The organism is Pseudoalteromonas sp. DL2-H2.2 (assembly GCF_021532535.1).
GTDB lineage: Bacteria > Pseudomonadota > Gammaproteobacteria > Enterobacterales > Alteromonadaceae > Pseudoalteromonas > Pseudoalteromonas rubra_A.
The window spans coordinates 634,386-679,918 of the sequence record NZ_JAKGBD010000002.1; the positions used below are offsets into that span (position 1 = coordinate 634,386).

A 45,533-nucleotide genomic window follows, 5' to 3' on the forward strand; every position below is an offset into this window, starting at 1 on the left:
CTGTGCAAGACGCACATCCGATGGTGATCCGTGCTGCCGACTACAGAACCCTGTTGCCCGGTGGCTATGGTGCGGTGCGTGAACTCACTGATTTACTGCTACTGTGCCAGGGCAAATCGCTGGGTTATGAAGGCAGCAGCGTATGACCGTGCTTCGCGTCTTATTACTGATTGTATTCAGCCTCACTATGCTGTGGCTGTGGTACCCCTATTTATCGCAATCAGGTCAGGTTACCCAACGCTCCGAAGAGGTGCTGGCTAAACCCGATTACGTTGCCATCGACCTGAAACAAACCAATTATGCAGAAAATGGTCAGCTCAGCTATCAAATTACCGCTGACAGAATGGAACTTTATCAGGAGCTTGGTTTCAGCCATTTTACCGCGCCCATCTTTACGCTGCATAACGATCAGCAAAACTGGCAGCTCAAGGCCAATGAAGCCACTCTGTATGGCAATAATACGTTGATCCTGGAAGGGCAGGTACAGGCCACCAATCTGACAGCTGATGCCATGATTAAGCACATCAATGCCGACCATGTGCAGGTCGACATAAACGAAAAACATATGCGCTCTGAACATCCGGTGGAAATTACCGGGCCCAACTTAACGATTTCAGGAAAAGGCCTGGTGGCCGATCTCAACACTGAAATCATTGAACTCATCAACCATACTGAAACAATTTATTATGAGCAATAAATTAACCTGTTCCCTGATCTTACTGTGCACATTAAGTGCGTTTCATCCTGCGGCTTACGCAGAAAACTCACCCGCTGATCAGGTCATTATCAGTTCGGGCACCCAGCTGGCCCAGTTGCAAACCAATATCGGCGTGTTCGAAGAAAACGTCGAAATCATTCACGGCGAGCGTAAGATTCTGGCCGACCGCCTCGAAGTGCATCGCCGCGAAGAGCTTGGGAAAAATAAACAGCTGCTGGTCGCCACAGGCAGCCCAGCTGTGTTTCAGGAGCGTCAGGCCGATGGCACACTACTGAAAGCCACTGCTAAAGAAGTGCGTTATGACGTTGCAAACCGCATGTTGACGATTAAAGGCGGTGCCGAAATCAGCCAGGCGGGACAAAAGATCAGCGCCCAAACCATTGTGTACGACATGGAAAAGAAGCTGATCAGCGCACAACGTGGTGAGCAGGAACAAAACCGTGTTAGAACCATTCTTTTACCCGAAAAAGACAATACCAAGCAACCACAAGAGAAGGGTAATCCGTGAGTAAGTTAACCGCCACGGCACTGGCCAAAAGCTACAAGGGCAGGCAAGTCGTTAAGAACGTTGAATTGAGCGTTGAGGCAGGCAGTATTGTTGGTCTGCTCGGCCCTAATGGCGCGGGTAAAACCACCACCTTTTACATGATTGTCGGCTTGGTGCCCAGTGATAAGGGTAGCATTCACATTGATGATCAAGACATTACCTTGCTGCCTATGCACAGTCGGGCAAGGTTAGGCATTGGTTACCTGCCTCAAGAATCCTCTATTTTTCGTAAACTGACCGTCTATCAGAACCTGATGGCCATCTTGGAAACCCGTAAGGAGCTCAATAAAGAGCAGCGAGAAGTCATCCTCAACGAGTTGTTAGATGAATTTAATATCCAACATATTCGGGATAGCCAGGGTATGGCTTTGTCGGGTGGTGAACGTCGCCGGGTAGAAATTGCACGCGCCCTTGCGGCAGATCCAAAATTTATCTTATTGGATGAGCCTTTCGCTGGCGTTGATCCCATTTCGGTGTTAGATATAAAGAAAATTATCGAACACTTAAAAAACCGCGGCATAGGCGTGCTGATCACCGACCACAATGTACGTGAAACGCTGGACGTCTGTGAGAAAGCTTATATAGTGTCACATGGTGAACTCATAGCAGCAGGCACCCCGGAGCATGTTCTTGCCGATCAAACCGTGCGGGATGTCTACCTAGGTGAGCAATTCAGGCTATAGTTATAAGATTAGAAGTAAATAACAAAAAGGATTGTTAGAGATACATGAGGCAATCGCTACAGCTGCGCATGGGGCAGCAACTGACAATGACACCACAGCTGCAACAGGCCATTCGCCTGTTACAGTTGAGTACGCTAGATCTCCAACAAGAAATCCAAGAAGCGCTTGATAGCAACCCTTTGTTGGAAGTGGAAGAAGGTGAGTCTGAATCACATGACAATGAAACTCAGTCCAAATCGGATACTGAGTTAGAACAACACACAACCAATGATAATGACAGCTTTGAGGACTCGGCTGTCAGTGACTACGAACAAGACAGCGATGCTGCATTAAACAAAGACACAGTCAGTGACGATCTGGCAATGGACGTCACCTGGGACGAGTACATCAGTGCCGCCCCGGCAAGCAGCTCTGGCCCGATGCCAGAAGATGAAACCATCTATCAGGGCAAAACCACTGAGACGCTGCAAGAATATATGATGTGGCAACTAGAGCTCACGCCTTTCAGCCCAACTGACAGAGCCATCGCTTTGGCGATAGTGGAAGCCGTTGATGATGCTGGCCTGCTGACAATCAGCTGTGAAGACATTGTCGAGAGCATGAATCAAGACAATGACGACGAACACATAGAACTGGACGAAGTTGAAGCCGTACTGAAACGGGTGCAATTATTCGATCCCGTTGGTATTGCTGCGCGCAGCTTGCAGGAATGCTTGTGTATCCAGCTCAACCAGTTTGATCGCAACACCCCCTGGCTCACTCAAACCAAAGAAATCCTGACTGAACACATTGATTTGCTGGCTAGCCGCGATTATCGCACTTTGATGAAAAAGACCAAGCTCAAAGAAGCGGATCTGAAAGAAGTAATGACCCTGATCCACAGCCTGAATCCGAAACCTGCTGCCAGCATAGTGCAAGAAGAAGCGGACTATGTGATCCCGGATGTGTCGGTGAAAAAGGTGAAAGGACGCTGGGTTGTTGAGCTCAACCCGGACTCAATGCCAAAAATCAGAGTGAACGATCACTACGCCGCTATGTCTCGCTCCGTCAAGTCGAGCACCGATAGCCAGTTTATTCGCTCGCACCTGCAAGAGGCAAAATGGTTCATCAAGAGCCTGGAAAGTCGTAACGAAACTTTATTAAAAGTTACTAATTGCATTGTGCAGCAACAACAGGCATTCTTTGAACATGGCCCCGAGGCAATGAAGCCGATGGTACTCAATGATGTGGCCGAAATGGTCGACATGCATGAGTCCACGATTTCACGTGTCACTACGCAAAAGTATATGCACACGCCACGCGGTATCTATGAGTTGAAGTATTTCTTCTCAAGCCATGTCAGCACTGAAAACGGAGGAGAATGCTCTTCGACTGCAATCAGAGCATTGATCAAAAAGCTAATTGCCGCTGAAAACACAGCTAAGCCATTAAGTGACAGCAAAATAGCGGATGTATTGGCAGATCAAGGGATCAAAGTGGCTAGACGTACAATTGCCAAATACCGAGAGTCTTTGGCTATCCCACCGTCGAATCAGCGTAAAAGCCTGATTTAGACGTAACTACAGAAGGAAAATGCTTATGCAACTAAATTTAACTGGTCGACATGTAGAAATCACCGATTCGTTAAGAGACTATGTAACAAACAAGTTTGCGAAGCTAGAAAGGCACTTTGATCACATCAATAATGTGCATGTTATCCTAGATGTCGAAAAGCTGATCCAAAAAGCAGAAGCCACACTACATGTGAACGGGGGAGAAATCTTTGCCTCAACCGAACACCGGGATATGTATGCCGCAATAGACGGACTTATCGACAAGCTTGATCGCCAGGTGATCAAGCATAAAGAGAAGCTAACTCGACACTAATCATGAAACTAAGCTCATTGATTTCACAGGACTGCAGCAAAGCTGCGGTCCTTTTTAATAGCAAAAAACGCATTCTAGAGTACATCAGTGAACTGGCTCACAGCCAGCTTCCTGACAGTAATGCCCATGATATCCTGGACGCTTTACTGAGCCGTGAAAAACTCGGTAGTACCGGCATAGGTAAAGGGATCGCGCTGCCACATGGCCGCCTGCCTGGCATAGATAAAGTGGTCGCCATGCTGCTGGTTAACCAACAAGGCATTGCCTTTGACGCCATCGACAATCAACCCGTCGACATTTTTGTGGCACTCATCGTACCCGAGGGAGAAAATCAACAACATTTGCAGACCTTGGCAACAATCGCTGATAAACTTAAAAACAAGGTGTTTTGTAAACGAATCAGACAAGCTCACAATGATCAGGAGTTATTTGCGATAATTGAAGAGTTTGACAACTAACGGAGAGTTTCAGTGCAGCTAATTATTGTCAGTGGTCGTTCCGGCTCGGGTAAATCAGTCGCCCTTCGCGTACTGGAAGACCTGGGCTATTACTGCGCAGATAATATCCCAGTTAACCTGCTACCAGCATTAGTACGCAGCGTATCAGACAGTTATGATAAAATTGCTGTGAGCGTTGACGTACGTAACCTGCCAAAAGATCAGCAAGAGCTTGACGATATTCTAGAATACCTGCCTGGATTTGCCGAGCCCAATATTTTCTACCTAGATAGTGAAGACCAAATTCTGATCCGTCGTTTTTCCGAAACGCGTCGTCTGCATCCACTGTCGCTGGCCGATTTGTCGCTGGACAAAGCGATCAAGAAAGAAAAAGAGCTGCTTGATCCGCTTATCCGCCGTGCCAATATCACCATAGATACCACAGATATGAGCATCCACCAGCTGGCGGAGCGGATCCGGGAAAAAATTCTCGGTAAAAAAGACAAACAATTAATCATTACCTTTGAATCTTTTGGCTTCAAACATGGTATTCCGAAAGAAGCGGACTACGTCTTCGACGCCCGTTTTTTACCTAACCCACACTGGGAGCCAGAGCTTAAGCCTTTGACAGGTTTAGATAAACCCGTCATTGATTACTTGGCCAGCCACAGCCTGGTGCAAAAGTTTACCTGGCAGATCCAAACCTTTGTGCAAACCTGGTTGCCACACCTGGAGCGCAATAATCGCAGCTATCTGACTATCTCTATAGGCTGTACCGGCGGGCAACACCGCTCCGTCTATCTTGCCCAGACTTTGGGTGAGCGTTTTGCTCGTACTCATAGCAATGTGAAAATCCATCACCGCGAACAAGAAAAATGACACAACGCTTTGAAGATACTTTTCTGATCCAAAATAAACTGGGGCTGCACGCCCGTGCTGCCAGCGTGCTGGCCGAGCTGTCAGCCCAGTTTGACGCCAATATCACCTTATTCCAGGGCAGCAAGGAGGCCGAGGGAGACAGCGTGCTGGCGTTACTACTGCTTGAAAGCAGTCAGGGTAAAGAAGTGAAGGTCGTCTGCGAGGGGCCAGATGCCAAACGTGCTTTGCATGCCATCGGCAGCCTGATAGCCGATAAATTCAACGAATCCGAGTAGCGACCACGCGACTTACCCCTGTTCTGGCAGCGTCAGACTGCCACTTTCTCGCTGCTATCTCCCCTTTTTTAGTTATACCAATTGATATTAAAACAGCTATAATTATCATACGCCTATAATCAGTGCGCAATACACTCATGACAAGCTTAACTGTCGACTATCCAATCTGGGACGCCTATGCCTGAAGTTTTTGAACAAGACTACACACTGGAGCTTTTACAGCAAGTTACTAATGCCCTCAACAGTGGTCAGTTTGTTCAAGTCAGGCGCACATTAGCCGAAATTCCGCCGTGCGATACGGCATTGCTGCTTGAGTCCTCCCCACATAAAGTCAGAACCCAGTTGTGGCAACTGGTTGATCCGGACATACAGGGTGACGTGCTCGAGGAGCTGTCGGAAGACGTCAGGCTCAGCATCATTGCCAAAATGGAGCCTGAGCTCATTGCGGCAGCAACCGAGGACATGGACGACGATGACCTCGGTGAGGTCCTCAGGAGCCTGCCAGACCCCGTCTATCAGGACGTTATTGGCGCTATGGACTCTCAAGACCGAGCCCGGGCCACACAGGCGTTGTCTTATGTTGAGCACTCCGCCGGCGCGCTGATGAACACAGACACTGTGACCATTCGCCCGGATGTATCACTGGATGTGGTATTGCGCTATTTACGCCTTAAAGGTGAGCTGCCGGATGGCACCGATGACCTCTATGTGGTGGATAAGGACAATTGTTTTTTAGGTGCACTGCCCATCAGCGTGCTGCTGACCAGTCAGCCAGACAAGCTGGTCAAGGAGCTGATGAATGAAGAGCGTGAAACCATTCCCATTTCAATGGATGAAAGCGATGTTGCTCAGCTGTTTGAGCGCCACAACTGGATCTCAGCGCCGGTAGTCGACGATAACGCGCACTTACTGGGCCGTATCACCATCGATGACATCGTTGATGTTATTCGTGAAGATGCCGAACATAGCCTGATGAGTATGGCCGGTCTTGATGATGAGGAAGATACCTTTGCGCCGGTGTGGAAAAGTAGCCGACGTCGCTCAATCTGGCTGGGGATCAATCTGCTCACAGCCCTGATGGCCGCGTTTGTTGCCAGCTTTTTCGAAGGTACTCTAGATATTCTACCCATTCTGGCAGTATTAAATGGCATAGTGCCCAGTATGGGTGGGGTAGCGGGCAGTCAGACCCTGACACTGGTGATCCGTGGTATTGCCCTGGGTCATGTTAACGCCACCAACCAGCGCTTCTTGCTGGGCAAAGAGCTCGCCATAGGCGCACTCAACGGCCTGTTATGGTCCCTGTTGATCGCCGGGGTGATTGCTTTATGGCAGTGGGATTTTGTACTGGGTGGCGTGATTGCCTTTGCAATGTTTATGAACTTGGTCGCTGCGGGTATTGCCGGAGCCAGTATTCCGCTGATGCTGAAAAAAATGAACATAGATCCGGCACTGGCAGGCAGTGTTGTCCTGACCACAGTCACCGACATTGTCGGTATTTTTGCCTTCCTGGGCACCGCAACCTGGCTGCTTGTTTAAGCAGCCAGACACTCAGTACAATCCATCACTGACCGGCAATTTGCATGCTTTCGATCAGTACCGAGCCTGTTTGCACGGCACCACGGGTTTCAATATCTCCGCCGATGGCTTTGATTGACTTGAACATATCTTTGAGGTTACCGGCAATGGTGATCTCACTGACCGGATATTGGATCTCGCCATTTTCAACCCAGAAGCCAGCGGCACCACGAGAATAGTCACCGGTGACCGTATTGACACCCTGCCCCATCAGCTCAGTCACCAGTAAGCCCCGGTCCATAGTACGTAGCAGCGCCGCGAGATCCGGATCTGTGGCCTGTACCAGCCAGTTATGGATCCCACCGGCATGTCCTGTGCTACGCATGCCGAGACGTCTCGCTGCATAACTCGGTAACAGATAAGTTTCCAACGTGCCGTCTTTGATAATATCGCGCTCAACCGTGCGCACACCTTCCGCATCAAACGGGCTCGATGCCAGCGCCTGGCGCAGGTGCGGTTGCTCCTTAATAGACACACAAGTGTCGAATACGTCAGTGCCCAGGCTATCGAGCAAAAAGCTCGACTTGCGGTACAAGGCACCACCACCAATTGCAGACACCAGATGACCGAACAGGCTATTGGCAATATCGGCCCGGAATACCACCGGCACCCGCATGGTATCCAATTTACGGCTGTTGAGCTTGGCAAGCGTCGACTCCGCAGCCTCAATCCCCACTGAAGCGGCATCCCTCAGCTGTGTATGCACACGCGTAATTGAGTAGGCATTATCGCGCTGCATCACCCCATTCTCTTCGCCTATGACCATAGTACTCAAAGTGTGTCGGGTGCGCGGAAATCCGGCCAGAAAGCCATGGCTGTTACCATAAACACGCAAGCCCTGATGACTGGCCACACTGGCACCATCCGAGTTAACGATGCGTGGGTCAAAATTTAATGCCGCCTGCTCCGCCTCTAAACAGCGCTTTACACCTTCTTCCGGGGTCAGTGTCCAGGGATGAAACAGATCTAAATCCGGCACGTCGGTTGGCATTAAATCTGCGTCAGCCACGCCATTACAGGGGTCGTCCGATGTAAACTTGGCAATTTCAACCGCCTTTTCCACCACAGAACGTAATGCCTGTGGACCCAAGTCTGCCGTCGACGCAGAGCCCTTGTGTTGGCCTACATAGACGCTCAGACCCAATCCACCATCCTGATTAAATTCAATCGTTTCAACTTCCCCCATACGGGTGCTGACAGACAAACCTGAGGTACGACTCATCGACGCTTCCGCTGATGTTGCCCCCAGTTGCTTTGCATAGTCCAGAACGTCAGACACTGCCTGTTTTACTTCATCAATCTGCGTCCAGATGGGATCTTGTTGCTGGCTCATGTTTTTATTCCACAAATCATAGTACTGCTATAATCCTAACACAGCCTGCGCAGATGCGCTGTGACTCAGGCAAAGATTCTGCCGGGCAACCGCTACCAGCCTAATGTCTTAATGTAAACGTGACTGCTTTTTCTGACTTCTGGTATAATCTGTACACGAATAACTGAAGTAAGTGCACTAAGCATGGCTAAAAAACCGACTCAAGAGCCAGAAGAAGAGATCATCTACGTCTCCAAAAGCGAATTAAAACGCGATGCACAGCAATATCACCAACTGGGCGTTGATATCGCGCAATTGGGCAAAAAACAAAGAGAAAAGCTGCCTCTCAGCCCTGAGCTGGTTGCCGCCATGGATCTGGCAGACAAGCTACGCGGTAAGCATGATGCGTATCGCCGTCACCTGAACTTTGTCGCCAAACAATTGCGTACCACAAGTAATGTGGAAGAGTTGCAACAAGGCCTGGATCTGTTACTAAACAGAAATAACCAGGCGGAAGTGCTGCTCAATCAGGTTGAAAAACTAAGGGATGAACTCATCGCCAAGGGTGATGAGAAGATCAATGAATTACTTGAGGCACACCCGACACTGGAGCGTCAGAAGCTCAGACAACTGGTGCGCCAGGCCAAGAAAGAGCATCAGGCAGAGAAGCCAGGAAAAGGCTACAAAGAGCTGTTTCAGTTACTGAAGGAGCTGATCCTGCCATAGTCATAAAGGTAAGCTATACCGCAGTATGGCACGCTTGTTGTGCAATACTGCGGGTGACTTGGTTAAGCAGTCCCGCCTAGGCGGTCCCGCCCACAGTAAGTTCATCTATTTTCAGGCTTGGCTGACCGACCCCAACGGGCACACTCTGGCCATTTTTGCCGCAGACTCCAACGCCGGTATCCAGCTCCAGATCTTTACCAACCATAGAGATTTTCTGCATCACATCCGGGCCATTACCAATCAGCGTCGCGCCTTTGATGGGCTGCGTCACTTTACCATCCTCAATGAGATAGGCCTCAGAGGCAGAGAATACGAATTTACCCGACGTAATATCCACCTGACCACCACCAAAGTTAGGCGCAAAGATCCCTTTTTTGACCGACGCAATAATCTCACTTTGACTATGCTCACCCGGCAGCATGTAAGTGTTGGTCATTCTCGGCATCGGCAGGTGTGCGTAGGATTCTCGTCTGGCATTACCGGTCGGCGCAACGCCCATCAATCGGGCATTGAGCTTATCCTGCATATAGCCTTTTAACACGCCGTTTTCTATCAGCACGTTATAGCCTGCTGGTGTCCCTTCATCGTCAATATTCAGCGAGCCACGGCGGTTGCTCATAGTGCCATCGTCCACCACAGTACACAGGCTGGAGGCAACTTGCTCACCCACCCGCCCGCTAAATGCCGACGCGCCCTTACGGTTAAAATCGCCTTCCAAACCGTGACCCACGGCTTCGTGCAGTAACACCCCTGGCCAACCTGCGCCTAGCACAACAGGCATAGTGCCCGCCGGGGCGTCCACAGCTTCAAGGTTCACTCTGGCCTGATGAACGGCTTTGCTGACATAATGCTGCCAGCGTGGCTTACCATCGACCAACTCACGGAAATAGTGGTAATCCAGTCGCGCACCACCACCGGCACTGCCTCGCTCGCGGCGACCGTTTTTCGCCAGTAACACGGAGCAGTTTAAGCGCACTAGGGGGCGGATATCGGTTGCAAAAGTGCCATCGCTGGCAGCAACCAATACTTCCTCGTATACCGCAGACATCGAACTGACAACCTGCTCCGCTTCCGGCGCCAACTCACGAATAGCCGCCTCCACTTCCCGCAGCAATGCTACTTTTTCGGTGTCGCTCATACTCAATAAAGGCTGGGTTGCCTCAAATTGCGTGGCGGCTTTAACGTCACTGAACACCTGTACTTGCTTGTCTTCGCCTTGCTGCGCAATGCTTCTTGCCGCCATCGCAGCCTGGTTCAGTGCTTCTATGTTTATGGCATCTGAGTAACTAAAACCGGTTTTCTCGCCACTGACAGCACGCACTCCAACACCGCGTTCAATGTTATAACTGCCTTCTTTGACAGAGCCATCTTCAAGCACCCAGGTTTCATGATAGCTGGACTGAAAATACAGATCGGCATAATCCACCTTGTGCTGATGAATATACGCCAGCGTCTGCTGTAACTGCTCCCGGGTTAACTCACTGTCGGTCAGTAAATGTTGTTCAACGTGCTCGCTACCAAAATTACTCATAAAAATCGCTCTTAAATCGGTTATGTGCCGCTACAGGCATTTTCTGCCGGATGGCGTGCAGCTCAGTCAGATCTGGCTGCGCATGGATCACGCCAACCCCCTCTGGGGCTTGTGCTAAACAAGCGCCCCACGGAGACACTATCAGGCTGTGGCCATACGTTTGCCGACCATTCTGGTGGTGTCCCACCTGCGCCGCAGCCACCACATAACATTGTGTTTCTATCGCCCGAGCCTGTAATAAGGGCTGCCAGTGTGCTTCACCGGTCACAGTCGTGAAGGCACTTGGTACTAGCAGTACCTCAGCGCCCTGCTCTCGCATCGCCTGATAAAGCCCGGGAAAACGTATGTCATAACACACACTCAGGCCAAGACGACCAAAGGGACTGGCCACGGTGATCACATTCTCTCCGGCACAGGTCAGGGTTGATTCCCGGTATTGCCCGGCATTATCTGCCACATCCGCATCAAACAGATGGATCTTATTATAGCGTGCAACTTCAACCCCTTCATTGTTAAACAACAGACTGGCAGCATAATAGCGGCTTTCACCCGCTTTGATGGCGATGGTGCCCGCTGCCAGCCAAATATCAAGCTCCCGACACAGCTGTTGAAGTTGTGCAACCCACTGCTGGCTGTGTTCAGCATATGCCAGCGTCTGCTGCGGAGTTTCGCAAAAGGCCAGCCATGACTCGGGCAGGCAGACCAGAGCAGGCCGCGTAAACGTCTGTGCACGGAGTAACGCGCTTAACTGGGCAAAGTTTTCCTCAGGCTGTGTTCCTGAACACATTTGCACAGCGTAAATATGGCCGTTTTTCATGGCTTTTCCTCTGATTTTGACTCGGAAGCGGGGTCAAGTGGCCCCTCAGCTTGTTCAGGCTCAGGCTGCTTGTCGGTTTGAGGCGCCGCTGTATCTTGCCCTTGATTCTCTGAATCTGGCAATGCTGCGTCCGACTGCGCTTGTTCGTTGCTCTGCGGGTCTGCTGGCTGCACAGATTCAGCAGGTTGTGCTTGCGGCGGTTTGGGTAACTCCACTTCACGACTCTTACGATCCAGCTCGGTCACCACAGGCTCATCCATGGTACCGGTTACTTTGAATTTAATTTCGGAAATGACGCGCGCGGAGTGGATCACCTTATCCAGCGCCAAAGCGGCCAGCCCGGTCACCGGGTTCACCATCCAGCCAACAATCACCGGCAGGCTCGATGTGACCTGAGGCGCCACCGACAGTTCGTAATCAATGGCCTTAGTATTAAGATCCGCATACCCTGTAATCGATAAATCGGCAGGTACGCCATCCAACTGCGTGTCCTGGGTATATACGACCCCTTTGTTAAGTTCAAAGGTGCCATCAATTCGGTTATAGAAAAAGCCTTTGGCAAACACATCACGAAAATCCAGCTTGAGTTTACGTACCAGGGAGTCGAGGCTCAGCAGGGAAAAGACCCGAGCCCCCTGATCGCTGATCTCCGCCAGGTGTCCTTCCCCAAGTTGCCATTTCACCGAGCCATCCAGGCTGGCCACATCAAAATTGTAGGGCGCTTTAGCCCAGCTCAGCGCAAACTCAATATCCGCATTGGAATCCTGAACGCTGGAGGTAATATCAAACTCTTCCATAAGCTGGCCAAAGTCACTGCTCTCTAGTGTGCCGTTAAACTGCGAGCGACCATTTTGCCAGCTCCCATTCCCCAGCAACACATGATCGCCTTTATCCACTCGCAACCGAGAGACTTGCAGGGCTTCACCAGTGCCCTGTAAAGCCAGGTTAACCCGGTCGAGCTGGTACTGAGCTATGCGACAATCATCACAGTTAAATTCAATGGCCGGAACAGCCGTCAGCCATTGCTCAGAGGCTTCTGGCTCGGCTGCCGTTGTATCCGTTGCCATGCCTTCGGCCACGGCATCACCGCCAACCGGCTCAATTAAATTAAGCCTCAGGTAATCAGCCTGGATCTGAATAGGTTGACCCGCTTTGCTATCGGGAAACTGTACCTGGGCTCTTAACTCTTTGCCGTTCAAGCGCGCTAACAACCCGTCAGCATCTGGGCGCAGGCTGAGTTCGAAATCATTGAAACCCATATCAAGCGCATTGAATTGGGCTACCTGAGCGCTCAATTCTCCAAAAGCAGGTAAGATGCCGGGCTGCTCTGACGGTTGCTCAAGCTGTTCGATAATGCGATCAATAAACGGCAGCCAGGGCTCCAGGGACAGGTGTGGTTGAATGATAGCAACGTTAAAGCCTGACTGGCTTAATGCCCGATTTTGCTCAGCAAAAATCAGCTGAGCACGGTCAATCAGCCCGCTGCTGTTATCGAGAATACCATCAAAATAAAGCTGCTCACCGAGCGTGACACTGATCAAGTTGGAAATGTCGTCACCACGTACCTGCGCCGTTAATGGCAAACGCTCATCTGCCAGCTTGCCAACTGGCGCTGGCAGGTCAATGCGGGCGCCAAGCAAGTCCGATGTAAAGTTCGCATCATAACTGAACCCCTGCGCCGTAAAATCGAGCGTTAAATGCCCCGCCAGCAGGGCTTTGCCCTCGATAAAGCCATCCATCAGGCCCTGGGTCAGTGGCATGAGTTTGTCACTGGCTGCACTGAGACGTGTATCTATCTCAAGCTGATAACGCGCGCTATCTCCCTGCCCAGATAAACTAAACAACAAAGGCATGCCGCGCCACAGCGCCCGGGTATTATCCAGCTCAATGTTGTCATCGATAAATTTGAGCGTGCCACTGAGCTTATCGAGTGCCATTCCGGGCTGCGCCAGATACAGAGCATTGTTATTGAATTCAACCGTGCCCATCACATTGACATCCAGCGAAGTTAAGTCGATTAACAAGTCCACATTACCTGTGACGTCCCCCTGTACTTGTGCCACCTGCAGAATGTCCGCCAAGGGATCGGCAATCGGGGTGGCGCTAAAGAAAGGCGCCAAAGTACTGGCTTCGGTGGTATGTGCGATATTGACGGTCAACAGGTCGCTTTGTTCAAGATCCGCAAGGCTGACGACAACGCCGTGGTTTAAGGTCTGATTAAGGAGCTGCCCCCCATTGGCTGTAATATCCATGCGCTCATCGGCAAAGTGCAATGTCACATCGCCATTTTGTAAAGCGGCCCAGTCCGGCGCGAAAGCAAACTGAGCCTGATCTATCCGGGCCAGCACTTCAAAGCGACCCGACTGTGCCCGGTAAGGGAATTGTCCCAGCGGTCCGGACAACAGCACCTGAGTATGGCGCAGCCGCCCGCCCTGGATCCCGTTATTGAGGTAATTTACCAGGTTTTCATTCATCAGTTGTAGCGGGAAGTAACGTCCCGCGATACTGGCATTGCCACCAAAGACATCGGCATATAAATCCAGTTCTGGCTCTTCGAACAAGCGTAAGTGCATTTCCAGCGCAACGCTTAGATCCGCATTGCTGAGCCACAGATTGTCTGACAGCACGTGCCATTGCTGTGCTTCATCCTGATAGAAATGAATATCGCCGTTGAGTTCGTTGACGCTGATAGGGGCAATAAATTGCTCTTCTACTTCAAATGCTTGCTCCTGTGCGCTGAGGCTTAGTACGCCACGCTCTGGTGTTAGCGTGAGCTCAGCATTGAGTCCGGAAAACCCCGGAATGCCACCCAGCTGGCGCCAACCAAGGTTCTGTAAGGCAAGCCAAAGAGACATCGGCATGTCGCTGTCCATAGACAGTCTGGCTGCCGTGACCTGGCCACCAGGAGATAAAGCCTTCACTTGTTCTGCCCAGTCGAAGTGGGTGAGCGAGACTAATTGAGTCACATAGGCAAGATCCAGACCCTGCATCCATAAGGTGCGCTCAGTATCGGTAAATTGCCCCTGAATACTCAGTGGTGCAAGAGGTTGTCCATTGTCTAATAGCTGCCACTCTGAGCTGCTCAGTGACCAGCCACTGTGTGCGCTCTGCAAATGCAAAGTGCCACTTTGCACAGCTAGCTGTTTGCTGGTTTGTGCCTGCTGCCAGTGAATACTGCTGGGCCGCCAGTCGAGCAGCACGTCGTGCAGTTTACCTTGTTCCAGCCGAGCCCAGAGCTGCGCATTCACATTGGCACTGATATCCTGATATTGAGGATCAAGATACGCCTGTAGCCAGCTCATCACCTCAACCTGCTGTGCATCTATGAAGATATCGCCAGCCATGGCATTAAGCTGCTGACCATGAAAACGAAAACGTGCCTTCAATTGGCCTTTCGCCAGCCCCGGGAAGGAGATCTGGCCCTCTCCATGGTGTACATCTGCACTGTTTTGCCAGATCAGATCTGGCACCAGCAAGGTGTGCGCTTTATCGTCTGACGTCTGTAAAGTGAGCTGGCTGTTTTGCACCGCAAAATGCCCGGTATCACCCAGGAACAACTCTTCGATGAGCGCTTGCTGCTCAAATTCGCCGCTGCCCCCTTCCATGCTTTGCGCCATGGCCTGGATATCTACAGTGGCATTAAACCCATCCAAAACAAAGTAGTTAGAAACCAGCCGCCATTGCCGGACTGATTCAACCAGGTTTAGTTGCAGGCTGGTTTGTGCAATATGCAAAGAGATGGGTGAACGTATGTTGTCTTCAAAACTGACGTCACGTAACACCAGTGCAGGGCCATTACCCTGCCAGCTGGCGCTGATACTGCCAATATTTAACTCAACCCCGAGCTGCTGAAAAACCAGCGCTTCTATGTCTTGTTTATACTCATTGGCGTAGGGCAGGCTATATTTGACCAGCGATACCAGTACGGCAAGCAGCACCAATGTGACAGCAAAGACCTGCCACATTTTCCGTACACAAAAAAAACAAACCGCCTTAACCTGCATGACGTCACTACATCATGACAACATCAAACTGCTCCTGGCTGTACAGGCTCTCAGTCTGAATACTGACCTGTTTACCAATAAACAGCTCTAACTCTGCCAGGTTATGGTACTCGTCGTTCACCAATGCTTCGCTGACCGCCGGTGACGCATAAACCATGAATTTATCCGCGTCGTAGGCACGATTAACCCGCACAATCTCGCGCAAAATTTCGTAGCACACAGTTTCAACCGTTTTGAGTGAGCCACGGCCAGAGCAGGCTGGGCAGACATCACACAAAATATGCTCGAGGCTCTCACGGGTCCGCTTGCGGGTCATTTCAACCAGACCAAGCGCCGACAAGCCATTGATATTGGCCTTGGCGCGATCTTTCGCCAGTGCCGTCTCGAGCGAATGTAGCACCCGGCGTTTGTGCTCATCCGAGATCATATCGATAAAGTCGATGATGATGATCCCGCCGAGATTACGCAGTCTGAGCTGCCTTGCGATAGCCGATGTGGCCTCCACATTGGTATTGAAAATCGTTTCTTCCAGGTTGCGGTGCCCAACAAAAGCGCCGGTGTTAACATCCACTGTGGTCATGGCTTCGGTTTGATCAAAGATCAGATAGCCACCGGATTTCAACTCCACCTTACGATGCAGCGCTTTTTGAATTTCAATTTCGACGTCAAACAGGTCAAAGATAGGCCGCTCGCCTGGATAATACTCCAGCGTTTGCGACAGCTGGGGCACAAACTCTTCTGTAAAATCTTTCAGTTGCTGATGAGTCAGTTTGGAGTCAACCCGGATCCGCTCCATATCCTCGCCGACATAGTCTCTGAGGGTACGAAATGCCAGGGTTAAATCTTCATGGAGAATACTGGCTTTGCTGGTTTTCTGACGGCGCTTAATGATTTTTTGCCACAGCTTTTTCAAAAACTCAGCATCGTGTTGCAGCTCTGCTTCTGCCGCACCTTCTGCCGCAGTACGCACAATAAAACCACCATTTTCATCGTTGTATTGAGCAACGATTTTCTTCAAGCGACTGCGTTCTTCTTCGGTTTCGATGCGCTGACTGACACCCACATGGGTGGCATCCGGCATAAACACCAAGTAGCGTGACGGAATGGTGATGTCTGTGGTTAGACGGGCTCCTTTGGTGCCGATCGGATCTTTCACCACCTGCACCATAATAAACTGGCCCTGTTTTACCAGCTCCCGGATATCCTGCACCTTCTTGACGGGCTGATCATCAACGCCTTCTTCAATAGAGGCACTGTTGACTATGTCTGAGGCATGCAAAAATGCCGCTTTTTCCAGGCCGATATCAACAAAGGCAGCCTGCATACCCGGCAACACTCGGCTGATTTTACCCAGATATATATTGCCAACAATCCCCAAATTGCCTACCCGCTCTACCTGTACTTCTTGCAGAACTCCGTTTTCAATGAGTGCAACCCGGCTCTCGCTGGGGGTCACATTGATCAATAACTCACTACTCATCTACACCCGCCATAAATGCTTTAATCAGTTCATCCGTCTCGTATAAAGGTAAGCCGACAACGGCAAAATAGCTACCAGATAGCTGAGTAACAAACCGTCCTCCCAGTCCCTGAATGCCATACCCGCCCGCTTTATCCTGCGGTTCGCCACTATGCCAGTATTCCTCAATCTCGAGATCACTCAAGGGTTTAAATGTAACATCTGTTATCACTGTCTGGCTCAGTACCCGTTGACTATCTGCAACGGCAATCGCCGTCATCACCTGATGAGTTGTGCCTGACAAAGCTTGCATCATGGCGATAAAGTCGTTCTTATCCTTGGGCTTACCCAAGGCTTGTTGGCCAAGCACCACTATCGTATCGCTGCCCAGTACCGGGGCGTCCTGATAGCCCATTGCCACGCCACTGGTGGCCTTTAACCGTGCCAGGCGCTCAACATAAGCCAGTGGCGCTTCGTCAGGGAGTTGGCTTTCGTCGGCATCCACTGAAAATTGCGTAAACGTGTAACCAAGCTGAGTCAACAGCTCACGCCTGCGTGGTGATGCCGATGCCAGATAAAGTGTTGCTGTCATTAACGGATCCTAAAGTGCCTGCGATACTTACGTAACAGCAAGAAAATCCAGGGCCAGCACAGCATACCGATCAGCGCTGGCCATAAATATCTGGGGTTAAAATAAATGTCTAGCAGGAAGTGATTCAGCCAAAACTGTAGCAGGTGATACAAGGCTAAAAACAAGCCTATCAGCACTGCCTGCTGCCAGATTGAAAAGTTTCTGATCTTCTGAAAATTACTGGTTGTAATGTACAGACAGATGGAATAAGTCAGTGAATTCACGCCCAACGGTGAGCCCGTTGCCAGATCCATAATCAGCCCGGTGCACCATGCCCAGCCAATATTGACACGATGTGGCAAGGCAATAGACCAGTACATTAATACCAGTAGGACCCAGTCAGGACGAAATGGTTCAATGGAAAAAGGCAACGGCATCAGTGCCATAATTAGCGCAACAAACAGGCTCAGGGCGACCAGCGCGTAACTTCGGTTCATGCCTCAGGCTCCTCTTTGGCCATTTTGCCCAAGATCACCAGCAGACGAATACGATCCAGCTGGGCCACAGGCTCGGCATACACTTTAGAGAAAGGCAGCCCTTCATCACGATCTATTTCTGTCACCACGGCAACCGGGTAGCCCTCGGGAAAGGTGCCGCCCAGGCCAGAAGTCACCAGGATATCACCAAGACGAATATCCAGACTATGAGGCACATGTTGTAGCTGCACCAGATTAATTTTACCTGTACCTTCGACTACAGTGCGTACATCATTACGCAGAATGCGCACTGGTGTGGCATGTGTGGTGTCGGTCATTAAAAGTACCCGAGACGTGGTACTGCCGACCTGCGTCAGTTGTCCGACAATGCCCATTTCATCAATCACCGGCTGCCCTTCCAGCACCCCGTCAATGGCACCGCGGTTCACCACTACCTGATGACTATAGCGACTGGAGCGCACCGACAAGACTTCGGCGATCAGACGTGCGCGTTGTTGCCTGGAAGAAGCGCCCAGTAAAGCGCGCAATTGCTGGTTTTCACGCAGCAGGAATTGGTACTGCTGAAGCAGCTCACTTTGCAGCAGTTGTTTTTTACGTAATGCTTCGTTTTCCTGAAACAGCCTGTCGCGCGTGTCCAGGCTTTTCGCCCCCAGCGAAAACACTTCATAGGGCACATTGGCCACATACAACAGTGGGCTCACCAGAGTATTGAGACTGGTGCGTACCAGGGTACCGCCAGAGGTGTAGCGGTCACCCAGGATCAGCATTACGCTAAGCACAACTGCGACCGTAAGTCGCAGTTGCAGGGAAATAGTACGTCCGAATAGCAGATTCATCAGTCGTAGCTAAATACGTCACCACCGTGCATATCTATCATTTCCAGCGCTTTACCACCGCCACGGGCCACACAGGTCAATGGATCTTCCGCGACCACCACTGGGATCCCGGTTTCTTCCATTAACAGGCGGTCAAGGTCTTTAAGCAGTGCGCCACCGCCCGTCAGTACCATACCATGCGCTGAGATATCCGACGCCAGCTCAGGCGGAGACTGCTCCAGTGCAACCATCACTGCACTCACAATGCCCATTAATGGTTCTTGCAAGGCTTCAAGAATTTCGTGGGAATTCAGTGTAAAGGAGCGCGGTACCCCTTCAGCCAGATTACGACCACGGACCTCAATCTCGATTGGCGTTTCGCTCTTAAACGCAGAGCCAATTTCGTGCTTGATGTGCTCCGCTGTCGCTTCACCTATCAGACTGCCGAAGTTACGGCGTACATAGTTGATGATGGCTTCATCAAATTTATCACCACCGATCCGTACAGAAGACGAATACACCACACCGTTTAGCGAGATGATAGCCACTTCCGTGGTACCGCCACCTATGTCTACTACCATAGAGCCGGTTGCTTCAGACACAGGTAAACCAGCACCAATCGCGGCCGCCATTGGTTCTTCAATCAGATACACTTCTCGGGCACCTGCCCCCATCGCAGACTCACGGATGGCACGTTTTTCAACTTGGGTTGCACCGCACGGCACGCAGATCAGAACGCGAGGGCTCGGACGCATAAAGTTGTTGTTGTGCACCTGTTTGATAAAGTGCTGCAGCATTTTTTCGGTGACATAGAAGTCGGCGATTACGCCGTCTTTCATTGGTCTGATGGCCTTAATATTGCCAGGTGTCCGACCCAGCATTTGCTTTGCAGCTGTGCCCACAGAGGCTACGCTCTTTGGTCCACCCGCACGCTCCTGACGGATCGCCACAACAGAAGGCTCGTTCAATACGATCCCTTCTTCTTTCACGTAAATCAGAGTATTGGCCGTACCTAAGTCGATCGACAGGTCGTTTGAAAATAGTCCACGTAGTTTTTTAAACATGAGGCTGGGTAACCTTTAAGAATTCTTTTTGCAAACCATGCAGCGGCTCAGGCCACTGCGTTGAAATTTTTCACTCTGTGTCTGTGACACAGCGACTCAGGCATGAATAACGCCGCCTCATTGGCGTGCTTAAACAGCCTTAACGTTCTCTTACTAATCTAAATCCGATGTAATTGGCCCGAAAATCCGGCGCCAGGGCCAAACGTGTAGAAACACGCGCAAGGCTTGGCGCAAAGTTCCAGGCGCCGCCACGCACAGTCACATCATCCTGTGAGGCGCGTTTTTGTGTCCATTCCCAGACATTACCCACGGTATCATAGAGGCCATAGGCATTAGCCGAAAACTGCCCCACCGGCGCAGGGCTTTTGTTTGACCATTCACTGCCACACCAGCCACAGTTGGCCTGGTTACGGCCGATTTCGTTACCCCAGGGATATTCCGAGGTGGTATCACCACGGGCGGCATATTCCCACTCAACTTCATTGGGCAGACGATATTGCATTCCCTGATCGCCAGACAGCCAGTTCGCATAGGCTTTGGCATCTTCATAAGAGACACACACCACAGGAAAGTCATCAGCCTGCTCATAACCTGGTGAACGCCAGTTATAATCTATCTCCCAGACCGGCTCGCCATTTTTATAATGGGCACAGCCCTTGCCTTTCTCGGCTTCAGTAACATATTGAGAGCTATCGATAAAACGACGGAACTCTGCCACCGTTACTTCTTTGCTTTGCATCACATAAGAGTGGCTGAGTACTTTCTCTACCACAGGTCGCTCGTTGGCCAGGCCATTGCCCGTCAGATCGCCCATCTTAAAGCTGCCAGCGGGAATGATCACCGTTTCATTGATCACTCTATCAGGAGTGACCACTTTAACAGGCTGCGCTACGTTAGCTTGCTGAGTTGACTGAGTTTGCTCACTTTTTGGTGTCGGTGCAGCAATCGACTCAGGCTTTTTTACCAGCCGGGCATTTAAAGTCCGGGCTCGTCGCAAATTAAGATTGGCCTTATACGGCTCATATCCCAGTTTACGCACTTCGATGTCGTGCATACCCGTTGGCAGGTTTACCACCAACTTGGTCGAGCCATAACTGACACCGTTAATAAATACTTCGTCATCATACACGTTAGAGCGCAGAGTCAGTTCGACTTCGCGATTTTTTGGCGGCTGAGGTGCCACCTCAGTCGTGATATCCGGGGCCGCTGGCATTCTTGCCACACTGACCACAGGGGCACTTTTTGACAGTTCATTTGAAAATGTCAGCTGCTCATCACTGAATGTGGTCGGGTAGCTGGCCTGATAACCCACGGCCAGCGGTGAGCCGTATTCACTACAGTAACGATTATCCAGGTTAAGTAAGCTACACAGACGACTGTTATTGACATCGCCGCGCATTGTCACGCTCAGATTGACACTATAGTTGCCCTGCCCGCTAAATGCGCTACCTACGACATGACTGCTAACCACCTGCACCTGAGCTCCGGCAAGATGGCGCTTTGGCTCTACCACACGCTGCTCTGTCAGGTTAGCAAAAATTTGGTCGATAAAATGTTTGGTGGCCTTTTGCAAACCCAATTGCTGACCACGCTGCTCGCACGCTGCCAGGGTTTCGGTGCGCTTACAGTTAATGGTGTGATCCACTTCCAGCGTGCCTTCACGGCTAAACTCGTTGCGTAAACGCTCGATCCGAGCGGTGCTAAGTTGATCATTTAAACTGGCGATGGTGTTGACTAAGGTATGCTTGGTAACGCGGATTTGCTCAATGTCTTTACGGTGTGATGCAATCGCCGCCAACTGCATTACAATGTCTTCTTTGTTCTGTTTATGCTCCGCAACTGCCTGCTGATATCTGCTTTGTGCCGCCGAGATATCCAAAGAGGGATCGTCAATCAAGCGCCGATAGATATCGTTCATCGCATCAAGCGCCTGGTTCTTTTCTTTATCCAGCTCCGCAGATCGCTGCCGCAGCAGATCTAACTGCGCCTGTAAACGCGTTTCTTCACTCAGATGTTTATCGAGTACCTGAGTATAGTTATCTAATTCAGCTTGCTTTTCAGTGCGCTCAGTTTCAATGGCAGTCACAGTTGCAGTATCTTGCGCCGACACACTTAAAGATAAAAGGGTCGCAGAGACAAAAAGAGATAAAGGAGCAATTTGCATAAATTCCATTCCCAACAGCGGCAGTTGTTTGGTCTTTGTTATTTTTTATAATTTAGCGCTTAATGCTATGTACTTAAGAAGCAAAACACAAGCCTAGCACAATTAATATCTGAGTTTACAACTATTAGCCACTTCCTTACCAGTGTTCTACCAAGATTTTCATGAAATAATAGCGGGTATTAGACACTAAACAACACAGACTGAACCTAAGATGGACAAGCTTGATTTTCCTGAGTCTCCGTTACACCCAATCCATGCGCCGGAACTCGACGCTGCCGGTGTTTCACTGCGCATTAAACGCGACGATCTGCTCCATCCTACAATCCAGGGGAACAAGTGGCGCAAGCTTAAATACAACCTCGCAGCAATGGCACAAGAAAATAAATCGGCTTTACTGACATTTGCAGGGCCCTTTTCCAATCACCTCTATGCCACTGCCATGGCCTGTAAACAGTTTGGTATTCAGGGAAGCGCCATTATCCGCGGTCCGCAGCTGGATTTAAACAATCCGACAATCCGCTTCGCTAAAGCCTGCGGCATGACATTGCACCCAGTCTCTCGCCTGGAATATCGACAGCGCAATGAAACGGATTACCTGCGACAGTTACAAACGCGCTTTCCTGACGCTTTTATTATTCCCGAGGGCGGCAGCAACCAACACGCCCTTGGCGGATGCAAAGAATTGGCGCAGAGCCTGCCATCGAGTGATTATGTCTGCTGCGCTGTGGGCAGCGGCGGTACGCTGGCCGGTATGATTGACGGCCTGGACGACGAGTGTCAGTTACTTGGGGTTGCGGTATTGAAAGGTGCGCAGTATCTGCACGATGAAGTACTGAGATTAAACCCGCGCGCAGTAACGCGCTCTAACTGGCAGCTCTTACACGACTACCATGATGGCGGATACGGCAAATTCTCCGCGCCGCTGTGGCAATTTTGCCAACGCATGCGCCAGGAGCATGCCTTGCCCTTAGAGCCCATTTACACCGGTAAGCTGATGTTTGCCCTCTGGCAATTAATTACCCAAGGGTATTTTCCACGCGGAAGCCAGATTATTGCGATCCACAGTGGCGGATTACAAGGCTTAGATGGACTGCGCTACCGGCAGCTCATCTAAAATCGCAAAATATGTTAGAAACCCTACAGGCTCTGCTCCAGCTGAAGCAAAGGTGCACTGAAATAGTATCCCTGCGCGCCATCCACGCCCAGCTTGGTGATACATTCAAACTCTTCTTTGGTTTCGACACCTACGGCGTAAACCGGTACACCCAATTCTTTAGCCTGCGCAACAACCTGACGCACAACGCTGCGTCGCTTGGCTGAATGATGCACTTCGTGGATAAGCTCAAACGCCAGCTTAAGTGCCGCTACCTGGCCAAATCCGTGCAGCGTTTCAAGTTTTACTGACGCGTTCACATGATCCAACACAAACCGGCAACCTAATTCAGACAAAGTCGTGAGGACCTGCCTTGCATACTCTTCATGCTGATAAAAGTCCTGCAATGTCAGTTCAAACGCTATATCGCTTGCCCGGCCCGACGCTCTTACCTGCTCACGTAGCCAGTCGATGAACTCCACATTACTCCAATTGAGCACATGTAAGTTAACACTCACTGAAAAACCAGCGGGCTCTTTGGTCAGGGCATTGAGCGCATGACGCACCATGGTTTTATCCAGCAGCATCAGGTGTTCAGCCTGATGAATTTTATGAATAAATTGCCCGGCAGACATCAACCCCAAAGACCGATGACGAACCCGTAATAACGCCTCACTTTGGATCACATCCTGTTGCGCAAAGCCAAAAAGCGGCTGAAAGAACAACATAAACCGACCGGCTTTAATATCATCAATGATCTCGCTTTCAGCCCGGCGCAAGCTGGTGCTCAAGGTATGATTCAGCGGCATAATGTGGACATGCTGCCAAACATTACTCTGCGCTATGCTCAGTGCCGAACGCACCACCTGATATACCATGGCCTGATCGGCCCCCTTGGCATAAAAGCACACCCCACACTTAACCGTACTGCGTGACAGATCCGGGCGAAAAGACAACAAGGCCTGATAAACCACTTCATGGATCCGCCGTGCCAGCGCATCAACATCCACTTTATCAACCGGTGACAGTGTCATCACCAGCGCACCAGACGACAGGTACTTACATGAACAGCGTTCATATTTCGCAAAACATCGCGCCAGTGTTACGCTAAAATGGCTTTGCGGATCCAGCTCATCGGGCAGTGCCTGGCGCCACTTCAGCATCGCAAACACGGACACTTTGCGACTGGCTTCTGCCGCTAACGCTTTGGCCTGTGTATCAGGTGCTAAATCAGAGGTAATAGCCTGGTTTTGGGTCACAGTGCCATGTGTATGAGCCTGGTTTCTCATCCATCTAAACAGTAAATACCCAGCCACCAACATCAGCAAATTTATAAACACCACAACCGGTAGACAGTCTTGCAAAATGGGGACTGGTGAGAGCAACAACTCGGAGCCAGAAAACTGAAAAGGAACACTGTCTGTCATCCACAGCCAGACACTGGCTGTCTGGGCCTGATCAACAAACCCATAATGGTGTATCAGGGTGGTAAACTCACCTGAGCGTGCAACGCTAACCGACGCGCCAAGCTGCGTAAAATGGCTTTGCAACTCACCCGCTTGCTGCACTATTTGCGCCTGCGTAAATTGCCACAATGCGCCGTTGACCAACAGCCAGACAACCAAGCTTACCGCGCGCATACCCCACCCGGAAAAAACTTCATTACCTGACCTTACAAATCGACGCATGCCACTACACAAGCCTTGGAATCTTTCTCCAAGTTTTGTTCAAGTCCGGCTAAAACTCAAGTTGCGGACACAGATTCCTCAGCGGGCTAATAAACACAGACCGACCAGCGTTATGATGCACAGGCAATGAAGCTAATTTGAAGCCTGTAAAACAACTTGAACCAGCTGCCAGCGCTAACGAAGTAATTGTACATCACTGAAGACAACCTGAAATAAAGCGTGAGATTTGGGATATCTTTCTACTACTACAAACTTTTATTGATATTAAGTCGCCCAGGGAAGTGATGGCTTGGCTGTTGGTGAGTTGGCAGTTGATGGCGGTAAAAAAGCCAATCCACTTGCACTGGCTGATGAGCTTGCCAAGAAAGCTCGGCAATTTTTGACAGCCTTATTAAAGCTGAGCGGATCTTACCTGCATTTGTCAATTAGCGTGACAGATGGCTTCTCCTTTTTCCCATAAACTAAAAAAGCCGCTCAACAGCGGCTTTTTAGAGTACTTTGCAACACTAATACAGTTGTGTTTGCTTAGAACGGAATATCGTCATCAAAGTCGATAGGCGGTTCCATTGGGTTGCTGGCGCTGCCGCTTGCATTGCCACCGGTGTTACCACCTGCATTGCCTTGCTGAGGCGCGAAGCCACCTTGTGCAGGCGCATTATGCTGTGGTTGCTGACCACCCATAGACTGACCACCACCAAAGCCGCCGCCTTGCTGTTGGTTCTGCTGAGGCTGTTGTGCTTGCTGAGGCGCAAAACCGCCCTGTTGTTGTTGTCCATACTGAGACTGGCCACCCTGGTTGCCATAGTTAGACTGGTTAGACTGGCCATAGTTTTGACCACCCTGCTGTCCACCCTGGTACTGGCCGCCACCTTGTTCACCACGACCGCCCAGCATTTGCATCTGGCCACCCATGTCTACAACGATCTCTGTGGTATAACGCTCCTGTCCACCCTGATCTGTCCACTTACGTGTCTGCAAGCGACCTTCGATATAGACTTGTGATCCTTTACGCAGGTACTCGCCCGCTACTTCTGCCAGCTTCCCGAATAGCACTACACGGTGCCATTCAGTGCGCTCCTGCAACTGACCCGTGTTTTTATCTTTCCAACTGTCGGTCGTTGCAATACTGATGTTCGCTACGCCGTTTCCGTTAGGCATATAACGTACTTCAGGATCTTGGCCTAAATTACCAACCAAAATAACTTTGTTTACACCGCGTGCCATGGCACCCTCTCCTCACACTATTGCAAGCTAGCGCAAGCCCAGGGCTTGCTTTGCTTGGTTTAAATCAAATTCTTTATCGTTCACTTTCAAGTAGGTACGATTTTCTTCACTGACAACGGTCGCTTCGATCACCCCGGGTAATGCGACCAGTTGATCGGCCAATTCATCGGCTTTTTCTGGCTCATCAACCTCAGTCACAAAACTGAGAGTTTTACTTCGCACCGGGATTTGCATACGCCACGCAATAAATAGCCATATTACCCCAATTGCCGCAGCCGCAGCAAACACAGTTTGAGGATTAAAATGCTGGGCCAGGTAGCCGCCCATAACACCACCGGCAAATGCGCCAAAAAACTGCGAGGAGGAAAACACCCCCATCGCCGAACCCTTTTGGGTCGCGGGTGCGATACGCGATACCAAAGCGGGCATCGTGGCTTCCAAAAAATTAAACGCTATAAAATAGACTGTCATCGCCACCGCGATGCCGACCAGCGAATTTGCCGCCGGGATCAAAGCCAGGGTGCTCAGCACCAACAGGGCAATTGACGCCAGAAATACCTGCTTCTCTTTTTGTTTGCGAATGGCCACTATCATCAGTGGCGCCATCAGCACAAACGCGAGCAATAAGACGGGAATATACAACTGCCAGTGGTCCTGTGCTGCCAGACCATCTGCAATCAGCTGTCCCGGTAGCGCGACAAATAACGTCGTCAACGTTAAGTGTAGCAGCAACACGCCAAGATCCAGTCTTACCAGCTGTGGATGGCGCACCAGCTTACGAATGTCGGCCATGCTGGCAACCGTATCCCCTTTTGGTGCGCGGTTTACGGCACTCGGCACGATAAACATCACAATTCCGATCCCGAGTATCGCCAGTGCCGCCGTTAACCAGAAGATACCTGCAATGCCAAACGCCGCGGCAACCATTGGGCCCAGCAGCATGGCGAGCGCAAAACTCAGACCAATACACATGCCAATGACCGCCATCACTTTGGGTCTTTGCTCATCCCGACTCAGGTCGGAAGCCAGTGCCAGCAAAGCACTGGCAATGGCGCCCATGCCCTGCAGGGCGCGCCCAGCGGTGACCCAGTAAATCGACTCAGCCAGCGCCGCTATCACAGAGCCAACAGCAAACATAATTAAACCGGCAACAATAATGGGTTTGCGACCAAATTTATCAGACAACCAGCCCATGGGAATTTGCAGCAGTGCCTGTGTCAGCCCGTAAGCACCGATCGACAAACCAATCCACAATGGCGACACATCAGTGAGTGACTGGCCGTAAATTGCCAGCACCGGCATCAGCATAAACAGCCCGAGCATCCGAAAGGCAAAGACACTTGCCAGTGAAATGGCTGCACGTTTTTCTAAAGAGTTAAGTGATTGTTTCGACATGACACTTATTTGGCTAAGACAAAAACAGGCGCTAGTCTAGCAAAAAAGTAACCCGGTGTTGACGACCAGATCGGATTTTAGTGAGAAAAACCGGGGTTTAATCTAATCCATACTTGGCAAGGATCTGCTTTAGCCGCCCTGAATGTTGCAGCCGCTCAAACGCCGCCGCCAGGAGGCGCCTATCTTTTGCCGACACCGACTGTTTGCTGAGGGCGTAATAGACAGGCTCCCGATTGACCACCAGCGGGCTTACCGTGATCTGGGCAAAGTCGGGATTATGCTGCGACTGATACAGCACATTAAACTTTTCCTCTAAAAAACCGGCGATCCGTCCGTGTTTCAGTAGACTCAGTTTGCGCTGATTATCCGCCACATAAATAAAGCGTTGCGACTCGGCTTTGCTCTGTTCGCGTAACAGCATTTCATTAAATACATGACCATAGAATGCCCCTTTTTGAACGGCAACGGGCACCGGGAGTTTAAACAGGTCTGCCAGAGTTTGCATCGAATAAGGGCGCAGCTGATTCATCGCAAATACAATGGTTTCCATTCTTTGCGGACCAATAAAATAGGCAAACTGCTCCCGCTCGGGCGTGCGAGTGACGCTGAGCACCATATCAATCTCACCGTCAGCCAGCATTTTCAGAGCGCGTGCCCAGGGCACATTAATAAACTGGTAATCGCAACCGGCTTCATCGAGCAGGGCTCTGGCGAAGTCTACATCCAGACCATGCCATTTCAGGGTACTGTCTAAACGGGATTGCGCCGCGTAGTTTTCAAACCGCACAACCAACTCACACCCTGCTACCAGAGGCGTGAACAGCGCACATATCAGAGCAAACCAGTGCAAATGTGATCCCCGGTTTCAAGGTTTCTCGTAAGTTTAGCCAAGATAGCTTAATTTTACAGACAGGATAGGGTACTCTTGGAGTCTGAGAAAAACACTGTAAGTTTGTACAGCAAATAAGGCCACCATGGATAAAATAGAAGTTAGAGGTGCACGCACGCACAACCTCAAAGACATCTCTCTGACAATACCGCGCGACAAGCTCATTGTGATCACCGGTCTGTCGGGGTCGGGGAAATCATCGCTGGCATTCGATACCTTATATGCCGAAGGACAGCGCCGCTATGTCGAATCGCTCTCGGCGTATGCCAGACAATTCCTGTCGCTAATGGAAAAGCCTGACGTTGATCACATTGAAGGGCTCTCGCCAGCGATTTCCATTGAGCAGAAGTCGACTTCTCACAATCCGCGCTCAACGGTCGGGACCATTACCGAGATTTATGATTATCTGCGCTTATTGTTTGCCCGTGTTGGTGAGCCGCGCTGTCCGACGCACGATTTACCCCTCAAGGCACAAACCATCAGTCAGATGGTGGATACGGTACTGGCCCATCCCGAAGGCAGCAAGCTGATGCTGCTGGCCCCGGTGGTGAAAAACCGCAAAGGGGAGCACGTTAAGCTTCTGGAACAGCTCGCCAGCCAGGGCTTTATTCGTGCCCGTATTGATGGTGAGGTATGCGATTTATCCGATCCGCCCACGCTGGAATTACACAAAAAGCACACGATTGAAGTGGTCGTTGACCGGTTTAAAGTAAAAGAAGGTTTGGAACAAAGACTGGCCGAGTCTTTTGAAACCGCGCTGGAACTGGCCGATGGCATCGCTGTGGTGGCCGCCATGGACGACAGTTTAGACGAAGAACTGGTGTTCTCTGCCAACTTTGCCTGCCCGACCTGTGGCTATGCCATGACTGAACTGGAACCCCGGCTGTTCTCTTTCAACAACCCCGCCGGTGCCTGTCAGAGTTGTGACGGCCTGGGCGTACGGCAATTCTTTGACCCCAGCCGGGTTGTGCAAAATCCGGAGCTAAGCCTGTCCGGTGGCGCTATTAAGGGCTGGGACAAACGGAGTTTTTATTATTATCAGATGCTCAGCTCGGTGGCCGAGCATTATGACTTTGATTTAGAAGTACCGTTTAAGGACCTGCCAGGCGATGCACAAAAGGTCGTCCTGGAAGGCTCGGGGCGCACCAAAATTGCCTTCAATTATCGCAATGATCGCGGCGATCTGATCACCCGAAATCATGAGTTCGAAGGCGTACTGAACAACATGAACCGCCGCTATCGTGAAACCGAGTCGGCCTCAGTCCGCGAAGAACTGGCTAAGTATCAAACCAGCCAGGCGTGTCCAAAATGTGCTGGTTCCCGGCTCAGAGAAGAAGCCCGCCATGTATTCATTGGCGCGACTAACCTGCCGGCTGTCACTACTATGAGTATCGGCGAAGCCTGTGACTTTTTCGGTGCGCTTACGCTCAGTGGCCAAAAGGCCAAGATCGCAGAAAAAGTATTGAAAGAGATCCGCGATCGTCTGTCTTTTTTGATCAATGTTGGCCTTAATTACCTGTCACTGGAACGCAGTGCCGATACCCTTTCCGGTGGTGAAGCGCAAAGGATCCGGCTGGCCAGCCAGATTGGTGCCGGCCTGGTTGGGGTGATGTATGTACTGGACGAGCCTTCTATTGGTCTGCATCAAAGAGACAATGATCGCCTGCTCAGCACCTTAACGCATCTGCGCGATCTCGGTAATACTGTGATTGTGGTTGAACATGATGAAGATGCCATCCGCGCCGCGGACCACATTATTGATATTGGCCCGGGTGCCGGCGTGCATGGTGGTTATGTGGTCGCTGAAGGCAGCCGCGACGACATTATGGCCAACCCAGAGTCACTGACCGGTCAGTATCTCAGTGGCAAACAAGCCATTGCTATCCCAGCACAACGCCACCAGCCGGGTGAGCACTGGCTGGCTTTGCATGGCGCAAGCGGGAACAACCTTAAAGATGTCAACCTGAAGATCCCATTTGGCCTGATGACCTGTGTGACCGGCGTCTCTGGCTCTGGTAAGTCAACCTTGATCAACGACACCCTGTTCAAGCTGGCACACCGAGAGCTGAACGGGGCAACCGTTGCTGAGCCATCACCTTATCAATCCATTGAAGGCCTGGAGCACTTCGACAAAGTGATCGACATAGATCAAAGCCCGATCGGTCGCACGCCGCGCTCTAACCCGGCCACTTATACCGGGATCTTTACAGCGATCCGGGAATTATTTGCTGGTACTCAGGAAGCACGCTCGCGGGGTTACAAAGTTGGCCGCTTTAGCTTCAATGTCAAAGGCGGTCGCTGTGAAGCCTGTCAGGGCGACGGGGTGATCAAGGTCGAAATGCACTTCCTGCCTGATGTCTATGTGCCCTGCGATGTGTGTACCGGTAAGCGCTATAACCGGGAAACCTTAGAAGTCCTGTACAAAGGCAAAAACATCCACGAAGTATTGGAAATGACTGTAGAAGATGCCCGCGAGTTCTTTGATAAGATCCCGGCCATTAAGCGCAAGCTCCAAACCCTGATGGACGTGGGCCTGTCGTACATTCGACTGGGCCAGGCAGCCACCACCTTGTCAGGGGGTGAAGCGCAACGGGTTAAACTTGCCCGCGAGCTGTCCAAGCGAGACACAGGGAAAACTCTGTATATTCTGGATGAGCCCACCACAGGACTGCACTTCCATGATATTCAACAGCTTCTGGTGGTACTGCACCGCCTGCGTGACCATGGCAATACGGTGGTGGTGATAGAGCACAACCTGGATGTCATCAAAACCGCTGACTGGATAGTCGATCTGGGTCCGGAAGGCGGCGCTGGCGGAGGCCAGATCCTGATCGCAGGCACACCGGAAGAGGTTGCTGAGTGTGCAGCGTCTCACACTGGCCGATACCTCAAGCCTATGCTATAACGGAGCAAGCAAAAAGGGGGAGCCACTCCCCCACTCTCTAAAAAGTCAGGGAACGGAATAATAATAATGAAACTGACAATACCCGGAGCAATGCAAAGCGCGTTAGCTCCCCTCGTTGCGGTGCAAAAAAAATGGCTGGCATTTTGGCAGGTACTCAATGTCGCACAGCGCTGTTATTGCTCTGCGACCATACTGTGTCTGCTTGGCATTTTTAATGAGATGCCAGAAGACAGCCCCCTTTATCTCGGCGCATCATTACTGGCACTGATAGCCATGACCCGGGAATTCTGGCCCAGATTTATTCATCTTTGGGAAAGCTTGCCCGGCAAGGCCGTGATCTTATTGTTTTATGCATTCATTGCCAACTATGCGCTGGCTCAGGCGGCTGGCATGGTCAATGACATCACCGGGGTTAATGCCGATCATCTGCCCTATTCCCATAACTTTAGCATGTTGCTGTCCGTGCCGACCTGGTTTGTCACTACCAGCATTTTGTTACTGATAGTGCTGCAGCTCATCCAGCCAGCCTATTTGTTTGTACTGATGCTGTTGAGACCCTTTGGCTTACACAAATGGTGGCACAGCCCGGATTACCAGTATCCTGTCACCACGGGCTTGGTGCGCTTTTTCTTTGGCTTGTTTTTGCTCTATCAAATGGCGGTGTTTATATCCTCAACCGGTATGTCACGGGGCGTGAATAGCTTTTTGCAGCATATCTTCGAAGGCTTCACCGGTCAGTCAATTAAGGTCAATGTTACGGTGCCAGAGGAATCTCAGAATGTCATCGCGCGCGCGAATGTTGACGCCATTGCAGGTTCAGGGCTTGATGATGTGACACAAGCAAAACTGGCAGAAAAACAAGCTGAGCTTGATGAAATCAAGGTGCAGCTATCCACATTTGAAAAAAATGCCGACAACTACGAGCGCCACCTGCAAAACGTACTCACTTATTTCATCTACGAGTATGAATCGGACAGTCGCTCGCGTTGTGAAATAACGCCGGGTACCCGGATCATCGAGTTAAACGACTACGAACTGTTAGAGATCACTAAGATTGATGACGAGCCGACCCGCTACGAATTTGTTGTTAAACCCTGTATTTCGGCGGCTATTGGACATCAGTTTCGTACCAAGTAAAGCGCCAACGTTATAACGCATACTGTGCGAGTGCCGCTTTTTCCTCGTCACTCAGTGGCTGTGCGGCTTTTCCCGCAAAGTCATAACGCACCATCACAGTACGGCCCTCAGCGCAGCATTCACCGTGCTGCCAGGCCTGCTGTAAGATCACAAAGGAGCTGTTGCCGATTTTTTCAATGGCTGTTTTAACCTCAACCGCTTGTCCGTAAAACAGCTCGCCTTTAAAGGTCACCTCCACTTTGGCCACAATCAGCTTCCATTGATGTGGATTAAGATCCGGTGTAAAAATTTTGAAAATAGGCGTGCGCGCCGCTTCAAACCATACCGGGAGTGCGGTATTGTTGATGTGTCCGAGGACATCCGTTTCACTGAAACGCGGCATAAGAGTTTCTGACAACATAATAATTCTAACCAATTTTGGATATCAACATGACTGATTTTATTCGCATTTATGAAAATGCACTGAGTCCTGAGTTTTGCCAGCAGTTTATTCAGACCTTTGATAACAGCCCTCACCTGGCTCAGGGGACTACCTCAGGTGGTATCGACCTCAGTAAGAAAGTCAGTCAGGATTTGTATTTAAATCAATACCCGGATTATGCGCAGCAATTAACACACATTCAACAAACTACGTCAAAATACCTGTTCGATTATATTGAAGAGCACTTTTTTATGATGATTGGGGCCTTCGGACTGAGTGTCTATCACCCCAAAACCGGTCAGCCAGTTAACTTAACCGTTGATAACTTTGAAGAAGTGGGCAAGCCTCAGTTACCGATTTTAACTCAGCAATTGTTCCGCTTAGGCTCTATTCAGGCGCAGCGCTATCCAACCAATGAAGGCGGATACCCGTACTGGCACAGTGAAGTTTACCCGCAATTGCAGCACAACGAAGCGCTGCACCGGGTACTGTTGTTTATGTTTTATCTCAACGATGTCGAGGAAGGCGGGGAAACCGAGTTTCATTATCAGGATAAACGTATCAAGCCAAAACAAGGCTCTATGGTTATTGCACCGGCCTACTTTACACACACGCACCGGGGCAACATGCCTCGCTCTAATGACAAGTATATCCTCACATCCTGGGTGTTATTTAATCGGGCAGAGCAATTGTATGGTGCCCCGCCTCAGCAAGCCACCAGCTAACGACGACGGCGAATAAAGTCCTGCCAGTCGAGCAACAGGGCTTCGAAGTCTTCGAAGCCGCAACCTGCGCTCAGGCCATGCTCTTCCAGAGCAAGCGCATCATCGCTGTAAGCCGACAACGCATCTGTTTGCTCATGGTATAAGTCATGGGCTTCAAACAGGGCTTCCTGGTGTGACACAATCAGGCGCACCTCGCGTCCTTCCAGACAAAACTCATCCCGGGTCGCTTTGATCTCCTTTAGCCGTGCCAGTAATCCCGGCAATGCCGCATGCTCAAGTTCATCATTCAACCAACGCCCCACCAGCTCATGTTCAGCTGACATTTTGACGCGAAACCCACTGATAGGATCGCGAATAAACTGATACTCCATAGTCACTTCAAGTTCATTTAATACAACCCTGTAAGTATACCTGAACCACACGCCACTGCATTGTTAAGTAGAGATAAACCCGTATAATAGTTTATTGCATTACCAGATCCCCCGTCGCAACCAACGAGTAAGCCGTGACTTTCATTGATATTCTGTTTCCACTGATTTTCGTCGTCACCTGTGGTTTTGTGGCTGCGCGGATCCGTTTTATCTCTGGCGCACAGCTAGACGGGATCCGGGTCTACATTTTTAATCTCGCCGTTCCCGTACTGCTTTTTTTAAGTATGTTTCGTGCCGATCTGTCGCAGGTTGCATCAGCCTCTTTGCTGCTGGCCTTTTATCTACCGGTAGTGGTGCTGTACCTACTGGTACTCGTCTTGCTACGGGTTCGCTTTAATCTCAGCATGAGCGATGCGGCACTTAGCGCACTGAATAGCACTTACTCAAATACCGTAGTGGTGGGTCTGCCAGTTATTCTGGCCGCGCTCGGCGAGCAAGCTGCGGCCATGGTGTTTATGATCATTCCGCTGCACAGTGCCGTGTTGTTTTCACTTACCTTTGTACTGGCTCGAAAAGCAAATGGTGGCCTTGAATGGCTCAAACCGCTGTTTCTAAACCCGGTTGTACTCAGCATCAGCCTCGGGCTCGTTGCCAATCTGATGTCTTTGAGCCTGCCGGCACTATTGTTATCAGGCATGGAGTGGTTTGCCCAGCCCGCGATTGCGGGTGCATTGTTTGTATTGGGTGCCAGTCTGGTTCAGTACGGATTTCGGCCGGTGTGGTACCCGGCACTAATGCTCAGCGTCGTCAAACTACTGCTCCTGCCTTTGTGTGTTTACCTGACAGCAACCCTGCTGGCGCTTGAGCCGCTGCAACGCCAGGTCGTCACCCTGATGAGTGCAGCGCCATTGGGGGTTAATGCCTATCTCGTCGCACGCCAGCTAGGCGTGCAACAGGCTATCAGCGCGGGCAGCGTAGTATTATCCACACTGCTGAGTGTCGTCTCGCTAAGCCTGTGGCTGGCTATTCTATCAATCTGAGGAGCGGTACTTGGCCGCATCAATGATAGACCACAAGTGCACGAGCGCAGCCAAAACCCCTGGCACTATCAACCACCAAAGTGCATATCCGCCAACACAGATGACTGCGAAGATAAGTGCAGCAAGTAAACGTCCCTGCACTAACTGGCCTAAGCCTGGAAAAAAGACATTACATATTGCGGCAATTACATTGCCTCCAGAACCCTGTCCTGCCATAAAGACCTCTCTTAGTTAATTTGCTGCTGCGCATATAGCTAGTGACGCGCAGTCAATTCAATCGTATGATTTATCTGTAACATATTTTGTGCCAAAATTATAAGTTCATAAAAATCAATACAATATAAAAATAACGCGACTTTCCCTGCGACTAACATAGCTTAATTGACTAACTTTTAGTGAATTAAGTCACTAAGCCAGGAAGCGGATTGTCGCACGCATTCAATGGGAACTTGTCATGCTAAACCATATCACTCAGCCACTCAGCCGACTGGTCGAGCGCTATTTACCCGACCCTTATGTGTTTGTCTGTCTGCTGACCCTGCTGGTGCTCACCCTTACCAGCGTGTTTACACCAACCTCACCACTCGAGGCTATCACCATCTGGGGACAAGGGTTCTGGAACCTGCTGCAATTTGCCATGCAGATGCTCTTAATCTTAGTCTGTGGCTATATGTTAGCCAGTACACGCCCCTGTATTGTGGCGTTGAATAAACTGGCAACCCTGGCGCGCACACCCGCTCAGGCGATCATGCTGGTCACTCTGGTTGCGATGCTGGCCAGCTGGCTGAACTGGGGATTTGGCCTGGTGGTAGGTGCTTTATTTGCCAAAGCACTCGCTCGCCAGATTGCGGTGGATTATCGCCTGCTGGTTGCCAGCGCCTATTCGGGCTTTATTGTCTGGCATGGCGGACTGGCCGGGTCTGTGCCCCTGACCATTGCCACCCCGGGACATTTTGCTGAAGCTCAGATAGGTGTTCTGAACACCAGCCAGACCCTGTTTGCCCCTTTTAACCTGCTTATTTTGGGGGCGCTCCTGGTGATCATGCCCCTGCTTAACCGCTTTATGCTGCCTCCCGCCCAGTCGCAGGTGGTGGTTGACCCGACCAAACTGGCGCACTCAGAGCCGCACAATCGTCCTGCAACGCTGACTCCGGCAGAGCAACTTGAGCACAGTACGTTGCTTGGCACCGCCGTGGGCCTGCTCGGATGCGGCTATCTGCTTTATTATTTTGTGGCAGCCAACGGCACACTCAATCTCAATAGCGTCATCGCGCTGTTTCTGTTTTTGGCTATCCTGTTACACCGCACGCCTGCCAATGTCTTGCATAGTCTCCAGGAGGCGATTAAAGGAGGGGCTGGTATTGCTATCCAGTTTCCCTTTTATGCCGGGATCATGGCCGTGATGGTCAAAACCGGACTGGCGCAGCAGATCTCCAGTGGCTTTGTCGAGATAAGTAGCAGCACCACACTGCCATTGTGGAGCTTTCTCAGCGCTGGTCTGGTTAATATTTTTGTTCCCTCTGGCGGTGGGCAATGGGCTGTGCAAGCACCGATTGTGATCCCGGCGGCCCAGGAGCTGGGCGCCGACATTGCGCGTGTTGCGATGGCTGTGGCCTGGGGAGACGCCTGGACCAATCTTATTCAACCCTTCTGGGCACTGCCGGTGCTGGCGATTGCTGGTTTAAAAGCAAAAGATATCATGGGGTTTTGCCTGCTGCAGTTGCTCGTCAGCGGCGTTGTGATTGCACTGTTGCTAACTCTGGCTTAGACCTGCAAACAGGCCGGTCAGTGCACTGACCGGCCGAAGGCTAGTTTGATAGCACCTTGATGGGTAAGCTCAGCAACACGCTGTCGGCGTCTGCGAAATGCCACATGACGACAATTAAACCCGCGCAAACACCAACATAAAGTGCCGTTGAGACAATCTGTCCATAGCGGTCCAGCGGGATCAGGTGCGCCTGATGACGGCCACGCCACTCCAGTAAAATGTCTATCGTGCCTATTACCAGGAAAAACACCAGTAACATCAGACCAAAGGTATAACTGATCAGCACACCCAGCAGGATCCCCGCCAGACAGATCAGTAAACCAACCCAGGAGCGCATGGAAAAGCTGATGCTCTTAAGTACGTGTCCCCCATCCAGGGGTAAAATCGGCAGCATATTAAACAGGTTAAGCAAGGCGCTTAGCACTGCCACGCCTGCAAATATTTCCAGCCCGGTAGCATAATACAAGGCCACCGCTGCCACAGAGGCCAGCAAGCCAAAAGCCGGTCCCATCAGGGAAATAATGACATTCTGCCAGCGCGTTGTGAGTTTGTCTTCACTCACTGCTAAGCCACCAACAAATGGAATAAGATAAATCCCTTTGGTTTTTAATCCGAAGTAACGCATTGCCCGGATATGGCCATATTCATGGATCACCAGACATGCCAGCAACATGACGGCAAACTGCCAGGAAAACAACCAGGCATACCCGGCCAGTGACGCGCCAGCCAGTGCCGCTTTCACCACATTAGCACTTTTCAGCAACTTGAAGCCCAAAGCGGCAAGCCCAAACCAGCTGCCCTTGTTATCATTGTGCGCAGCCGGCACTTCGAGCCATTGCCAGGGCTCTTCGTTTACGGCGACGGCTAATAACCCTTCCGGAAGCCGACTGGGGTCCAGCCGGAGCTGCTGTCCGGCGACCGTCACTGCAACCTGTTGTGCCTCTATGGGTTCATGTGCCAGCATCTGCTGGTCCTGATAAACCTGAAGGATCTCCTGGCGGTTCACTAACACAGACACCTGATGGCCTGCTAAAGGAAATTCAATGCGGGTCATACTGACTCGTTGTTAACTATACAGTGTGCCCATTATACGCACTTTTTATCAGCAAGTACCTAGCCTGCAATTCGTGTCTGAGGTGATTATTTTACCCTGTCACCTCACTGTTATGTGCGTTATACATCCCATGTACTAGAATTGAAAATAGGTTCCGTACTAAGGATAGCGTTATGCAGCATCAGGCTAAACACATTCTCGTGGTTGACGACTCTCAAGCCATTCTGGTAGTGATGAAAGCCATACTGGCAGAGCTGGAAGTTGACTACGTTACCACCGTTGCCAGTGCGCCCCAGGCGCTGGAGCTGGTCAGGCAAACTCCTTTGCAATATGATGCGGTTTTTACTGACCTCAATATGCCAGACATGGATGGCATGGAGCTGATCCGCAAGCTGGGAGAGCTGCGTTACCCCGGCGGGATCATTATTATTTCTGAGATGGAAGCCCGGGTCATGGACCTGGCCGCGAACCTGGCAAGGCAACACAACACCCACTTGATCGGCAACATCGCCAAGCCAGTGCAACTGAATGATGTCGACCGCCTGCTGAAAAAACTCGACAGCTTTATTGGTAACGAGGACACAGAAGAGCCTTGTGTCACGGAAGATCAATTGCTGTATGCCATCAGTAACAGTGAGATCACCCCCTTTTATCAGCCCAAAGTACATCGCGGCAGTAAAAAGATCAAAAGTGTTGAGGTGCTTGCCCGCATTGTTTCGCACCAGCATGGCGAAACCCTGTTACCACATCGCTTTATCGGGGTGGCCCAGGATCTTGACTTGATCAACCTGGTGACCTTCCAGCTGTTTGAGAAAGCCACCAAAGAGTTTCAAAAACTCAGGGCTGAGCTCAACTACCCGTTTAAGCTTGCGTTTAACCTGTCGCCTGTGCAACTCAATGACAGCGGCTGCCCCGACAAACTGGCACTGATCCTCGAACTCAATCGCCTGGAGCCCAAAGAAGTGATCATAGAGATCACCGAAAACCAGCCGATTGTCAGCAGCTTACAACTGGAAACCATCAACAGGCTAAGATTACGGGGGTTCGATTTATCGCTGGATGACTTTGGTACCGGGTTTACCAACCTACAGCAACTGAAAAACCTGCCCTTTACTGAGATCAAACTGGATCGCTCACTGATCACTTATATAGAGTCTGATCGCTTTTCTCAGGTGCTGGTCGATAGCCTGATTGATATCGCGCAAAACCAACAAATGGATATTGTCGCCGAAGGCATTGAGCGCATCGAAGAATTGCAATATTTGGAGAAATACAAGTACAGCTTACTAATGCAAGGTTACCTGATCAGCCGGCCCAAAGCCCTGCCCGAGTTTATTCGCTGGATCCATTCATGGCAGAGAATGATCAACTCAAACCCATAAGGGGCTCTGAGGTTAGTCTCACGCTTGGGTGAGAAGCACAAAGTCTATGTTATAGTATACGTCTAATTTACCCACAATAGGCGCAAACTATGAAGTTAAGATCGGCTGCTTTGTTGCTGTTGTCTGCCCTGAGCACCTCACTCAGTGCCGCTCCAATAAACAAGCAAGATATTCAGTTTATTGGCCCACTGGGCCAGGCCAGCACAATTAAGCCCTATAATACCGCACATCAACAAACCATCATTGCTAATCTGATCCCAAGTTTATCCGGTACAGAAAAAACCGTGTCTATGCTGGGTGTTGATGCCAAATGGCAGCCTCTGTCGCAGCTAAACGCCCTGACTATGGGCGGACTACAGGCGATGAAAATGGAGTTCTCAGTCAGCCGCTTCGTTCAGGGCGAACTGGTGCTGGATGGCATAGAAAAGGCACATATTTTCGTCAATGGTGAACGCCATTCTGACAAAATGACCTCAACACTGAATTTACCCACGGGCGATCACCAGATCATCATTGTTGCTGAACAAGTTGCCGACTGGAAAAAAGTCGCGGTGGCGTTTAATGGTAAGACCGACCACGACCGCCTGCTATTTACTGGTAAATCTACCCGCGCTTTATCTGCCAAGCAGTTATTTGATGCACCGGTGATCAGTGCGGTTTCTTACTCTCCTGATGCGCAGCACTATGTCGTCACGCAGAAACATTACCAGCCAAACCGAGGTAATCAGGCGCTAACCAGTACCACGCTTTACAATGAAGATGACAAGGTGATTTTCACCCTTGATGGTGTTAACGCAGCTTCACTGGCCTGGCGCGAGGATGGGGAGCAGCTGGTATACAGTCAGCACGGCCAGCTCGAAACACTGGATCTTGCTAACCTCAGGTCTCGGGTTATCGCCGAAGATTTGGCAGGAGCAAGTGACTTTGCCTACTTTAACGATACCAGCCTGATATTTAGCTGGTCTAAATCTCCTGCAGAAAACACCTCTTTGGTAAAACACTACCAGGGCCTTGAGGATCGCTGGTCATACGCACGGACCAACACACAAGTCTATCTGCTGGATATCAAAACCGGGCTGATCCAGGCGCTTACCGAAGGAAAGCAAAGCCATACGCTCGAAGACCATGATGCCAAAAACAACCGTATACTTACCAGCCGCACGGTGCAAGATTATGCCGCGCCGCCTCACATGCTCACAGAGCTGGTTGAGTTTAACCTGACACAAGGCTCGCACACCGTCATTGGCCAGTATCGCACCTTCAAGGAAGCAAAATATGGCGCTAAGGGCGTATATGTAGTGGCAGGGCCAGAGTTTAAAAATGGCCTTGGCAGAGCCGTTGATAAAGACAAGTTATCAAACAACTATGACGGTCAGTTATATTGGTTAGATAGCCAAGGCGCAAACGCTAAAGCGCTGAGCAAGCAGTTTAACCCTGCTATTGGCAGTATCGATGTGCTCAGTAACGGAGATGTGATAGCCAAAGTGAAAGAGGAAGATCGTCAGCCGCTGTATCTCTATGATGTGAGCAAAGATCGTTACACGCGTTTGGACGCGGATCTGGATGTGGTTGAGCACTTCAGCATTGCCGATAATCGTAAACCTAACCTGTTAGTGGCAGGCACCCAAGCCTCTGCACCACAGCAACTCAAGCAGGTCAATATCAGTAAAAACCGCGCTCGCACTGTGTGGGATTCAACGCCGCTTGCATATGCCAACAGTGAGATTGCGAAGCTCGAGGAGTTTAACTTTACCAACAGTCAAGGCACTGAAATTAAGGGTCGTGTATATCTGCCTCACAATCTGGATAAATCTAAACAGTATCCGGCATTGATCTACTACTACGGCGGTACGTCTCCGGTTTCAAGAGCCTTTACGGGACGTTATCCGTTTAACCTGTGGGCGGCAAATGGCTATGTTGTTTATGTATTGCAACCCACAGGTGCAACCGGGTTTGGACAGGATTTCTCAGCTCAGCATGTCAATGCCTGGGGCGAGCAAACGGCCGAAGACATTATCTCCGGGACTAAAGCGTTTCTGACCGAATACCCGTTTGTCGATAAAGAACGTCTTGGTAACCTGGGAGCATCCTACGGCGGGTTTATGACCATGCTACTGACAACTAAAACAGACTTGTTCAGTGCCTCTATTTCTCACGCCGGTATCTCTAATATTACCTCGTACTGGGGACAGGGTTGGTGGGGCTACCTATATTCAGGTGAAGCTTCAAAGCACAGCTTCCCCTGGAATAACCCCAAGCTATACTCTCAACACAGCCCGGTATTCCATGCTGATAAGGTCACCACCCCACTGCTACTGTTACATGGCGATGCCGATGTCAATGTCCCGGTTGGGGAAAGTCATACCATGTATACGGCGCTGAAACTGCTGGGTAAGGACGTTGAGCTGATTGAAATCAAAGGCGCAGATCATCAAATATTTGCCCGTGATCGACGCTTTCAGTGGTGGGATACTATGCTCGCCTACTTTGATAAGCACTTAAAAGATCAACCACAGTGGTGGCAACACCTGTATGGTCGGTAAGGTTACAGGCAGCACTTAGGTGCTGCCTTTTTTATAAAAAGCCATTCAACTGTATGATATTTCAAAATAGTCACATTTTTATTCAACCACCAGTCTCATACTAAAGTTTTATTTGAATTATTTTTTATTTGAAAATAATCAACTTACCCTTCTCAGCCCAGTTTTCTCAGTGCTAATATATAAGTGATTTATTGATAAAGTTACGGTGCTATGAACATTAACGTGCTTCTGGTGGAAGATGACGACTTACTGGCAAAAAGGATCGCAAACCATTTTGCTGATACTGAATTTCAGCTCACGCTGGATAACACCGGTGCACAAGCATTGCAGCTCGTTCGTAACAAGATGAATGAGGGTACTCCTTTCGATATGGCCATCGTAGATGTTGTGTTACCCGCAACGGATGGTCTCAATCTAGTCAAAGAACTCAACACACTCACCGATATTGGTGTGATCATGCTCTCCAGCCGAGATACCCAAGCAGATCGGATTGCCGGTCTGGCGCAAGGTGCCGACGATTATGTCTGTAAACCCGTTGATCTACTTGAACTGGAATTACGCATGCGAGCCCTCTACAAGCGTATAGCCGGTACTAAAGGCGAAGATGAATCCGAAGAGTTTATCGAATATGCAGATTTTAAACTACACCCGGATAACCGCACACTCATCAATCCACATGGCGACGAAGCCAGGCTTACAGAAGCCGAGCACAAAGTGCTAATCTGCCTCATAGCAAACGCAGGTAAAGCGACCTCCCGGGCCAAAATTTCGGAAGAAATCGGCCAACCGGACTGGAGCCCCAGCGACAGGACTGTTGATGTGCTGATAGGCAGACTGCGTAAAAAGCTTGGGGACGAAAAAGAGCAAAAACGCATCGTCACTGTCCGTGGCAAAGGCTACATGCTATCAACCTGACCGAGTGCTTAGCTGTAAGTCAGCTGACCCAATAACCGCTCGAACGCCCGATAACTCAACGCTTCTTTCAGATCTGGTACTGTTATATCCGAACGGTGAGCCAGATCAGCGATTGTTCTGGCGACCTTGATAATTCGGTGATAGGAACGCGGAGAAAGGTTGAGTTTCTCAGTTGCTCTGGCGAGCAGTTGCGCGACTTGTGGGGTAAGCACACAATAAGTTTCTATTTCTCGGGTGGTTAATCTGGCATTCGCTTTACCTTGACGGTTTAGGGCAACTGCAAAGGCTGCCTCAACGCGGTTGCGGATCTCCTCACTGGTTACTTGCTGTCTGGATGATTGTAATTCCTGTGTACTTAACTTGGGCAACTCGATCTGTAAATCAATCCTGTCGACAAAAGGACCAGATATTTTACTTAAATATCTCAGTACCTGATCGGGCGAGGCCCGTTTATCAGTATGACAGCCTGTAGGACTCGGGTTCAGTGCCGCAATAAGCTGAAAGCAAGCAGGAAAATCAACTTGCTGCGCGGCGCGAGAAATAGTCACCAGACCCGTCTCCATCGGCTCTCTCAGTGAGTCTAAAACCTTACGCTCGTATTCGGGTAATTCATCTAAGAACAACACACCATTGTGTGCAAGGGAGATCTCACCAGGTCTGGGATTGGATGATCCCCCCACCAATGCAACAGCTGAACAGGTGTGATGGGGCGCCCTGAATGGCCTGCTACGCCAGGTATCGAGACCCAGCTGCTTTCCAGTCAACGAGTACACAGCAGCGGTCTGCAGCGCCTGCTCGATGCTCATCTTTGGCATAATCCCTGGCATTCGCTGCGCCAGCATCGACTTGCCTGTACCGGGAGGACCAAGAAACAAAATATTATGACCACCGGCCGCTGCAATTTCGAGTGCTCGCTTAGCCATTGGCTGACCTTTTACGTCACTCATATCCAACAAAGGGTGAGTAGACAAATCTGAAGGCTGCGCGTTAACACAGTCCATCAAAGGTAATGATGCCTGCCCACTTAAGTCTAACCACAAGGCATGCAACGTATTTGCCGCGATGCATTGCTGATACTCAACCAGCTGAGCCATGCCTGCGTTTTGTTCGGGAATATAACATCTATGCAGCTCATTTTTAGCGGCCATGACCACCGGAATAATCGCGGTAACGCCCCTAATCTCGCCATTGAGCGCAAGCTCTCCATAAAATTCACACCCCTGTGTTGCCTGCTCATTAAGCTGGCCCGACGCCACCAAAATACCAACGGCAATTGCCAGGTCATAACGCCCACCCTGCTTTGGCAGATCCGCCGGGGCAAGGTTCACCGTAATGCGTTGCTCAGGAAATACAAAACGGGAATTGTGCAGCGCGGAGCGCACTCGCTCTTTAGATTCTTTCACTGATGTTTCCGGCAAGCCCACGATGTTGAAGCTTGGTAGCCCATTGCTCAGGTGCACTTCTACCGTTACGACGGGAGATTCAATGCCAACCTGGGCACGTGTGAGTATTCTTGCTAATGACATTCCTTGTCCTTTGATTAGTCTTTGTAATTAAAAACATGCAGTACAATATGCCAGCGCATAGCCGCCAGACGGGCGAGCAGAGTCGTGGCCATTGCCAGCAACATGACGACTTCCGTCGATAAATTAAAGTCGATTAACTGAGTATAAACGATCCCACCCAAAATACAGGTGATGGCGTACAGTTCTCCCTTGAGCAAGAGCGGGATTTCTCTCGCCAGTACGTCTCTGATCACGCCACCAAAACAGCCCGTCAAAACGCCCATAATCACAGCGGTTGTGTCTGGCATACCAATATTCAAAGCTTTTTGAACCCCCATTACGGCAAAAAACGCCAGCCCGAATGCATCCGCTATTTGCAGGTATTGAGTTGGGATCTGCTTTTGCCTGTTAAGTGCCCAGATACTCACCGCAACGGCAGAGAAAATAGCGATAAAGTAGCTTGAATCATGCAGCCAGAAAACGGGCACATCGAGGATCACATCTCGTATAGTCCCTCCTCCAATACCCGTGACCGTTGCGAGCACCACGACACCAAAGCCGTCCATATGCTTACTATAGGCAATCAAAGTACCCGATATGGCAAATACCATGACACCCAATAAATCAAACCAGTGATAAAGTTCAGACATTGTTTTAACGTTATTTCATTAGATGTTTGGATACTAGCTCAGTTTTGGCTAATAAAATAGTAGTGCAAAGTACAATGACAGCGCGCAACGCGAGTACATTTACTTTGCGCAAGGGCGATGAGAAACCGAAGCAACGCTTCGCAGTTCGAAGAGGTGAGCGCAAGGACGCGCGATGGGACCCAGCTTCATCGGCCGGGGCCGACCTTTGGCTATTTCGTTTCACTACTGAGTTCGGCATGGGCGGGGCTGGCCTTCCACGGGGCTGGCCTTCCAGTCAGGTGGTTCCAAAACGCCACACTATTATTAGATTTTTTTACACATAGCAAAAAACCCGCTGCATTGCTGCAACGGGTTTGACGTACATGGAAGTACTAATGTCGATGATATTCATGGATGAATGTCCTTCATCGACCTACTTATAAGGCCCTGGCGATGTCCTACTTTCACATGGGAAACCCCACACTATCATCGGCGCTATTTCGTTTCACTACTGAGTTCGGCATGGGGTCAGGTGGTTCCAAAATGCTATTTTCACCAGGAAAATCTGTATGCAAGACGTTTATCAACATCTCACTAAAATCTGGAAAAGCGTATTAAATTCTTTCGTCTACTTTATTTCTTAACTTCTAACAAACAAAACCACTTTGGCGTTGTATGGTTAAGCCTCACGGGTAATTAGTACGAGTTAGCTTAATGGCTCACACCACTTCCACATCTCGCCTATCAACGTTGTAGTCTTCAACGGCCCTTTAGTGGACTCTAAGTCCAAGTGAGAACTCATCTCGAGGCTCGCTTCCCGCTTAGATGCTTTCAGCGGTTATCGATTCCGAACGTAGCTACCGGGCAATGCCATTGGCATGACAACCCGAACACCAGCGGTTCGTCCAC

At 50.4% G+C, this 45,533-nt stretch carries 41 protein-coding genes and 2 rRNA genes (1 of these 43 only partly in view); 21 read left to right on the forward strand and 22 right to left on the reverse strand.

All coding sequences use genetic code 11. The features are described from left to right. The 10 genes from kdsC to mgtE all read left to right on the forward strand — a co-directional run. Positions 1 to 146: the final stretch of a 3-deoxy-manno-octulosonate-8-phosphatase KdsC gene (gene kdsC / locus L1285_RS05510; RefSeq protein ID WP_235411288.1), read on the forward strand. Its footprint begins 406 nt before the window's first position; the window shows 146 of its 552 coding nt (coding positions 407-552); its start codon lies beyond the left edge, outside the window; it ends in the stop codon at positions 144 to 146. Next, positions 143 to 697 (forward strand): LPS export ABC transporter periplasmic protein LptC, encoded by a 555-nt coding sequence (gene lptC, locus L1285_RS05515; protein ID WP_046005320.1) that lies wholly within the window; start codon positions 143 to 145, stop codon positions 695 to 697. Before kdsC ends, lptC begins: the two co-directional genes overlap by 4 nt. Further along, positions 687 to 1,226, forward strand: coding sequence for a lipopolysaccharide transport periplasmic protein LptA (gene lptA / locus L1285_RS05520; protein WP_125778602.1), 540 nt, complete (start codon positions 687 to 689; stop codon positions 1,224 to 1,226). Before lptC ends, lptA begins: the two co-directional genes overlap by 11 nt. Beyond that, positions 1,223 to 1,948 carry an LPS export ABC transporter ATP-binding protein gene (gene lptB, locus L1285_RS05525; protein WP_046005318.1) on the forward strand — a complete coding sequence of 242 codons (726 nt, stop codon included), beginning with the start codon at positions 1,223 to 1,225 and terminating at the stop codon, positions 1,946 to 1,948. The genes lptA and lptB overlap by 4 nt, the downstream gene beginning before the upstream one ends. Before the next feature lie 44 nt (positions 1,949 to 1,992). Next, positions 1,993 to 3,501, forward strand: a complete 1,509-nt coding sequence (locus tag L1285_RS05530; protein ID WP_046005317.1) for an RNA polymerase factor sigma-54 — start codon at positions 1,993 to 1,995, stop codon at positions 3,499 to 3,501. 25 nt (positions 3,502 to 3,526) lie between these two features. Then, positions 3,527 to 3,814 carry a ribosome hibernation promoting factor gene (hpf, locus tag L1285_RS05535; RefSeq protein ID WP_010386630.1) on the forward strand — a complete coding sequence of 96 codons (288 nt, stop codon included), beginning with the start codon at positions 3,527 to 3,529 and terminating at the stop codon, positions 3,812 to 3,814. Positions 3,815 to 3,816: 2 nt separating this feature from the next. Next, positions 3,817 to 4,272 carry a PTS sugar transporter subunit IIA gene (locus L1285_RS05540; RefSeq protein ID WP_046005316.1) on the forward strand — a complete coding sequence of 152 codons (456 nt, stop codon included), beginning with the start codon at positions 3,817 to 3,819 and terminating at the stop codon, positions 4,270 to 4,272. A gap of 12 nt (positions 4,273 to 4,284) precedes the next feature. Then, a complete protein-coding gene (gene rapZ, locus L1285_RS05545) occupies positions 4,285 to 5,130 on the forward strand; it encodes an RNase adapter RapZ (protein ID WP_046005315.1) in 846 nt (281 codons plus the stop codon). Then, complete coding sequence (locus L1285_RS05550; RefSeq protein WP_046005314.1) at positions 5,127 to 5,405, forward strand: HPr family phosphocarrier protein; 279 nt, start codon at positions 5,127 to 5,129, stop codon at positions 5,403 to 5,405. The genes rapZ and L1285_RS05550 overlap by 4 nt, the downstream gene beginning before the upstream one ends. Before the next feature lie 177 nt (positions 5,406 to 5,582). Then, positions 5,583 to 6,941, forward strand: a complete 1,359-nt coding sequence (mgtE, locus tag L1285_RS05555) for a magnesium transporter (protein ID WP_046005313.1) — start codon at positions 5,583 to 5,585, stop codon at positions 6,939 to 6,941. Between the two features lie 25 nt (positions 6,942 to 6,966). On the opposite strand, the gene pmbA is transcribed toward mgtE, so the two are convergent. Further along, the gene (gene pmbA / locus L1285_RS05560) at positions 6,967 to 8,313 is read right to left on the reverse strand and encodes a metalloprotease PmbA (protein WP_235411289.1); all 1,347 of its coding nucleotides are present in this window, start codon (positions 8,311 to 8,313) and stop codon (positions 6,967 to 6,969) included. A gap of 183 nt (positions 8,314 to 8,496) precedes the next feature. On the opposite strand from pmbA, the gene yjgA reads away from it, so the two are divergent. Then, entirely contained in the window at positions 8,497 to 9,018 is a 522-nt protein-coding gene (gene yjgA, locus L1285_RS05565) for a ribosome biogenesis factor YjgA (protein ID WP_046005311.1), read from the forward strand. A 76-nt stretch (positions 9,019 to 9,094) separates the two neighbouring features. On the opposite strand, the gene tldD is transcribed toward yjgA, so the two are convergent. The 9 genes from tldD to L1285_RS05610 all read right to left on the reverse strand — a co-directional run bounded on the left by tldD (position 9,095) and on the right by L1285_RS05610 (position 21,940). Continuing rightward, entirely contained in the window at positions 9,095 to 10,549 is a 1,455-nt protein-coding gene (tldD, locus tag L1285_RS05570) for a metalloprotease TldD (RefSeq protein ID WP_235411290.1), read from the reverse strand. Continuing rightward, the gene (locus L1285_RS05575) at positions 10,542 to 11,366 is read right to left on the reverse strand and encodes a carbon-nitrogen hydrolase family protein (RefSeq protein ID WP_235411291.1); all 825 of its coding nucleotides are present in this window, start codon (positions 11,364 to 11,366) and stop codon (positions 10,542 to 10,544) included. Before L1285_RS05575 ends, tldD begins: the two co-directional genes overlap by 8 nt. Continuing rightward, on the reverse strand, positions 11,363 to 15,370 hold the full coding sequence (locus tag L1285_RS05580) for a YhdP family protein (RefSeq protein WP_442960473.1): 4,008 nt from the start codon (positions 15,368 to 15,370) through the stop codon (positions 11,363 to 11,365). The genes L1285_RS05575 and L1285_RS05580 overlap by 4 nt, the downstream gene beginning before the upstream one ends. 7 nt (positions 15,371 to 15,377) lie before the next feature. Then, the gene (rng, locus tag L1285_RS05585) at positions 15,378 to 16,850 is read right to left on the reverse strand and encodes a ribonuclease G (RefSeq protein WP_046005308.1); all 1,473 of its coding nucleotides are present in this window, start codon (positions 16,848 to 16,850) and stop codon (positions 15,378 to 15,380) included. Beyond that, the gene (locus L1285_RS05590; RefSeq protein WP_235411293.1) at positions 16,843 to 17,421 is read right to left on the reverse strand and encodes a Maf family protein; all 579 of its coding nucleotides are present in this window, start codon (positions 17,419 to 17,421) and stop codon (positions 16,843 to 16,845) included. The genes rng and L1285_RS05590 overlap by 8 nt, the downstream gene beginning before the upstream one ends. Continuing rightward, on the reverse strand, positions 17,421 to 17,897 hold the full coding sequence (gene mreD / locus L1285_RS05595) for a rod shape-determining protein MreD (RefSeq protein WP_046005306.1): 477 nt from the start codon (positions 17,895 to 17,897) through the stop codon (positions 17,421 to 17,423). The genes L1285_RS05590 and mreD overlap by 1 nt, the downstream gene beginning before the upstream one ends. Further along, positions 17,894 to 18,733 carry a rod shape-determining protein MreC gene (mreC, locus tag L1285_RS05600; RefSeq protein WP_235411294.1) on the reverse strand — a complete coding sequence of 280 codons (840 nt, stop codon included), beginning with the start codon at positions 18,731 to 18,733 and terminating at the stop codon, positions 17,894 to 17,896. Before mreC ends, mreD begins: the two co-directional genes overlap by 4 nt. Beyond that, the gene (locus L1285_RS05605) at positions 18,733 to 19,776 is read right to left on the reverse strand and encodes a rod shape-determining protein (protein ID WP_046005304.1); all 1,044 of its coding nucleotides are present in this window, start codon (positions 19,774 to 19,776) and stop codon (positions 18,733 to 18,735) included. The genes mreC and L1285_RS05605 overlap by 1 nt, the downstream gene beginning before the upstream one ends. Before the next feature lie 139 nt (positions 19,777 to 19,915). Beyond that, positions 19,916 to 21,940, reverse strand: a complete 2,025-nt coding sequence (locus L1285_RS05610) for an SUMF1/EgtB/PvdO family nonheme iron enzyme (protein WP_235411295.1) — start codon at positions 21,938 to 21,940, stop codon at positions 19,916 to 19,918. Positions 21,941 to 22,151: 211 nt separating this feature from the next. On the opposite strand from L1285_RS05610, the gene L1285_RS05615 reads away from it, so the two are divergent. Then, positions 22,152 to 23,054, forward strand: a complete 903-nt coding sequence (locus tag L1285_RS05615; RefSeq protein WP_235411296.1) for a 1-aminocyclopropane-1-carboxylate deaminase/D-cysteine desulfhydrase — start codon at positions 22,152 to 22,154, stop codon at positions 23,052 to 23,054. 23 nt (positions 23,055 to 23,077) lie between these two features. Here L1285_RS05615 and L1285_RS05620 read toward each other — a convergent pair whose 3' ends face one another. Next, positions 23,078 to 24,673, reverse strand: coding sequence for an EAL domain-containing protein (locus L1285_RS05620; RefSeq protein WP_235411297.1), 1,596 nt, complete (start codon positions 24,671 to 24,673; stop codon positions 23,078 to 23,080). A 337-nt stretch (positions 24,674 to 25,010) separates the two neighbouring features. On the opposite strand from L1285_RS05620, the gene L1285_RS05625 reads away from it, so the two are divergent. Next, a complete protein-coding gene (locus tag L1285_RS05625) occupies positions 25,011 to 25,181 on the forward strand; it encodes a hypothetical protein (RefSeq protein ID WP_235411298.1) in 171 nt (56 codons plus the stop codon). A gap of 65 nt (positions 25,182 to 25,246) precedes the next feature. On the opposite strand, the gene ssb is transcribed toward L1285_RS05625, so the two are convergent. From ssb to L1285_RS05640, 3 genes are all read right to left on the reverse strand, one after another. After that, on the reverse strand, positions 25,247 to 25,945 hold the full coding sequence (gene ssb, locus L1285_RS05630; RefSeq protein ID WP_235411299.1) for a single-stranded DNA-binding protein: 699 nt from the start codon (positions 25,943 to 25,945) through the stop codon (positions 25,247 to 25,249). Between the two features lie 27 nt (positions 25,946 to 25,972). Beyond that, the gene (locus L1285_RS05635; RefSeq protein WP_235411300.1) at positions 25,973 to 27,340 is read right to left on the reverse strand and encodes an MFS transporter; all 1,368 of its coding nucleotides are present in this window, start codon (positions 27,338 to 27,340) and stop codon (positions 25,973 to 25,975) included. 97 nt (positions 27,341 to 27,437) lie between these two features. Continuing rightward, positions 27,438 to 28,190, reverse strand: a complete 753-nt coding sequence (locus tag L1285_RS05640) for a substrate-binding periplasmic protein (protein WP_235411301.1) — start codon at positions 28,188 to 28,190, stop codon at positions 27,438 to 27,440. Positions 28,191 to 28,314: 124 nt separating this feature from the next. Between L1285_RS05640 and uvrA the strand changes: the two genes are divergently transcribed. Together uvrA and L1285_RS05650 are read left to right on the forward strand one after the other, a co-directional pair. Next, positions 28,315 to 31,134, forward strand: a complete 2,820-nt coding sequence (gene uvrA, locus L1285_RS05645; RefSeq protein ID WP_235411302.1) for an excinuclease ABC subunit UvrA — start codon at positions 28,315 to 28,317, stop codon at positions 31,132 to 31,134. A gap of 66 nt (positions 31,135 to 31,200) precedes the next feature. Continuing rightward, positions 31,201 to 32,271, forward strand: coding sequence for a hypothetical protein (locus L1285_RS05650; RefSeq protein WP_235411303.1), 1,071 nt, complete (start codon positions 31,201 to 31,203; stop codon positions 32,269 to 32,271). A gap of 10 nt (positions 32,272 to 32,281) precedes the next feature. Here the strand turns inward: L1285_RS05650 and L1285_RS05655 are convergent, their stop codons facing one another. Continuing rightward, the gene (locus L1285_RS05655) at positions 32,282 to 32,671 is read right to left on the reverse strand and encodes an acyl-CoA thioesterase (RefSeq protein ID WP_046005297.1); all 390 of its coding nucleotides are present in this window, start codon (positions 32,669 to 32,671) and stop codon (positions 32,282 to 32,284) included. A gap of 29 nt (positions 32,672 to 32,700) precedes the next feature. Here L1285_RS05655 and L1285_RS05660 point away from each other — a divergent pair, with 29 nt between their 5' ends. Next, positions 32,701 to 33,417 carry a 2OG-Fe(II) oxygenase gene (locus L1285_RS05660; protein WP_125778575.1) on the forward strand — a complete coding sequence of 239 codons (717 nt, stop codon included), beginning with the start codon at positions 32,701 to 32,703 and terminating at the stop codon, positions 33,415 to 33,417. On the opposite strand, the gene L1285_RS05665 is transcribed toward L1285_RS05660, so the two are convergent. Next, positions 33,414 to 33,788 (reverse strand): YacL family protein, encoded by a 375-nt coding sequence (locus tag L1285_RS05665; protein WP_046005295.1) that lies wholly within the window; start codon positions 33,786 to 33,788, stop codon positions 33,414 to 33,416. The two genes, L1285_RS05660 and L1285_RS05665, sit on opposite strands and share 4 nt — an antisense overlap. 134 nt (positions 33,789 to 33,922) lie before the next feature. Between L1285_RS05665 and L1285_RS05670 the strand changes: the two genes are divergently transcribed. After that, the gene (locus L1285_RS05670; protein ID WP_235411304.1) at positions 33,923 to 34,828 is read left to right on the forward strand and encodes an AEC family transporter; all 906 of its coding nucleotides are present in this window, start codon (positions 33,923 to 33,925) and stop codon (positions 34,826 to 34,828) included. On the opposite strand, the gene L1285_RS05675 is transcribed toward L1285_RS05670, so the two are convergent. Then, positions 34,820 to 35,044 carry a hypothetical protein gene (locus tag L1285_RS05675; RefSeq protein ID WP_235411305.1) on the reverse strand — a complete coding sequence of 75 codons (225 nt, stop codon included), beginning with the start codon at positions 35,042 to 35,044 and terminating at the stop codon, positions 34,820 to 34,822. The two genes, L1285_RS05670 and L1285_RS05675, sit on opposite strands and share 9 nt — an antisense overlap. A 238-nt stretch (positions 35,045 to 35,282) precedes the next feature. On the opposite strand from L1285_RS05675, the gene L1285_RS05680 reads away from it, so the two are divergent. Further along, complete coding sequence (locus L1285_RS05680) at positions 35,283 to 36,596, forward strand: short-chain fatty acid transporter (protein ID WP_235411306.1); 1,314 nt, start codon at positions 35,283 to 35,285, stop codon at positions 36,594 to 36,596. A gap of 40 nt (positions 36,597 to 36,636) precedes the next feature. Here L1285_RS05680 and L1285_RS05685 read toward each other — a convergent pair whose 3' ends face one another. Beyond that, positions 36,637 to 37,650: a site-2 protease family protein gene (locus tag L1285_RS05685; protein ID WP_235411307.1), complete on the reverse strand. Its 1,014-nt coding sequence runs from the start codon at positions 37,648 to 37,650 to the stop codon at positions 36,637 to 36,639. Between the two features lie 173 nt (positions 37,651 to 37,823). Here L1285_RS05685 and L1285_RS05690 point away from each other — a divergent pair, with 173 nt between their 5' ends. The 3 genes from L1285_RS05690 to L1285_RS05700 all read left to right on the forward strand — a co-directional run bounded on the left by L1285_RS05690 (position 37,824) and on the right by L1285_RS05700 (position 42,490). Continuing rightward, the gene (locus tag L1285_RS05690; protein WP_235411308.1) at positions 37,824 to 39,032 is read left to right on the forward strand and encodes an EAL domain-containing response regulator; all 1,209 of its coding nucleotides are present in this window, start codon (positions 37,824 to 37,826) and stop codon (positions 39,030 to 39,032) included. A gap of 89 nt (positions 39,033 to 39,121) precedes the next feature. Beyond that, entirely contained in the window at positions 39,122 to 41,575 is a 2,454-nt protein-coding gene (locus L1285_RS05695; RefSeq protein ID WP_235411309.1) for an alpha/beta hydrolase family protein, read from the forward strand. A 210-nt stretch (positions 41,576 to 41,785) separates the two neighbouring features. After that, positions 41,786 to 42,490 carry a response regulator transcription factor gene (locus L1285_RS05700; protein ID WP_235411310.1) on the forward strand — a complete coding sequence of 235 codons (705 nt, stop codon included), beginning with the start codon at positions 41,786 to 41,788 and terminating at the stop codon, positions 42,488 to 42,490. Between the two features lie 8 nt (positions 42,491 to 42,498). On the opposite strand, the gene L1285_RS05705 is transcribed toward L1285_RS05700, so the two are convergent. The 4 genes from L1285_RS05705 to L1285_RS05720 all read right to left on the reverse strand — a co-directional run. Further along, positions 42,499 to 44,016, reverse strand: coding sequence for a YifB family Mg chelatase-like AAA ATPase (locus tag L1285_RS05705; RefSeq protein WP_235411311.1), 1,518 nt, complete (start codon positions 44,014 to 44,016; stop codon positions 42,499 to 42,501). A gap of 14 nt (positions 44,017 to 44,030) precedes the next feature. Next, a complete protein-coding gene (locus tag L1285_RS05710) occupies positions 44,031 to 44,645 on the reverse strand; it encodes a trimeric intracellular cation channel family protein (protein WP_235411312.1) in 615 nt (204 codons plus the stop codon). A 424-nt stretch (positions 44,646 to 45,069) separates the two neighbouring features. After that, positions 45,070 to 45,184 (reverse strand): 5S ribosomal RNA (gene rrf / locus L1285_RS05715). Between the two features lie 115 nt (positions 45,185 to 45,299). Continuing rightward, positions 45,300 to 45,533: ribosomal RNA gene (locus tag L1285_RS05720) — 23S ribosomal RNA — on the reverse strand; the annotation flags it as partial.

Bases quoted from the DNA above. Each gene is read 5' to 3' on its own strand.
- uvrA (WP_235411302.1), top strand. From the start codon at position 28,315: ATGGATAAAATAGAAGTTAGAGGTGCACGCACGCACAACCTCAAAGAC.
- ssb (WP_235411299.1), bottom strand. From the start codon at position 25,945: ATGGCACGCGGTGTAAACAAAGTTATTTTGGTTGGTAATTTAGGCCAA.
- L1285_RS05660 (WP_125778575.1), top strand. From the start codon at position 32,701: ATGACTGATTTTATTCGCATTTATGAAAATGCACTGAGTCCTGAGTTT.
- L1285_RS05690 (WP_235411308.1), top strand. From the start codon at position 37,824: ATGCAGCATCAGGCTAAACACATTCTCGTGGTTGACGACTCTCAAGCC.
- lptC (WP_046005320.1), top strand. From the start codon at position 143: ATGACCGTGCTTCGCGTCTTATTACTGATTGTATTCAGCCTCACTATG.
- L1285_RS05700 (WP_235411310.1), top strand. From the start codon at position 41,786: ATGAACATTAACGTGCTTCTGGTGGAAGATGACGACTTACTGGCAAAA.
- L1285_RS05650 (WP_235411303.1), top strand. From the start codon at position 31,201: ATGAAACTGACAATACCCGGAGCAATGCAAAGCGCGTTAGCTCCCCTC.
- L1285_RS05635 (WP_235411300.1), bottom strand. From the start codon at position 27,340: ATGTCGAAACAATCACTTAACTCTTTAGAAAAACGTGCAGCCATTTCA.
- rng (WP_046005308.1), bottom strand. From the start codon at position 16,850: ATGAGTAGTGAGTTATTGATCAATGTGACCCCCAGCGAGAGCCGGGTT.
- tldD (WP_235411290.1), bottom strand. From the start codon at position 10,549: ATGAGTAATTTTGGTAGCGAGCACGTTGAACAACATTTACTGACCGAC.
- L1285_RS05530 (WP_046005317.1), top strand. From the start codon at position 1,993: ATGAGGCAATCGCTACAGCTGCGCATGGGGCAGCAACTGACAATGACA.
- L1285_RS05575 (WP_235411291.1), bottom strand. From the start codon at position 11,366: ATGAAAAACGGCCATATTTACGCTGTGCAAATGTGTTCAGGAACACAG.
- L1285_RS05685 (WP_235411307.1), bottom strand. From the start codon at position 37,650: ATGACCCGCATTGAATTTCCTTTAGCAGGCCATCAGGTGTCTGTGTTA.
- L1285_RS05590 (WP_235411293.1), bottom strand. From the start codon at position 17,421: ATGACAGCAACACTTTATCTGGCATCGGCATCACCACGCAGGCGTGAG.
- L1285_RS05710 (WP_235411312.1), bottom strand. From the start codon at position 44,645: ATGTCTGAACTTTATCACTGGTTTGATTTATTGGGTGTCATGGTATTT.
- L1285_RS05705 (WP_235411311.1), bottom strand. From the start codon at position 44,016: ATGTCATTAGCAAGAATACTCACACGTGCCCAGGTTGGCATTGAATCT.
- yjgA (WP_046005311.1), top strand. From the start codon at position 8,497: ATGGCTAAAAAACCGACTCAAGAGCCAGAAGAAGAGATCATCTACGTC.
- L1285_RS05550 (WP_046005314.1), top strand. From the start codon at position 5,127: ATGACACAACGCTTTGAAGATACTTTTCTGATCCAAAATAAACTGGGG.
- L1285_RS05540 (WP_046005316.1), top strand. From the start codon at position 3,817: ATGAAACTAAGCTCATTGATTTCACAGGACTGCAGCAAAGCTGCGGTC.
- L1285_RS05695 (WP_235411309.1), top strand. From the start codon at position 39,122: ATGAAGTTAAGATCGGCTGCTTTGTTGCTGTTGTCTGCCCTGAGCACC.
- L1285_RS05680 (WP_235411306.1), top strand. From the start codon at position 35,283: ATGCTAAACCATATCACTCAGCCACTCAGCCGACTGGTCGAGCGCTAT.
- lptA (WP_125778602.1), top strand. From the start codon at position 687: ATGAGCAATAAATTAACCTGTTCCCTGATCTTACTGTGCACATTAAGT.
- L1285_RS05580 (WP_442960473.1), bottom strand. From the start codon at position 15,370: ATGCAGGTTAAGGCGGTTTGTTTTTTTTGTGTACGGAAAATGTGGCAG.
- L1285_RS05655 (WP_046005297.1), bottom strand. From the start codon at position 32,671: ATGTTGTCAGAAACTCTTATGCCGCGTTTCAGTGAAACGGATGTCCTC.
- mreD (WP_046005306.1), bottom strand. From the start codon at position 17,897: ATGAACCGAAGTTACGCGCTGGTCGCCCTGAGCCTGTTTGTTGCGCTA.
- mgtE (WP_046005313.1), top strand. From the start codon at position 5,583: ATGCCTGAAGTTTTTGAACAAGACTACACACTGGAGCTTTTACAGCAA.
- L1285_RS05665 (WP_046005295.1), bottom strand. From the start codon at position 33,788: ATGGAGTATCAGTTTATTCGCGATCCTATCAGTGGGTTTCGCGTCAAA.
- hpf (WP_010386630.1), top strand. From the start codon at position 3,527: ATGCAACTAAATTTAACTGGTCGACATGTAGAAATCACCGATTCGTTA.
- pmbA (WP_235411289.1), bottom strand. From the start codon at position 8,313: ATGAGCCAGCAACAAGATCCCATCTGGACGCAGATTGATGAAGTAAAA.
- L1285_RS05675 (WP_235411305.1), bottom strand. From the start codon at position 35,044: ATGGCAGGACAGGGTTCTGGAGGCAATGTAATTGCCGCAATATGTAAT.
- L1285_RS05605 (WP_046005304.1), bottom strand. From the start codon at position 19,776: ATGTTTAAAAAACTACGTGGACTATTTTCAAACGACCTGTCGATCGAC.
- L1285_RS05620 (WP_235411297.1), bottom strand. From the start codon at position 24,673: ATGCGCGCGGTAAGCTTGGTTGTCTGGCTGTTGGTCAACGGCGCATTG.
- mreC (WP_235411294.1), bottom strand. From the start codon at position 18,733: ATGAATCTGCTATTCGGACGTACTATTTCCCTGCAACTGCGACTTACG.
- L1285_RS05615 (WP_235411296.1), top strand. From the start codon at position 22,152: ATGGACAAGCTTGATTTTCCTGAGTCTCCGTTACACCCAATCCATGCG.
- L1285_RS05610 (WP_235411295.1), bottom strand. From the start codon at position 21,940: ATGCAAATTGCTCCTTTATCTCTTTTTGTCTCTGCGACCCTTTTATCT.